Annotated in this window: 51 protein-coding genes and 4 pseudogenes; 14 read left to right on the top strand and 41 right to left on the bottom strand. The window is 63.2% G+C overall.

The window, feature by feature from the left end:
- Positions 1-65: 65 nt before the first annotated feature.
- The 3 genes from ABIB90_RS11760 (at position 66) to ABIB90_RS11750 (ending at position 2,161) form a co-directional block, all read left to right on the top strand.
- Complete coding sequence (locus tag ABIB90_RS11760) at positions 66-854, top strand: SDR family NAD(P)-dependent oxidoreductase (protein WP_354200696.1); 789 nt, start codon at positions 66-68, stop codon at positions 852-854.
- 82 nt (positions 855-936) lie between these two features.
- Positions 937-1,374 (top strand): hypothetical protein, encoded by a 438-nt coding sequence (locus tag ABIB90_RS11755; RefSeq protein ID WP_007596334.1) that lies wholly within the window; start codon positions 937-939, stop codon positions 1,372-1,374.
- A gap of 433 nt (positions 1,375-1,807) precedes the next feature.
- Positions 1,808-2,161, top strand: coding sequence for a hypothetical protein (locus ABIB90_RS11750; protein WP_354168040.1), 354 nt, complete (start codon positions 1,808-1,810; stop codon positions 2,159-2,161).
- Positions 2,162-2,268: 107 nt separating this feature from the next.
- On the opposite strand, the gene ABIB90_RS11745 is transcribed toward ABIB90_RS11750, so the two are convergent.
- The 4 genes from ABIB90_RS11745 to ABIB90_RS11730 all read right to left on the bottom strand — a co-directional run bounded on the left by ABIB90_RS11745 (position 2,269) and on the right by ABIB90_RS11730 (position 5,034).
- Complete coding sequence (locus tag ABIB90_RS11745) at positions 2,269-2,682, bottom strand: VOC family protein (protein ID WP_354168038.1); 414 nt, start codon at positions 2,680-2,682, stop codon at positions 2,269-2,271.
- Between the two features lie 38 nt (positions 2,683-2,720).
- Positions 2,721-3,257 (bottom strand): SRPBCC family protein, encoded by a 537-nt coding sequence (locus ABIB90_RS11740; protein WP_219681705.1) that lies wholly within the window; start codon positions 3,255-3,257, stop codon positions 2,721-2,723.
- Between the two features lie 95 nt (positions 3,258-3,352).
- Entirely contained in the window at positions 3,353-4,669 is a 1,317-nt protein-coding gene (locus tag ABIB90_RS11735; RefSeq protein WP_354200695.1) for an RNA polymerase sigma factor, read from the bottom strand.
- A complete protein-coding gene (locus tag ABIB90_RS11730) occupies positions 4,666-5,034 on the bottom strand; it encodes a YciI family protein (protein ID WP_007596340.1) in 369 nt (122 codons plus the stop codon). Before ABIB90_RS11730 ends, ABIB90_RS11735 begins: the two co-directional genes overlap by 4 nt.
- A 143-nt stretch (positions 5,035-5,177) precedes the next feature.
- On the opposite strand from ABIB90_RS11730, the gene ABIB90_RS11725 reads away from it, so the two are divergent.
- Both ABIB90_RS11725 and ABIB90_RS11720 read left to right on the top strand, forming a co-directional pair.
- A complete protein-coding gene (locus ABIB90_RS11725; RefSeq protein WP_354168034.1) occupies positions 5,178-6,143 on the top strand; it encodes a 2-hydroxyacid dehydrogenase in 966 nt (321 codons plus the stop codon).
- 117 nt (positions 6,144-6,260) lie between these two features.
- Positions 6,261-8,227: pseudogene (locus tag ABIB90_RS11720) on the top strand (methyl-accepting chemotaxis protein).
- A 142-nt stretch (positions 8,228-8,369) separates the two neighbouring features.
- Here ABIB90_RS11720 and ABIB90_RS11715 read toward each other — a convergent pair.
- Positions 8,370-9,014, bottom strand: a complete 645-nt coding sequence (locus ABIB90_RS11715) for a TetR/AcrR family transcriptional regulator (protein ID WP_219681709.1) — start codon at positions 9,012-9,014, stop codon at positions 8,370-8,372.
- A 116-nt stretch (positions 9,015-9,130) separates the two neighbouring features.
- Here ABIB90_RS11715 and ABIB90_RS11710 point away from each other — a divergent pair, with 116 nt between their 5' ends.
- Positions 9,131-9,775, top strand: a complete 645-nt coding sequence (locus tag ABIB90_RS11710; protein ID WP_007596345.1) for a glutathione binding-like protein — start codon at positions 9,131-9,133, stop codon at positions 9,773-9,775.
- Between the two features lie 50 nt (positions 9,776-9,825).
- Here ABIB90_RS11710 and ABIB90_RS11705 read toward each other — a convergent pair whose 3' ends face one another.
- From ABIB90_RS11705 to ABIB90_RS11670, 8 genes are all read right to left on the bottom strand, one after another.
- On the bottom strand, positions 9,826-11,130 hold the full coding sequence (locus ABIB90_RS11705; RefSeq protein ID WP_354168028.1) for a TRAP transporter large permease: 1,305 nt from the start codon (positions 11,128-11,130) through the stop codon (positions 9,826-9,828).
- Positions 11,131-11,164: 34 nt separating this feature from the next.
- Complete coding sequence (locus ABIB90_RS11700) at positions 11,165-11,758, bottom strand: TRAP transporter small permease subunit (protein WP_354168026.1); 594 nt, start codon at positions 11,756-11,758, stop codon at positions 11,165-11,167.
- Between the two features lie 9 nt (positions 11,759-11,767).
- On the bottom strand, positions 11,768-12,766 hold the full coding sequence (locus tag ABIB90_RS11695) for a TRAP transporter substrate-binding protein (RefSeq protein ID WP_354168023.1): 999 nt from the start codon (positions 12,764-12,766) through the stop codon (positions 11,768-11,770).
- Positions 12,767-12,805: 39 nt separating this feature from the next.
- Positions 12,806-14,464: a hydantoinase B/oxoprolinase family protein gene (locus tag ABIB90_RS11690; protein WP_354168021.1), complete on the bottom strand. Its 1,659-nt coding sequence runs from the start codon at positions 14,462-14,464 to the stop codon at positions 12,806-12,808.
- A gap of 2 nt (positions 14,465-14,466) precedes the next feature.
- Positions 14,467-16,551, bottom strand: coding sequence for a hydantoinase/oxoprolinase family protein (locus ABIB90_RS11685; protein WP_354200694.1), 2,085 nt, complete (start codon positions 16,549-16,551; stop codon positions 14,467-14,469).
- A 140-nt stretch (positions 16,552-16,691) separates the two neighbouring features.
- Positions 16,692-17,498 carry an NAD-dependent protein deacetylase gene (locus ABIB90_RS11680; protein ID WP_354200693.1) on the bottom strand — a complete coding sequence of 269 codons (807 nt, stop codon included), beginning with the start codon at positions 17,496-17,498 and terminating at the stop codon, positions 16,692-16,694.
- Positions 17,499-17,551: 53 nt separating this feature from the next.
- The gene (locus tag ABIB90_RS11675; protein ID WP_007596359.1) at positions 17,552-18,388 is read right to left on the bottom strand and encodes an SDR family oxidoreductase; all 837 of its coding nucleotides are present in this window, start codon (positions 18,386-18,388) and stop codon (positions 17,552-17,554) included.
- A gap of 73 nt (positions 18,389-18,461) precedes the next feature.
- On the bottom strand, positions 18,462-19,781 hold the full coding sequence (locus ABIB90_RS11670; protein ID WP_354200692.1) for a solute carrier family 23 protein: 1,320 nt from the start codon (positions 19,779-19,781) through the stop codon (positions 18,462-18,464).
- Positions 19,782-19,906: 125 nt separating this feature from the next.
- On the opposite strand from ABIB90_RS11670, the gene ABIB90_RS11665 reads away from it, so the two are divergent.
- On the top strand, positions 19,907-21,241 hold the full coding sequence (locus ABIB90_RS11665; protein ID WP_354200691.1) for a dicarboxylate/amino acid:cation symporter: 1,335 nt from the start codon (positions 19,907-19,909) through the stop codon (positions 21,239-21,241).
- Between the two features lie 176 nt (positions 21,242-21,417).
- On the opposite strand, the gene ABIB90_RS11660 is transcribed toward ABIB90_RS11665, so the two are convergent.
- The 10 genes from ABIB90_RS11660 to ABIB90_RS11615 all read right to left on the bottom strand — a co-directional run bounded on the left by ABIB90_RS11660 (position 21,418) and on the right by ABIB90_RS11615 (position 31,296).
- Entirely contained in the window at positions 21,418-23,001 is a 1,584-nt protein-coding gene (locus tag ABIB90_RS11660) for an ABC-F family ATP-binding cassette domain-containing protein (RefSeq protein ID WP_354200690.1), read from the bottom strand.
- 170 nt (positions 23,002-23,171) lie between these two features.
- Complete coding sequence (locus tag ABIB90_RS11655; RefSeq protein WP_007596366.1) at positions 23,172-23,519, bottom strand: RidA family protein; 348 nt, start codon at positions 23,517-23,519, stop codon at positions 23,172-23,174.
- Between the two features lie 15 nt (positions 23,520-23,534).
- A complete protein-coding gene (locus tag ABIB90_RS11650) occupies positions 23,535-24,656 on the bottom strand; it encodes an NAD(P)/FAD-dependent oxidoreductase (protein ID WP_354200689.1) in 1,122 nt (373 codons plus the stop codon).
- Complete coding sequence (locus tag ABIB90_RS11645; protein WP_354168006.1) at positions 24,653-26,071, bottom strand: FAD-dependent oxidoreductase; 1,419 nt, start codon at positions 26,069-26,071, stop codon at positions 24,653-24,655. The genes ABIB90_RS11650 and ABIB90_RS11645 overlap by 4 nt, the downstream gene beginning before the upstream one ends.
- The gene (locus tag ABIB90_RS11640; protein ID WP_354168004.1) at positions 26,068-26,364 is read right to left on the bottom strand and encodes a (2Fe-2S)-binding protein; all 297 of its coding nucleotides are present in this window, start codon (positions 26,362-26,364) and stop codon (positions 26,068-26,070) included. Before ABIB90_RS11640 ends, ABIB90_RS11645 begins: the two co-directional genes overlap by 4 nt.
- 19 nt (positions 26,365-26,383) lie before the next feature.
- On the bottom strand, positions 26,384-27,520 hold the full coding sequence (locus ABIB90_RS11635) for an NAD(P)/FAD-dependent oxidoreductase (protein WP_354200688.1): 1,137 nt from the start codon (positions 27,518-27,520) through the stop codon (positions 26,384-26,386).
- A gap of 8 nt (positions 27,521-27,528) precedes the next feature.
- Positions 27,529-28,335 (bottom strand): ABC transporter permease, encoded by an 807-nt coding sequence (locus ABIB90_RS11630; RefSeq protein ID WP_354200687.1) that lies wholly within the window; start codon positions 28,333-28,335, stop codon positions 27,529-27,531.
- Entirely contained in the window at positions 28,332-29,207 is an 876-nt protein-coding gene (locus ABIB90_RS11625) for an ABC transporter permease (protein WP_354200686.1), read from the bottom strand. The genes ABIB90_RS11630 and ABIB90_RS11625 overlap by 4 nt, the downstream gene beginning before the upstream one ends.
- On the bottom strand, positions 29,204-30,238 hold the full coding sequence (locus ABIB90_RS11620) for an ABC transporter ATP-binding protein (protein WP_354167997.1): 1,035 nt from the start codon (positions 30,236-30,238) through the stop codon (positions 29,204-29,206). Before ABIB90_RS11620 ends, ABIB90_RS11625 begins: the two co-directional genes overlap by 4 nt.
- A 23-nt stretch (positions 30,239-30,261) precedes the next feature.
- A complete protein-coding gene (locus ABIB90_RS11615; RefSeq protein ID WP_354167995.1) occupies positions 30,262-31,296 on the bottom strand; it encodes an ABC transporter substrate-binding protein in 1,035 nt (344 codons plus the stop codon).
- Between the two features lie 272 nt (positions 31,297-31,568).
- Here ABIB90_RS11615 and ABIB90_RS11610 point away from each other — a divergent pair, with 272 nt between their 5' ends.
- Positions 31,569-32,468 carry a LysR substrate-binding domain-containing protein gene (locus ABIB90_RS11610; protein ID WP_354167993.1) on the top strand — a complete coding sequence of 300 codons (900 nt, stop codon included), beginning with the start codon at positions 31,569-31,571 and terminating at the stop codon, positions 32,466-32,468.
- Positions 32,469-32,663: 195 nt separating this feature from the next.
- Here the strand turns inward: ABIB90_RS11610 and ABIB90_RS11605 are convergent, their stop codons facing one another.
- The 9 genes from ABIB90_RS11605 to ABIB90_RS11565 all read right to left on the bottom strand — a co-directional run bounded on the left by ABIB90_RS11605 (position 32,664) and on the right by ABIB90_RS11565 (position 41,636).
- Positions 32,664-34,037 (bottom strand): amidohydrolase family protein, encoded by a 1,374-nt coding sequence (locus ABIB90_RS11605; protein WP_354200685.1) that lies wholly within the window; start codon positions 34,035-34,037, stop codon positions 32,664-32,666.
- Positions 34,034-35,617 (bottom strand): ABC transporter substrate-binding protein, encoded by a 1,584-nt coding sequence (locus tag ABIB90_RS11600; protein ID WP_354167989.1) that lies wholly within the window; start codon positions 35,615-35,617, stop codon positions 34,034-34,036. The genes ABIB90_RS11605 and ABIB90_RS11600 overlap by 4 nt, the downstream gene beginning before the upstream one ends.
- 225 nt (positions 35,618-35,842) lie before the next feature.
- On the bottom strand, positions 35,843-36,481 hold the full coding sequence (locus tag ABIB90_RS11595) for an aspartate/glutamate racemase family protein (RefSeq protein ID WP_354200684.1): 639 nt from the start codon (positions 36,479-36,481) through the stop codon (positions 35,843-35,845).
- A 21-nt stretch (positions 36,482-36,502) separates the two neighbouring features.
- Positions 36,503-37,387, bottom strand: coding sequence for a polysaccharide deacetylase family protein (locus ABIB90_RS11590; RefSeq protein ID WP_354167985.1), 885 nt, complete (start codon positions 37,385-37,387; stop codon positions 36,503-36,505).
- Positions 37,374-38,189, bottom strand: coding sequence for an ABC transporter substrate-binding protein (locus ABIB90_RS11585; RefSeq protein ID WP_354167983.1), 816 nt, complete (start codon positions 38,187-38,189; stop codon positions 37,374-37,376). Before ABIB90_RS11585 ends, ABIB90_RS11590 begins: the two co-directional genes overlap by 14 nt.
- A gap of 15 nt (positions 38,190-38,204) precedes the next feature.
- Positions 38,205-38,969 carry an amino acid ABC transporter ATP-binding protein gene (locus ABIB90_RS11580; protein ID WP_219683521.1) on the bottom strand — a complete coding sequence of 255 codons (765 nt, stop codon included), beginning with the start codon at positions 38,967-38,969 and terminating at the stop codon, positions 38,205-38,207.
- Positions 38,966-39,823 carry an amino acid ABC transporter permease gene (locus ABIB90_RS11575; protein WP_035993541.1) on the bottom strand — a complete coding sequence of 286 codons (858 nt, stop codon included), beginning with the start codon at positions 39,821-39,823 and terminating at the stop codon, positions 38,966-38,968. The genes ABIB90_RS11580 and ABIB90_RS11575 overlap by 4 nt, the downstream gene beginning before the upstream one ends.
- Entirely contained in the window at positions 39,820-40,644 is an 825-nt protein-coding gene (locus ABIB90_RS11570; RefSeq protein WP_354167980.1) for an ABC transporter substrate-binding protein, read from the bottom strand. The genes ABIB90_RS11575 and ABIB90_RS11570 overlap by 4 nt, the downstream gene beginning before the upstream one ends.
- A gap of 35 nt (positions 40,645-40,679) precedes the next feature.
- Complete coding sequence (locus tag ABIB90_RS11565) at positions 40,680-41,636, bottom strand: N-carbamoyl-D-amino-acid hydrolase (RefSeq protein WP_007596405.1); 957 nt, start codon at positions 41,634-41,636, stop codon at positions 40,680-40,682.
- A gap of 151 nt (positions 41,637-41,787) precedes the next feature.
- Here ABIB90_RS11565 and ABIB90_RS11560 point away from each other — a divergent pair, with 151 nt between their 5' ends.
- The gene (locus tag ABIB90_RS11560) at positions 41,788-42,720 is read left to right on the top strand and encodes a LysR family transcriptional regulator (protein ID WP_007596406.1); all 933 of its coding nucleotides are present in this window, start codon (positions 41,788-41,790) and stop codon (positions 42,718-42,720) included.
- A gap of 17 nt (positions 42,721-42,737) precedes the next feature.
- Positions 42,738-43,457: a type 1 glutamine amidotransferase gene (locus ABIB90_RS11555; RefSeq protein WP_007596407.1), complete on the top strand. Its 720-nt coding sequence runs from the start codon at positions 42,738-42,740 to the stop codon at positions 43,455-43,457.
- A gap of 110 nt (positions 43,458-43,567) precedes the next feature.
- On the opposite strand, the gene ABIB90_RS11550 is transcribed toward ABIB90_RS11555, so the two are convergent.
- The 5 genes from ABIB90_RS11550 to ABIB90_RS11530 all read right to left on the bottom strand — a co-directional run bounded on the left by ABIB90_RS11550 (position 43,568) and on the right by ABIB90_RS11530 (position 47,014).
- Positions 43,568-44,035: a nuclear transport factor 2 family protein gene (locus tag ABIB90_RS11550; RefSeq protein WP_007596408.1), complete on the bottom strand. Its 468-nt coding sequence runs from the start codon at positions 44,033-44,035 to the stop codon at positions 43,568-43,570.
- 77 nt (positions 44,036-44,112) lie between these two features.
- Positions 44,113-44,574: a YbgC/FadM family acyl-CoA thioesterase gene (locus tag ABIB90_RS11545; protein ID WP_354200841.1), complete on the bottom strand. Its 462-nt coding sequence runs from the start codon at positions 44,572-44,574 to the stop codon at positions 44,113-44,115.
- 173 nt (positions 44,575-44,747) lie between these two features.
- Positions 44,748-45,368 (bottom strand): SAM-dependent methyltransferase, encoded by a 621-nt coding sequence (locus tag ABIB90_RS11540; protein ID WP_354101495.1) that lies wholly within the window; start codon positions 45,366-45,368, stop codon positions 44,748-44,750.
- Between the two features lie 8 nt (positions 45,369-45,376).
- Positions 45,377-45,709 (bottom strand): hypothetical protein, encoded by a 333-nt coding sequence (locus ABIB90_RS11535; RefSeq protein WP_354200683.1) that lies wholly within the window; start codon positions 45,707-45,709, stop codon positions 45,377-45,379.
- A 411-nt stretch (positions 45,710-46,120) separates the two neighbouring features.
- On the bottom strand, positions 46,121-47,014 hold the full coding sequence (locus ABIB90_RS11530; RefSeq protein WP_354101493.1) for an Abi family protein: 894 nt from the start codon (positions 47,012-47,014) through the stop codon (positions 46,121-46,123).
- A 782-nt stretch (positions 47,015-47,796) separates the two neighbouring features.
- Between ABIB90_RS11530 and ABIB90_RS11525 the strand changes: the two genes are divergently transcribed.
- From ABIB90_RS11525 to ABIB90_RS11510, 4 genes and pseudogenes are all read left to right on the top strand, one after another.
- Positions 47,797-49,215, top strand: a complete 1,419-nt coding sequence (locus ABIB90_RS11525; protein ID WP_027520066.1) for a patatin-like phospholipase family protein — start codon at positions 47,797-47,799, stop codon at positions 49,213-49,215.
- A complete protein-coding gene (locus ABIB90_RS11520; protein ID WP_354200682.1) occupies positions 49,178-50,152 on the top strand; it encodes a hypothetical protein in 975 nt (324 codons plus the stop codon). The genes ABIB90_RS11525 and ABIB90_RS11520 overlap by 38 nt, the downstream gene beginning before the upstream one ends.
- Complete coding sequence (locus tag ABIB90_RS11515; protein ID WP_027520068.1) at positions 50,149-51,639, top strand: SH3 domain-containing protein; 1,491 nt, start codon at positions 50,149-50,151, stop codon at positions 51,637-51,639. Before ABIB90_RS11520 ends, ABIB90_RS11515 begins: the two co-directional genes overlap by 4 nt.
- Before the next feature lie 414 nt (positions 51,640-52,053).
- Positions 52,054-52,343: pseudogene (locus ABIB90_RS11510) on the top strand (caspase family protein); the annotation flags it as partial.
- 206 nt (positions 52,344-52,549) lie between these two features.
- On the opposite strand, the gene ABIB90_RS11505 reads toward ABIB90_RS11510, so the two are convergent.
- From ABIB90_RS11505 to ABIB90_RS11490, 4 genes and pseudogenes are all read right to left on the bottom strand, one after another.
- Complete coding sequence (locus ABIB90_RS11505; RefSeq protein ID WP_027520069.1) at positions 52,550-53,593, bottom strand: GSU2403 family nucleotidyltransferase fold protein; 1,044 nt, start codon at positions 53,591-53,593, stop codon at positions 52,550-52,552.
- Positions 53,594-53,933: 340 nt separating this feature from the next.
- A complete protein-coding gene (locus ABIB90_RS11500; RefSeq protein WP_245286382.1) occupies positions 53,934-54,542 on the bottom strand; it encodes a dienelactone hydrolase family protein in 609 nt (202 codons plus the stop codon).
- 2 nt (positions 54,543-54,544) lie between these two features.
- Positions 54,545-55,089, bottom strand: a pseudogene (locus ABIB90_RS11495) (haloacid dehalogenase-like hydrolase); the annotation flags it as partial.
- A 342-nt stretch (positions 55,090-55,431) separates the two neighbouring features.
- Positions 55,432-56,097 (bottom strand): annotated as a pseudogene (locus tag ABIB90_RS11490) (sulfatase-like hydrolase/transferase); the annotation flags it as partial.
- Positions 56,098-56,301 lie beyond the last annotated feature (204 nt).

Genomic DNA, 56,301 nt, shown 5'->3' with positions numbered 1-56,301 from the left:
AACGAAAGCGAAGTAAAAGAGGCTCGCGCTCGCGCGACCAATCTTTCATAAGGACCGATCAGCCAATGCCCCCTACCCCGCACCGCGTTGCCCTCGTCACCGGAGCCGCGCGTGGCATCGGGCTTGCGACCGCGAAGAAGTTTTTGACCGAGGGCTGGCGGGTTGCGTTGCTCGACATCGAGGGCGAGCTGCTCGGCCGCGCGGTCGCCGAGATCGGCCGGGACGAGGCCACGCTGGCGCTGACCTGCGACGTCTCGGACGCAGCCGCGGTTGCCGCCGCGATGATGTCGGTCGAAAGGCGGTTCGGCCGGCTCGACGCGCTCGTCAACAATGCCGGCATTGCCGTGTTCGCGCCGCTGATGGAGACGTCGGAGACCGATTGGCGGCGCGTGCTCGAGGTCAACCTCACCGGCCCGTTTCTCTGCACCAAGGCGGCGGTGCCGCTGATGCGCGACGGCAATGGCGGCGCCATCGTCAACATCACCTCGATCTCGGCGGTGCGCGCCTCGACGCTGCGCTCGGCCTACGGCACCAGCAAGGCGGGCCTCGCGCACCTCACCAAGCAGCTCGCGGTCGAGCTCGCGTCCCTCAACATCCGCGTCAATGCGGTCGCGCCGGGACCGGTCGATACCGCGATGGCGAAGCAGGTGCACACCAGCGAGATCCGCGCCGACTATCACGACGCCATCCCGCTCAACCGCTACGGACTGGAAGAGGAACTCGCCGAAGCCATCTACTTCCTGTGCTCTGAACGATCGAGCTACATCACCGGACAAATTTTGGCCGTCGATGGCGACTTCGATGCGGCGGGCATCGGCCTGCCGACGCTGCGCGGCGAACGGCGGAACGGGTAGGCACGGCGTAGGTTGGCCTAGCGAAGCGTCACCCACCTCTTCTCGTCGGCCTATCCTACGGACTCGAATTCGCGGAGGCTTCATGCGACGCGTCACCTTCCTCAGGGCTTTGATGCTCGTATCCGCGCTGCTCGCCGCCACGCCTGCCTTGGCCGAAATCCGCATCATCCAGTCGCCCGGTGGACAGGTCGGGCCGTTCCTCGATTTGTTCGAGAAGGTGCGCGAGAGCGGCGAGCGCGTGGTGATCGACGGTCCCTGCCTGTCCGCCTGCACGCTGGTGCTGAGCATCGTGCCGGGCGAGCGGATATGCGTCACCAAGCGTGCCGTGCTTGGCTTTCATGCGGCGCGCTCGGTCGACCGGCGCGGACGCTTCTACGCCGAGCCGGAAGCATCCGATGCGGTGCTTGCGGCCTATCCCGGCCCGGTGCGCGACTGGATCAGTCGCCGCGGCGGCCTCTCGTCGCGGTTGCTTCTGTTGAAGGGACGCGACCTCGCCGCGATCTATCCGCGCTGCCGGTGACGATCAGCGGACGCAAGCGCCCGCCAAATCGCGCCGGTCACCTGCTTCGTGAGGCCTAATAAAAACTCTGGATCAGCTGGGTCAATTCCATGCTCGCGCAGATGAGCATACCCCAAAGTGCAAAGTTGATCTGCAGCGCCGCCGCCATCGGTCGCTCCCCTTCCAAGTCCGCCCGCCCCAGTTTTTAGAATTTATGACGAAATAAATAACGATTCTGTCCCGCAGTTCACAGCCTAATATTGCGCCAGTTGTTGTGCGATGCGGTCCGCATGATTTCACGAAGCGGCCTCACTGCTCTCGCAATGTGGTGCGACAGCAACATCTATATTCGGCCGTGTCGGCCAGGCGTTTCCCTTAGGTTCCATTTGAGCGGTGCGACGCAAGCTTCGGCAAGCGTATTTGGCGCGTCGCATACAACACCCAAGGGTTCGGCATGATGCGACACGGCTTTGTCTTGCTCACGTTTTGCGCAACGCTCATGGGATGCGTGGTCGCGCCTGCTCAGGAACGCCGTCCGATCGCATGGGACGGCCTCGGTCAGGATCCGAACCGTCCCTCCGTCATCAAGCGTCGCGTGGCGACCCAAGCTCCTGCGGCGAGTGATCCGAATCAGGAGCGGGAGAGAGTCCTCGGCACCTTGCGCCCGTACTCCGCGGCGTGGTGGGCAATCCATGACGAAATCGAAGCTGAGAATGACAGGCAGCTCGGGACAAAGCTCGTGATCTGTCCGCGCTGCGTTCCCTCCTCGCAACCACCGAGCAATGACGTGACCGGATCGATCCGCTGAGAGCGGCACGCGGTCGATCGGCACATGACGCAACGTCTCATGCGCGCCCCTCTCCGCATCGTCAGGGAGAGGGGATCGCCGCTTGGCGCGTCAAGCGATCGCGCCTGTCACATTCCCTCGGCCGGGCAGTTCACCATCCAGGGAATGCCGAACTTGTCGACGCACATGCCAAAACCCTTGGCCCAGAAGGTCTTGCTGAAGGGCATGGTGACGTTGCCGCCATCGGCGAGCGCATTGAACTTGCGCTCGCCGTCCGCGGGATCCGCGACCGTGAGCGAGATCGAAAAGCCCTGCGGCTTGTGAAAATGCTCGCCTGGTGCGTCGGAGGCCATCAGGACGCTGCCGTCTGGCAGCGACATCCGCGCATGCATAATGATCTTCTCGCGGCCGGGCGTGGCGGGCACCTCCGGCGGCGCATCCGAGGCGCGCATCATCGCATCGATCTTGCCGCCCAAGACCTTGGCGTAGTAGTTGAACGCCGCTTCGCAGGTGTCCTGATAGAACAGATAGGGATTGAGCATCGTTTCTCTCCGTTTTGCTTTCATTCGGGGTGACGGCGCTACTTCTCGGTGAGCTTCTTCAGGCTGGCCAAGCCCGCCTCGAAATCCTTGCCGATCATGTTGTCCATGTTGATGAACACCTGCATGACCTTGGACAGGAACGGCGCCGGACCGGACATCGCCCACGTGACCAGTGTGGCATCGCCTTGCGGCACAAAGGTGAACTCGGCGGTGTTGTGGCCTTCGAAAGGCCGCTCGAAGTCGAGCTTGATCCGGAGTTTTGACGGCGCACTCGCCTCGAGGATCTCCATATGGCCGGCGCCGACATTGTTGTTCCCGTCCCAGGCATAGGTCGCGCCCTTGCCCGGCGCAGTTCCGCCGAAGCTGCGCTTCATCGCGGGGTCCCGGCCCTCGTAAGGTGACCAGGCGGTCCAGCGATGGAAATCGGCGACCAGCGGATAGATCGCATCGGCGGGCGCCTTCACGGCGAGGCTACGTTCGACGCGGAAGGTGCCGGGTTTCGTCAATGCGAAGACGAGGACACCCGCGAGTCCGACAGCGAGCACGACGGCGATGATGGCAATGGCTTTCAGCATGAATGGCTCCCTGGATACGCACCTAGGACGAAGGGAGGGGACCGGGCCCGACAAGGCGAAGCGAAAATCTTTGCGACGCCCGAAGCAGGCGCTCCCTACTTCACCTTGGCGCCTTCGACCTTCGCGCCCTGCCTGGCGCCGCCATTTGCGCCGTTCGGCTGGCTGTCGCGGATCAGGCGATCGAGATGCATGCGGATGTGAGCGGCTTCTGCGGACGTGTTGGCGAGGGCGATGGCGCGGTCGAAGGCGATGCGGGCTTCGTCGTTGCGGCCAAGCTGCATCAGGAAGGCGCCGCGCACGCCGTAGAAATGGAAGTAGTTGGCAAGCTTTGGCGCCAGCGGCTCGATCAGGTCGAGCGCGGCTTGCGGTCCGCGCACCTTGGAAACCGCGACCGCGCGGTTGAGCGTCACCACCGGCGAGGGCTGCACCACCTCCAGCGCGCCATAGAGCAGGTCGATCTGCGCCCAGTCGGTCTCCTCGGGCGTCGCCGCGCGGGCATGCAGCGCGGCGATCGCGGCCTGGATCTGATAGGGCCCGCTGCGGCGATGGCGTATCGCCTTGTCGATCAGCGCGAGGCCTTCCGCGATCATCGTGCCGTTCCACAGCGAACGATCCTGGTCGTCCAGTAGGATCAGCGAGCCATCCACGGCAAAGCGCGAGGCACTGCGCGCATGCTGCAACAAGATGAGCGCCGTGAGCCCCATGATCTCCGGCTCGCTCTGGAACAGCCGCAACAGCAGCCGCGCCAGCCGGATCGCCTCCTCGCACAGCGGCTTCCTGATTTCGGCGGTGTCGCCGCTCGCCGAATAGCCCTCGTTGAAGATCAAATAGATCATCGCGGCGACAACGGCGAGCCGCTCCGCGCGCTCGACCGCGCCCGGCGTTTCAAACGGCGTCCCGGCCTCCGCGACCTTGGCCTTGGCACGCGTGATGCGCTGCTCCATCGCCGCTTCCGACACCAGGAAGGCGCGCGCGATCTGCTTCACCGTCAGGCCGCAGACGATACGGAGCGCCAGCGCGATCTGCTGCGTCGCCGGCAGCCCTGGATGGCAGCAGATGAACATCAGCCGCAAAATGTCGTCGCGGTAGTGCGAGCCGTCGAGCCGCTCGGCGAGCGCGCCCTCGGCGTCGTCGAGATCGGAGATCGCTTTGTCGTCCTCCGGCAGCGGCTGCTGCTTGCGGGTGCGGCGCACCTCGTCGATCGCAACGTTGCGGCCGACCATGATCAGCCAGGCCGCGGGATCCCGCGGCGGTCCGTTCTGCGGCCATGTCTTCAGCGCGCGCAGGCAGGCGTTCTGGAAGGCCTCCTCGGCGGTGTCGAGATCGCGGAAATAGCGCAGCAGCGCGCCGACCGCCTGGGGGCGCGCCGAGGTCAGCGCGGTCTCGATCCAGGCGGTATCGGCCTCGCTCACGTCAGATTTCCTCCGGGCCTGAACACGCCCACGGGCCGCACCTCGTAGGCGCCGCCGGGATTGGCGGCGCCGAGGTCGCGCGCAACGTCGAGCGCCTCGTCGAGGTTTTTGCAATCGACGATATAGAAGCCGAGCAACTGCTCCTTGGTCTCCGCGTAGGGGCCGTCGAGCACCAGCGGCGGGTCCTCTTTACGCAAAGTCGCGGCCGCGGTGGTCGGCAGCAACCGCGCCACCGGACCGAGCCGGCCTTGGCTCGTGAGCTTCTCTTGCACGACGGCGAGCTTCTTCATCACGGCTTCGTCCTGGTCCTTGCTCCAGGAGCCGACGAAGTCCTCGTCGTGATAGCAAAGGATCGCATAAAGCATGGGCAGTACCTTCCCTGACCTCTTGTTTTGAAGACGATCCAATATGCCTCGCCCCGACAGGGCTGCGGAAAAAATTTGCAAGAAAAATCTGGAAGATCGTGCCAAGGAGGGCCCTCAAAAGCGGAACCTATAGAGGCACTCGAATGACCGTAGGCACACTGGCCGTCCTGATCAACAGCACGCAGCAAAACTGGCTGCCGGAGCGCTGGAAGGGCCGGTTCGACGCGGTCTGCGGCGGCCGCCGCGTCGTGCTGCTGCCCGATGCCGGGCTCGATCCGGCCGAGGTGCACTATGCCGCGGTGTGGAAGCCGGTGCCGGGCGACCTCGGCTCCTTCCCCAATCTGCGGGCGATCTTCAATCTCGGCGCCGGCGTCGATGCGCTGATGGCGGACAAGAGCCTGCCGAACGTGCCGCTCGTGCGTGTCGCCGTGCCCGATCTGACCGGCCGCATGACCGAATACGTCGTGCAGCACGTGCTGATGCACCACCGCCAGGAGCTTTATCTGCGCCAGTCGCAGCGCGAAAAGCGCTGGGAGCCGACCTATCAATGGCCGGCGAGCGCCGTCACGGTCGGTGTCATGGGACTGGGCACGCTCGGCGCCGACGCGGCCGATGTGCTGCGGCGGCTTGGTTTCCGCGTCGCCGGCTGGAGCCGCAGCCCGCGCACCATCGCGGGCGTCGAATGCTTCCATGGCGCCGGGCAGATCGATGCATTCCTGCGCACGACCGATATCCTCGTCAGCCTGTTGCCGCTGACGCCTGATACACACGGCATCCTCAACCGCGATGTCTTCACCAAGCTCAACCGCAAAAGCCCGCTCGGTGCGCCCGTGCTGATCAACGCCGGCCGCGGCGGCCTTCAGAATGAAGCCGACATCCTGGCCTGCCTCGACGACGGCACGCTGGGCGCCGCCTCGCTCGACGTCTTCGTGCAGGAGCCGCAGCCGGCGGACAGCCGGTTCTGGACCCATCCCAAGGTGCTGCTGACCCCGCACAACGCCGCCGACACCGACGCTGACGCGATCTCGGCCTATGTCGCCGAGCAGATCGCGCGGTTCGAGGCCGGTGGCGTGCTGGAGAACGTGGTGGACCGGACGCGGGGGTATTGAGACCTCACGTGCCATCGAGCCCGTAAAATCACTGATCGTCGGCCGGTATCCCGTTCACCCTCTCTTAGCGAGAAGTTGATAGGCGTTGTTAATCAACGCTCAACGAACGAGTCGGACATGCGCTTCACGCTCGGCCTCAGGATGCGGATCACGGTTGCGCTGGCGGTGACGGCGGCGGCGACCGCCCTGTTCGCCGTGCTCGGGGCGATGTGGATCATTTCCGGCATCATCGACCGCGCCGATCAGCGCGAGCTGCGCAGCCATTACGACGCGCTCCAGTCGCGAATTGCCGAGGAATCCCAGCGTGCCGCCGCCATGAGCGCCGTCGTCGCCGCAATACCGGCGACGCAGGACGCGATGGCCAAACAGGATCGCAACGCTTTGATCGGCCTGTTCGGGCCGGTGTTTGCCGCGACCAAATCGGAGTACGGCATCGAACAGTTCCAGTTCCATGTGGCGCCCGCGACCTCGTTCCTGCGCGTACACCAGCCTGCTAAATTTGGCGACGACCTCTCGGGCTTCCGCAGGACCGTGATCATGGCCAACCAGGAGCACAAGGTCGTGGTCGGCCTCGAGGGCGGCTTGGCCGGGCTCGGTATCCGCGGCGTGGTGCCGATCGCGCAAGCCGGCAAGCATCTCGGCTCGGTGGAGTTTGGCCTGACCTTCGGCCAGTCCTTCCTGGACGACTTCAAGACCAACCGCCATGTCGACATCGCCTTCCATCTCGCGGACGGCGGCGGCTTCAAGCTGTCGGCGGCACGCTGAAGGGTAAGAGCTTCTTCGATGCGGCCGATTACGGCCGCGCCGCCGGCGGCGACTTCACGATACGACAGGCCAAGCTCGACACCGCGCCGGTAGCGGCGCTGCTCGGGCCGATCAGGGATTTTTCCGGTAAGTCCCTCGGCGCGGTCGAACTGGTGATGGACAATGCCGACTATGTGGCCTCCGCCGACCGAGCCTGGCTGCTGGCATTCGGCATCGCCGCGCTCGGGCTCGTGCTCGCGGCCATCGTCGGCTATCTCATCGCCCGCAGCATCTCCCGTCCGATCATCTCCATCACCACCGTGATGCGCGAGCTGGCCGACGGACACCTCGATGTCACTGTCCCCGTCAGCAAAGCGAATGACGAGGTCGGCGCGATGGTCAAGGCTGTCGCGGTGTTCCGCGACAACGCCGTCAACTTCAACCGGCTCCAGACCGAACAGGCCGACACTAAGACGCAATCCGAAGCGGAGAAACGGCGCGCCTTCGCCGCTCTCGCCGACAATTTCGAAGCCAGCATCCGCGACGTCGTCACCACGGTCTCCTCGGCCGCGGTCGAGATGGAGAACACCGCGCGCTCGATGTCTGATATTGTCGAGCGGTCGCGGCAGCAAACCGGCACGGTGTCGTCGGCCTCGGCGCTCGCCTCGGAGAATGTGCAGACGGTTGCTGCCGCCGCGGAAGAGCTGTCGTCGTCGATGGCCGAGATCAGCCGGCGCCTTGCGCACGCGACCGCGGTAGTCGGCAAAGCTGCGAGCGACGGGCGACGGTCGAACGAGCGCGTGCAGAGTCTGGCCGACGCTGCGCAAAAAATCGGCGACGTCGTCTCCTTCATCAGCGGCATCGCCGAGCAAACCAATCTGCTGGCACTCAACGCGACGATCGAGGCGGCGCGCGCGGGCGAAGCCGGCCGCGGCTTTGCGGTGGTTGCCTCCGAGGTGAAGGCGCTGGCAACCCAGACCGCCAAGGCGACCGAGGAGATCGGCGCGCAGGTAACGGCGGTCCAGGGCGAGACCACCGGCGCAGTGGACGGCATCCAGTCGATCTGCGCCACGATCCAGGAGGTCGACGAGATCTCCGCCGCGATTGCCGCCGCCGTCGGCCAGCAGGGCACCGCGACGCAGGAGATCGCGCAGAACGTCCAGCAGGCAGCCGCCCGCACCGGCGAGGTCTCGCAAAACATCGCGGGCGTCACCGCCGGCATCGCCGCGACGGGAACAGCGGCTGAGGAAGTCCTGGGCTCGGCGATCGAGCTGTCGAAACAATCGCAGCGGCTGCGCGACGAGGTGGATCGTTTCCTGGCGCATATTCGCGCGGCGTAGGCGGGGCTACAAACTCAGTGTCGTCCTGGAGCTGCGGCGCGACGGCGGGAACTCCGAATCTTCGCCAAACCAGACTCGGTGGCTATGGGTCCTGGCTTTCGCCAGGACGACGTTTGGGAGATAGCTCGCGCCACGCAACCGCCTAGCTCTTTCCTCCCAGCATCAGGTCGATCGCCCCCTTCACGATTGCCTCGAGCTCCTTCCGCGACACACGCGCGCGGGAGCGGATGGCAATTGAGTGCACGGTCGCTGAAGCGAGCTGCGCCAGCACGGCGGGATCGGCGCTGTCGGGCAACTCGCCTTTCTCCTTGGCGCGGCGGAAGCAACTCGCAAATGCCTTGTCGAGCTCAGACAGGCCATCCAGCACCATGGCGCGGATGTCGGGATCGCCGACCGCCTCGGAGGCCGCCGTGACCACGGTGAAGCAGCCGCGCGGGCCGGTTTCGCCGGAAAGATAAATGTTCAGCGCGGAAGCGAAGATGCGCTCCAGCCGCCGGCGCACGGGCATCTCCTGGCGAAAGATCTCCACCATCGATGCGCGCGCTTCCTCGCGGTAGCGCTGATAGCTCTTGATGTAGAGCTCGCGCTTGTCGCCGAAGGCGCCATAGAGGCTCGGGCGATTCATGCCGGTGGCTTCGCTGAGATCGTCGAGCGAGGTCGCCGCGAAACCCTGCGTGCGGAACAGGTCGAGCGCCTTGCCAAGCGCGATGTCGGGTTCATAAGCGCGCGGACGGCCGCGGCGTTTAGGCTCCGTGGCAGCAGTTGGCGGCTTCGATTTTTGTACCATTTCGCAATTTAATCCTTGACCGCCCCCATAATATGCAAGACAGTACAAAAATCAATCTGGCCGGGTTGAGCGACACTCCGAAAGTCACATCGAAGAATTGCCCAAGGAGGCTCAAGATGGATCTTTATTTCTCGCCGCTCGCCTGTTCGATGGCGAGCCGCGTCGCGCTGTATGAAGCCGGCGCCGAAGCCAATTATCTCGAAGTCGATCCGCCGACCAAGACAGTGCTGAGCGACGGCACTGACTTCCGAACCGTGAATCCGATCGGCCTCGTGCCGACACTGCGCACCGACGAGGGCGTGGTGCTGACCGAAAACGCCGCGATCCTGCAATACATCGCCGACCGCTTCCCGCAATCGGGCCTCGGCGCTGCAGCGGGCATCGATCGCACGCGGCTGCATCAATGGCTCTGCTTCATCGGCACCGAACTGCACAAGGGCCTGTTCATCCCGGTGCTCGACCGCAAGGCGCCGCAGGAAACGAAAGCGTATGCGCTGGAGAAGAACCTGTCGCGGCTGGACTATCTCGACAATTACCTGAAGGGGCGCGACTTCCTGCTCGACCATTTCAGCGTCGCCGACGCCTATCTCATCACGGTCATCAACTGGACCATGGCGACGCCGCCGATCGAGCTCGCGAAATGGCCAAATGTGAAGGCCTATTACGAACGCCTGCGTCAACGGCCGTCGATCGCCAAGGCGATCGCGGAAGAGTTCGAGCTGTACAAGGCCGAGCAGGCGCGGAAGAAGGCCGCGGCGTAAGCTTTGACGATTGAGGCGCCGTCCCGGCTGAGCGGCCGGGGCGGCGCAATCTATCCGTACAGCACCCTCGGGAGGATCGTGACGATGCCGGGCCAGAGTGTCAGCAGCAGAACGAAGCCGACCATGATGAGCAGGTACGGCATCGTGACCCGCGCGATGTAGCCGAGGCCGTCGTCGGTCAAGCCCTGGATCACGAACAGGTTGAAACCAACCGGCGGCGTGATCTGGGCCATCTCGACGGCGAGCACGAGGAAGATGCCGAACCAGATCTCGTCGAAGCCCGCGCCCTTCACGATCGGCAGCACGATCGGCAGCGTCATCACGATCATCGAGAAGCCGTCGAGGAAGCAGCCGAGGATCAGGTAGAAGATAATCAGAACCACGATCAGCATTAAGGGCGATAGCCCCAAGCCTTTCACGAAGGCGGCGACCGCCTGCGGGATTCCGAGGAAGGCCGCGGCGTTGCCGAGGATCGAGGCGCCGAGCACGATCAGTGCGATCATCGAGCAGGTCACGACCGAGCCGATCAGCACGTCGCGGATCACCTGCTGCGACATCGAGCCCTGCGCCCAGGCGACCAGTGCCGCGCCGAGCACGCCGACCGCGGCGGCCTCCGACGGGGTGGCCAGCCCGCCATACATCGAGCCGAGCACGCAGGCGATCAGGAACAGCGCCGGCGCGAGGTCCTTCAGCGCCGCAAAACGTTCGCGCCACGGCACCTGCGAGAGCTTTGCCTCGGACTCCGGCACCAGCGTGCGGTTGAACGTCGTGTGCAGCATCACCCATCCCATGAAGGTGGCCGCCAGCAGGAGGCCGGGCAGCACGCCGGCGGTAAAGAGCTTGAGAATAGAAACGTCGCCGAGCACGCCATAGATGATCATGATGTTGGACGGCGGGATCAAAAAGCCGAGCGTGCCGGCGCCGGCGAGCGAGCCGATCGCGATGTCGCGGGAATAGCCGCGGCGTGTGAGTTCGTTGAGCGACATGCGGCCGATCACCTGAGTCGTCGCCGCCGACGAGCCGGAGATCGCCGCGAAGATGGTGCAGCCGATCACGTTCACATGCAGAAGACGACCCGGCAGGAGCCCTGCCCAGGGCGCGAGCCCCTGGAACAGCGAACGTGACAGACGGGTGCGAAACAGCAGCTCGCCCATCAGGATGAACAGCGGCAGCGCCAGCAGCTCCTGCGTCGTCAAGATGTTCCAGGCGTATTGCGGCAGCAGCTTGTCCAGCGGGATCGAGCGGAACATCGCCAGCAGCAGAGTCGCAGTGAGCGCAAGCGTCAGGCCGATCCATACGCCGCACGCCAGAAGCGCAAACAGGATCGCAAAGAGAGCAACGACTTCGATGGTCATGAAATGCGGTGTCCGCTGGCTGGCGCGTGGGCGATCATTCGACGGGCGAGGCCTTCATGCGGTGATCCTCCAGCGGCAGGCCGAGCACGGCCTGGATCGCGCGGGCCAGGAACTGGAGCGTCAGCAGCAACATGCCGAAGGTGACGACGGCCTGCGGAAACCACAGCGGAGTGTCGCTCGAGGTCGAAAGCTGGCCGCGCACATAGGCGCCGAAGGCGAACTTCGCCATCGAGGATGTCAGGAAGGCCATGAAGGCGAAGCCGGCGGCGGCCGACAGGATTTCGATCGCGCGCTGAAACGGGGCCGGGACGTTCTTCAGCAGCAGCACGACGCGGATATGGCCGCCGACGCGCAGGGTCATGGCGGCGCCGAAGGTGAAGGACGCCGCCATCAGATAGGAGGAATACTCCCACGCGATCGAGATCGTGGGCGGGAAGAACGGCAGGAAGTTCGAGAGGAAGCGCGTTGCGACCTCGCACAGCATCAGCAGCGTCAGCATCAAGAGGCAGCCGCCACCGATCCAGCCGTCGAGCCGTCCAAGACGGTCGATGCCGTCGAGCAGGATGCGCAGCGGCGCCGGCGCCGCTGCGTTGAGACTATGCGGAGCTGCGGGCGAAACGCTGACCACGGCCCGTCCTCAGCGCTTCATTTCGGCGAGATAGGCCCGCACCGGCTTGTCGGCCGCCGGCACGCGCTTGACGAAAGCGTCAAGCTGCGGCGCGGTTTTGGCGCGAATGTCCGTGATCATGGCCTCCGAGACCGGCACCACCTCCATGCCGCCTTCCTTGAGCCGGTTGAGGCTGTCGACGTCGGCCTTGAGCGAGTTCGCCCAGAAGCCCGGCTCCATCTTGGCGGCAATGCCCGCGACGAGCTGTTGCTGATCGGCACTCAGCGCCTTCCAGGAATCGAGGTTGACGGTGAGCATCTGCGACGACCAGACGTGATTGGTCGGGTAGATGTATTTCAAGAATTCCCAGAATTTTCCGTCGACGCCCGACACCGCCGAGGTCGATACGCCGGAGACTGCGCCCGACGCCAGCGCCGGGATGGTCTCGCCCCAGGGAATCATCACCGGCGCCATGCCGACCACGGCCAGCATGTCGACGGCGTTCTTGTCGGGCACGCGGATCTTGATGTTCTTCAAGCCGTCGACATCGGCGACCTTGACCTTGAGGTGCAGATACTGCGTCGGCCAGGGCACGATGTAGAGGATCTTCTGGTTGTTGCGCGCGGCGACCTTCTCGTATTCGGGCCGCACATATTTGTGCAGCACCTTCAATTCGTCCATGGAGCCGCAGAGAAAGGGAATGCTTTCGACGCCCATGAAGGGCTCGTCGCCGACCTGCTGGATGTTGAGGACGTCGGCAAGCGGCACCAGGCCGTCGCGCACGGCGCGCAGATGCTCGGGGCCCTTGAAGCCGAGCTGTCCGCCGGCCTTCACGGTGATCGCGACCGAGCCACCCGTCTGCTTCTTCACCTCGTCGGCGAAGGCAAACGCGTTCTGGGTGTGGAAATTGCCGTCGGGCCATACCGTCGACATGTCCCAGCTCACCGTCGCAGCTCGCGCGCGGGTCGAGATGTGGCCGGCTGCGAGCAGCGTCGCTGCGCCCGCGGTAAAAGTCCGTCGCGTGATCATTGAGCCCCTCCGTTTATTACGCGCACGACGCCTGAAGCGTCATCGCGTATGCCCATAAACCGCAACCGCGTTGTCGGCCGACACGAGGCCGCTTTCGATGTCGTCGTTGACGGCTGTCGGCGCGCGCTCCCTGGGATCGCCGATGCCGGCGCCGCCTGGTGTGAGCACCACCAGCCGATCGTCCGGTGGCACCTGCTGAAAGCCTTTTCCACGCAGCTTCTTGCCGGACTTCAGGCCGACATAGCCGGCCTCGCCGTTCTTGCCGCCATCGCGGCCGCGTGGCGGATGATCGATGCGGTCGAACGCCGCCAGAATGTCGAACGGCGCATCGACGCCGCTGCCGACCTCGATGATCTGGCCAAGGCCGCCGCGGGTGCGCCCTGCCCCTCCGGAATCCGGACGCAGCTCCTTGCGCCAGAAGATCAGCGGCGTCTGCGTCTCGGCGATCTCGACCGGCGTGCCGCGCACACCGCTGGGATAGGCAGTCGCCGACAGCCCATCCTTCGCGAAGCGCGCGCCGGTGCCGCCATTGGAGGTCACCGCCATCGAGAATCCGTAATTGCCGCCGGCACCCGAGCGGGTCTGGCCGCGCACGTTGAGATTCCACAGGCACGAGGTGCCTTCCGCGGGCACGCGCTCGGGAATGATCTGGCGCAGGCAGCCGAACACGACGTCGGGCAGCATCTGGCCGATGATGTGACGCGAGGCGACCGGCGCCGGCTTCGGCGCATTGAGGATCGCGCCAGGGGGAGCCGACACCGTCAGCGGCGAGAGCGAGCCGGCATTGTTCGGGATCTGGGAGGCGACGACGCAGCCGAGACCGAACACGGTGTAGGCGATGGTGTAGGACAGAGGCACGTTGATGCCGAACCTGGACGCGGCCGAGGTGCCGTCGAAATCGACGTGAATGCCCGCGTCCGAGATGGTCAGCGTCGCCTCAAGCGAGACCGGCGCATCATAGCCGTCGACCACCATGGTGTTGCGCCAGGTGCCCTTCGGCAGCTTGGCGATCTCAGCCAGCACGGCCTCGCGCGAGCGGTCGCAAATGTAGTCGCCGAGTGCGTCGAGCGTGTCGATGCCGAACTCGGTCATCATCTCGACCAGGCGCTCGCAGCCGACGTCGTTGCAGCCGGCGAGCGAGTAGGTGTCGCCCTCGGTGTCGATCGGCAGCCGCGTGTTGGTGCGGATCATCGCCATCAGCGTCTCGTTGACGACGCCCTGGTCGATCAGCTTCAGCATGGGGATGTAGAGCCCCTCCATGAACACGTCGGTGGCGTCGGGCCCGAAGCCGATGCCGCCGATGTCCATGAGATGGCTGGTGCAGGAAAACAGCGCCACCGGCTTGCCGTCCTTGAAGCAGGGCGTGGTGACGACGAAATCGTTGAGATGGCCGGTGCCCATCCAGGGATCGTTGGTGATGTAAGCATCGCCCTCCTTCATCGTCTCGATCGGAAAGTGGGCGATGAAGTGCTTGACCGATTCCGCCATCGAGTTGACGTGGCCGGGCGTGCCGGTCACCGCCTGCGCCAGCATCCGGCCCTTGAGGTCGAACACGCCGGCCGAAAGGTCACCGCATTCGCGCACGATCGGGCTGAAGGCGGTGCGGAGCAGCACCTGCGCCTGCTCCTCGACCACGGCGATCAGCCGGTGCCACATGATCTGAAGGTCGATCAGGCTCGCGCCGCTTGCCTTGCTCATGATCAGGCCGCCTTCCGTTCCATGACGATGCTGCCAGCACCGTCGATATGGGCATCAAAACTGTTAGAGACGAACGTCGAGGTCTCGTCCTCCGCGATCACGGCGGGGCCTGCAATCGTCGCGCCAGGCGCCATGTCCTCGCGGCGGTAGAGCGGGATCTCGATCACCTCCCCGGCCCTGCGATCGAAGAACTTGCGGCTGCCGGTCGCCTTCCCGGCGGGCTTGCGCGTAACGGCCGCGACAATAGCCGGATTGCGCGCCTCGGTCGTCGCGAGCACGGACCAGCTCAACACCTCGATTGCCGCACCCGGGATCGACCGCTCGAACATCGCCGCATAATCCGCCTCGAACTTCTGGCGCAGGCCGGCCAGGTCGGCCGTCGCCAACCGGCGGTTCGGCAGTTCGATCGAGATCTCATGGCCCTGGCCGACATAGCGCATGAAGGCGGCGCGGCGCTCGCGCACCGGCGCACCGGCCGCACCCGTCTCGACCAGCGCACGCGCTTCGGTCACCATCTCCTGGAGCAGGTCGGAAACACCATCGGTGTCGAAATCGTCGAGTCGGACATGACGGCTGCGCACCAGTTCATAGGCGATCGGAGCCGCAAGGAAGCCGACGGCCGAGCCGACGCCGGCATTGGAAGGGACGATCACGCGGGAGACGCCGATCTTCTCGGCGACGCGCGCCGCATGCAGCGGTGCCGCGCCCCCGAAGGCGATCAGCGTATGCTGACCGACAATCTCGCCGCGCTCGACCGCATGCACGCGGGCCGCACTCGCCATGTTCTCGCAGACGACCTCGTGCACGGCATAGGCCGCAGTCTCAGCCGACAGACCCAGCGGCTCGCCCACGGCGCGCAGCAGCGCCTGCTTCGATAGCTCAGGGTCGAGCTTGATCGTTCCACCCGCAAAAGCGTCGGGGTCGATCAGGCCGAGCGCAACGTCGGCATCCGTCACGGCGGGGCGCAGGCCGCCGCGGCCGTAGCAGGCGGGTCCGGGCTCCGAGGAGGCACTCTCGGGGCCGACCGTGACGCGCTTCATCGCGTCGACATGGGCGATCGAGCCGCCGCCGGCGCCGATCTCGACCATCTCGATCACGGGAATCCGCACCGGCAGACCCGAACCTTTCAGGAAGCGCGCGGCGCGATCGACCTCGAACACGCGCGAGGTCTCGGGCTGGTATTTTTCGATCAGACAGATCTTTGCCGTGGTGCCGCCCATGTCGAAGGACAGCACCTTGCTCTCGCCGAGACGCGCCGCGATCTGCGCCGCGAAAATGGCGCCGCCGGCCGGACCGGATTCGACGAGACGCACCGGAAAACGCCGCGCCGTCTCGATCGAGGTGACACCGCCGCCGGAGGTGACGAGATAGATCGCGCCGCGGTACTGCTCGACCTGCAGGGCGTCGGACATGCGGGCGAGATAACCATCGATAAGCGGCTGCACATAGGCGTTGGCCACCGCAGTCGATGTCCGCTCATATTCCCGGATCTCCGGGCACACCGCGGAAGACACGGTCACGGAAATGCCGGGCATCTCCTCGCTGATGATCGCGGCCGTGCGGCGTTCGTGCTCGGGATTGGCGTAGGAGTGCAGGAAGGCGACCGCGACGCTCTCGACGTTCAGCGCGCGCAATCTCGGCGCGAGCGCGCGCACCGCCGCTTCGTCCAGCGGGAGGCGGACGCCACCGTGGGCGTCGATACGCTCCGGCACCGTGAAGCGCAGGGACCGCGGCGCCAGCGGCTTCGGCTTGTCGATGCTGAGGTCATACTGGTCGTAGCGGCTCTCGGTGCCGATGTCGAGCACGTCACGAAAGCCCTCCGTCGCGATCAGCGCCGTCTTGGCGCCGCGACGCTCGATGATGGCGTTGGTCGCGAGCGTGGTGCCGTGAATGAAGACGTCGATGTCGCTGATATGCGCTCGCGCATCAGCGAGAATGAGCCGCATGCCGTCGAGCACCGCCTGTTCGGGCCGCTGCGGCGTCGTCAGCAATTTGCGCGTCTTGCGATCCTGACCCACGTCCAGCACGATGTCGGTGAACGTGCCACCGATATCGACGGCAAGCCGCACCTCGGCTCCCTCAAGCATTCCAAATTCTCCGTGCTGATCGTCAAGACTGAGGACGAAAGCGCAGCAATTTCCATGCCATGGACGACAGGAACATGCTGTGTCCAGCTATTCTGCTTGGCACCTATGCAATAGGCAAGGCGCGTTCGCAGCCTGCGCCATCAGAGCAGGAATGCAAGCGCCGCTTCGCAGCGCTCCTCGACCTTCAGCGTGAGGAGATCATCGGCGCGGGTGCGTCCGAGATTGACCGCAGCGATCGGGATTTGCCGGTGCGCGGCAGCCTGCACGAAGCGGAAACCGGAATAGACCATCAGGGACGAGCCGACGATGAGCATGGCGTCGGCCTGCGCCAGATGATCCTGCCCGGTAGCGACGACGTCGCGCGGGACGTTCTCGCCGAAGAACACGACATCGGGCTTGAGGATGCCGCCGCAGGCTTCGCAAGGCGGCACCTTGAACGACGAAAAGTCGGCGTGCTCGAGATCGGCGTCGCCGTCCGGCGCATCCGCGGCATCGAGCGTGAGCCATGCGGCATTGGCGCGGCCGAGCTTGTCCTGGAATTCATTGCGCGGCGTCTTCGCTCCGCAGCCCATGCAGCGGACCAGATCGAGCCGGCCATGCAGGTCGATCACCTGGCGGTGGCCGGCGGATTGATGCAGCCGGTCGACGTTCTGGGTCAGCAGCATTCCGCAACGCCCGCTCGCCTCGAGCCGGGCCAGCGCGTGATGCGCATCGTTCGGCCTCGCCTGGCCGAACCGCCGCCAGCCGATCAGGCTGCGCGCCCAATAGCGCCGGCGCGTATGCTCTTCCGACATGAAAGCCTGGAAGTTCACGGGCTGGGTCCGCTTCCAATTGCCGTGACTGTCGCGATAATCGGGAATGCCCGAATTGGTGCTGCAGCCGGCGCCGGTCAGCACGAACAGATTTTCGTGCCGGCCGACGAAATCGCGGAGCGGATGATTTGTCATGGCGCAGATGTAGTCTGCTGCGCTCGGTTTTGCCAGATGGGCCAGGACGCCCGCTAGCTCGCCCAGTTGTCGCGAAACTCGGGAAACAGCGTCAGACCTCCACAGGCGTAGATGGTCTGGCCGGTGATGTAGCTGGCTTCATCGGAGGCGAGGAAGGCGAACACGGCGGCGATCTCTTCCGGCGTGCCGACGCGGCCGAGCGGAATGTGGCTGGTGACCACACTGCGCTTTTCCGGATCGCCGGTCCAGGCCGCGTTGATCGGGGTGTCGATCGCGCCGGGACCTACCGCATTGACGCGAATGCCACGGCTCGCGAATTCCAGCGCCAGCGTGCGCGTCAGATTGGCCATGCCGCCCTTGCTGATGGAATAAGCGAGATAGCCGGGTTTCGGGATGATCTGGTGCACGCTGGAGCAATTGATGATGCTGCCGCCTGCGCCGCGCGCCACGAAATGCGCGAGCGCCTTCTGGGCGCAGAATACGGCGCCGTTGAGATTGACGTCGATGATGCGGCGATAGGTTTCGATGTCGAGCGACTCGCTCGGCGATTCCCGCTGGAAGCCGGCATTGTTGACGAGGCAGTCGAGGCGCTTCCAGCGCGCCAAAACCATCTCGAACATCGCCGCGACCTCCTGCTCATTGCTCACGTCGGCCTTGACGATTGCATGATCGAGCCTGCCGTGGCCCCGATCGCTCGATGCCGTCCGTGCCAGCGCGAGCGTCTCCTCGGCCTTTTCAGGGTGATCGACATAGTTGATGGCGACGGTCGCACCTTCCTGCGCGAGCCGGATTGCGACGGCACGGCCAATGCCTTGGGAGGCGCCGGTCACCAGCGCGTACTGGCCGACAAGACGCGAGTGAAACGAGGTCGAGCGATCGGTTTGTGGCATGGGTTCTCTCCGGGATGCCCTGATCAGCGACGGAACCGGCCTTTTGTTCCATCCCTCAGCGCATCGCTGCGATTCATTCAGCGCGGCGCGCGAATGGCGATGTCAAAATTTGGTACAGGATGATGGCGCCAAAGGTTGCGGTGCCGATCCCGCCGATCGTGAAGGCGCCGAATTTGACTGTGAGGTCGCCGGCGCCTGCGGTCAGCGCGACTGCGACGGTGATCAGGTTTGCCGGACTTGAGAAGTCGACCTTGTTCTCGACCCAGATCCGGCCGGCCATCGCGGCGATCAATCCGAACAGCACGATCGAGAGTCCACCGATGACAGGGCCCGGGATCGACAGGACCAGCGCGCCGAACTTCGGCGAGAAGCCGAGCACGATCGACACCAGGGCGGCGAAGGCAAACAGCAAGGTCGAATAGACCTTCGTCGCCGCCATGACGCCGATGTTTTCAGCATAGGTGGTAACGCCGGTGCCGCCGCCGCAGGCCGCCACGATGGTCGCGAGGCTGTCGGCGAGCAAGGCGCGGCCGAGATAGTCATCGAGGCTCCGGCCCGTCATGGCGCCGACTGCCTTGATGTGACCGAGGTTCTCGGCGACGAGGATGATCGCGACCGGCGCGATCAGAACGATCGCATCGGTCTGGAAGGTCGGCGTGGTAAAACTCGGCAGGCCGATCCACGGCGCGGCCGAAACTTGCGTGAAGTCGATCGGCTTGCCGAAGCCAAAGCCGTTCGCGAACAGCAGGTACAAAAGATATCCGCCGATCGCGCCGAGAATGATCGGCAGGCGGCGCCACAGGCCAGGCGCGTCAACGGCAACCACGCCGATGATCAGAACGGTCGCGAGCCCGATTCCCGTGTCGAACGCATTGGCGCTCACGGCCTTCACCGCCACCGGCGCGAGATTAAGGCCGATCGCGGCGACCACGGCGCCGGTGACGGCCGGCGGCAACAGCTTCTCGATCCAGCCAACTCCCGACCACATCACGATCAGCGCGGTCGCGCCGTAGAGGACGCCGGCTCCGACGATGCCGCCAAGCGCAACCGACAGGTTCGGGTTCGGCCCGTGCCCAACGTAACCGGTCGCGGCGATCACGACCGCGATGAACGCGAAGCTCGAGCCGAGATAGCTCGGCACGCGCCCCGCGACGATGACGAAGAAGATCAGCGTGCCGATGCCGGAAAACAGCACCGCAACGTTGGGATCGAACCCCATCAGCAACGGCGCGATGATCGTCGAGCCCGACATTGCGACGCAATGCTGGAGACCGGAGACCACGGTCTGGCCAAGCGGCAGCCGCTCCTCGGGCATGATCACGCCGGAGGACTTCAGAGTCCAATGCGGGAAATAGCCTTGCGCTCGCTCGTCGGAGCCCGTTGCAATCGGCATGTTCCCCCCAGTTGCGGTGCAGCGACCGATCTTCGTGCGAACAGACAAAAATGTGATTGTCGCTTCTGCAGCGGCCATCACATGATGCAAATCAAACAAGATCAATACGTTCCGGGGCCTATTCTATGACACAGATCGCGATCCAGCCAGCCATCCACCGCCGGCACCAGCCCTGGTACAAGATTCTCTACATCCAGGTGCTAATCGCGATCGCGCTCGGGGTGCTCGTTGGCTATTTCTATCCCGATCTCGGCAAGGCCCTGAAGCCGCTCGGCGACGGTTTCATCGCGCTGATCAAGATGATGATCGCGCCGGTGATCTTCTGCACGGTGGTGCACGGCATCTCCTCGATGGGCGACCTCAAGCGCGTCGGCCGGGTCGGGCTGAAGTCGCTGATCTATTTCGAGACCGTCTCGACCGTGGCGCTCGCGGTCGGCCTGCTGGTCGGCGAGGTGCTCCAGCCCGGACATGGCTTCAATATCGATCCCGCCACGATCGACCCGAAATCGGTGGCGACCTACGTCACCAAGGCCAAGGAAGAAGGCATCGTCGCCCATCTGATGGCGATCATCCCCGACAGCTATCTGGGCGCCATCGCACGCGGCGATCTGTTGCAGGTGCTGCTGATCTCGATCCTGTCGGGCTTCGCCATCGCCTTTCTCGGCAAGGCCGGCGAGCCCATTGCGGAAGCGATCGACAAGGCCGCAAAGATGTTCTTCGGCATCATCCGCATCATCGTGCGCGTCGCCCCGATCGGGGCGTTCGGCGCGATGGCCTTCACCGTCGGCGCCTACGGCCTCGGTTCGCTGCTCAACCTGGCCGCCCTGATCGGTACGTTCTATCTCACCAGCATGCTGTTCGTGCTGGTCGTGCTGGGGGCGATCGCAAGGCTCGCCGGCTTCTCGATCCTGCGCTTCATCGCCTACATCAAGGACGAGCTCCTGATCGTGCTCGGCACCTCGTCGTCGGAGACGGTGCTGCCGCAGATGATCCAGAAGATGGAGCATCTCGGCGCCTCGCGTTCGGTGGTCGGCCTCGTCATTCCGACCGGTTACAGCTTCAACCTCGACGGCACCAACATCTACATGACGCTGGCGACGCTATTCCTGGCGCAGGCGACCAATACCCATCTGACCATCTGGCAGGAGCTCGGCATTCTCGGCATCGCCATGATCACCTCGAAGGGCGCCTCGGGCGTGACCGGAGCGGGCTTCATCACGCTCGCAGCGACGCTCTCGATCGTGCCCGACATCCCGATCCAGTCGATCGCGATCCTGGTCGGCATCGACAAGTTCATGAGCGAGTGCCGCGCGCTCACCAATCTGATCGGCAATGGCGTCGCCTGCGTCGTCATCAGCATCTCCGAAGGCGAGCTCGACCGTGATGCGCTGCACGAGACCATGGCCCATCCGCTGGAGATGGGTGAGGCGCTTGAACCGGGCGGCAGCGCCGCCTCCTAGGCCGGGCGCAGGTTTGGCGGAGTCCGGTTCCAACGCGGTAGCTTCCCGGAGTGGTAAATTGGCGCAACGCGAGTCACAACTGCTGCGTTGGGATCACGGATTGATAGTCATTTTTTTCACCCGACGCGCTGGGGGCAGGGCGTCGGGTTTTTGTTAATCAACGATGGGCAGCGGACTTAGCCGGCCAGTTCGACCCTGCGCGTGATCCCGATCGCCTGCAAGAACGCCTCGTCATGACTGACGACGAGCAGCGCGCCGTCATAGGCCCTCAAGCCCGCTTCGACGGCTTCGATTGCCTCAATGTCCAAATGATTGGTCGGCTCGTCGAGGATCAGCAAGGACGGCGGCATCGCTCCGCCCAGCACGCAGGCGAGGCCGGCGCGAAACATCTGCCCGCCGCTCAAATGTCCTACGATCTGCAAGGCGGCATCGGCGCGAAACATGAACCGGGCCAGCGCGACATGGCATTCATTTGCACCCGCCTTCGGATGGAAGCGCCTAAAATTGTCCAGGATGGAGATCGCGGGATCGAGCAGGCTGACCCTCTGATCGAACAGCGCAAGATCCAGCCTGACCCGCACGGTGCCGGAGAGCGGACGCAGTTCGCCGGCGACGAGTTTTAGCAGCGTCGTCTTGCCGGAGCCGTTGGGCCCGACGATTGCCACACGCTCCGGACCGACGATCTTGAGCGATAGCTCGCGCAAGACTTCCCGGTCCGGCCGATAGCCGGCGCTGACACAATCCAGCCAAACCACTTCCCTGCCCGCCGGGAGCCGGGTCGAGGGTAGTTTCACCGACAGCGGCTGAAGAATCTCGATGCGGCGCCGCGCCCTATCGACGGCCTCAAGCGCATCCGCACGCCGCCGCTCGGCGATCCGCGCGTTCTTGCCGCCGGTGTCTTCGCTACGGTCCTTGCGCGCGCCGGCCAGGATGCGCGGCATGTCGCCCTTGGTGCGTTTCTTCTTACCGCCGCTGTCCTTGCGCGCTTTCCTCTCCGCAGCCCGCTGCGCGTTCCCATCGATCGCGGACAGCCGCCTCTCGGCATGCGCGAGGTCGTGCCTGACAGCCGCGAGAGCGACGGCTTTCTGCCCGCGATAACTGCTCCAATTGCCGCCGTATCGCGTGGCTCCGAGCGACGTCAGCTCGACGATCGCATCCATCGTTTCGAGCAGGCTCCGATCGTGGCTGACGACAATCGCCCCACCGCGCCAGGAACCAAGGAAATCGATCACGGCCGCGCGCCCCTCCCGATCGAGATTGTTGGTGGGCTCGTCGAGCAGCAGGAAGTCCGGCTCCGCGAAGATCAGCGCGGCGAGACGAACCCGCGTGATCTGCCCGCCCGACAGGCTGGCGAGCTCGATCTCCGGAGCGACGTCGAAACCGACACGCGCAAGGGCGGATGCAAGCCGCGTTTCGAGGGTCCAATCGACATCCGAGACCTCCTCAGCCGAGGCATCCCCGCGCTCGGCACGACGAAGAAGATCGAACGCGGCTCGCGCCTCGAACAGATCGATTACCTTCGCGCCCGCAAAGGGCTGGACGTCCTGCCGCAGCAGACCGACCGTACCGTTGACGGCAATGCGCCCCGACTGGGCGATGTGCTCGCGCGAGATCGACGCGAGCAGCGTCGTCTTCCCGACGCCGTTGCGGCCGACGAGGCCGGTCCGCTCGGCGCGGAACGTCAGATCGATGTCGGAGAGAAGAGGACGGCCGTCAGGCGTGGACAGCGACAGGTTGGACAGGATGATTGAAGCAGGCATGGAATTCCCCGTGAGCAAGGCAGGTCGGCATTGCGGTCGGGGTAAAATCCATGGCTCTCGAATATCCTGTTTGAGGAGCTTCTAACTAGTCCCATCAAAGCGCGAGATCAAGGCGAGGCTCGCAGGGGCGACGGCGCGCGGAGCGCCGACGTCCGCCGCGGCTTGCGCGATCAGCCCTTGAGCGCGGTGACCACGACCTCGATCAGCGCGCTGCCGCCGAGATCGGCGACGCCGACGGTGGCACGGGTCGGCAGATTGTCGCCGAAGAACTCGGTCCAGACCGCGTCCATCTCCTTCTTCTTGGAAAGATCCGTGACAAAGATCGAGGTGCTCACAACGCGCGACTTGTCGGTGCCCGCTTCCTTCAGATAGCCCGCGATCTTGCCGAGGATGTTGCGGGTCTGCTCGCCCATCGACACCGAGGTGTCGTCGGCGATGGTGCCGCCAATGAAGACGAAGCCGTTGGCTTCGACGGCGCGGTGCATGATGGGCGTGCGGATGCTGCGGGTAATGCTCATGATGTCCTCTTGTTGCTAGAGCGTGGAGGGATGGAAACGGTCGATGCCGAGATCGCCGATGCGGGTCTGGGTGCCGCCATTGACAATCAGCTCCGCCATGACGGCGCCCGCGCCGGGGCCGAGTTGGAAACCGTGGAGCGAGAAGCCGAACTGGTGATAGAGGCCCTTGTGGCGGCTGCTCGGCCCGAACACGGGCAGATCGTCCTTGGTCTTGGCCTCGATGCCGGCCCAGGCCCGCATGATCGTCGCGTCGCGCATCACCGGGAACAGCTCGAACACGGTGCGGGCGCTAGTCGCGAGGCTCTTCCAGTCCAGCACCGTCTCGTTGCGATCCTGATAGGGCGTGGCCAAATGGCCGCCGCCGATCAGCACCGTGCCGTTCTTGAATTGCTTGAAGGACAGTTTGCGCCCGCGCAGGATCACGACGGGGTCGATGAAATGCGGCACGCGCGAAGTGATCATCAGCATCGGCGCCACGGTCTCGACCGGAACGGGCTCACCAAGCGCCGCTGCGATGGTCCCGGCCCAGGCGCCGGCGGCATTGACGAGCACCGGCGCGGCAAAGCTCTCGGCGCCGACATCGACGTGCCAGAGGCCATCGGTGTGCCGGATGTTCGTGGCGGCAATGCCCTCGCGCACGGTCGCACCGAGCTGCTCCGCCTTGCGACGGAACGCCGTCGTCGCCTGCGCGGGATTGGCGGCGCCGTCGCGGCGCGAGACCACACCGCCGGGACAGGTCTCGGCGACTGCGGGCACGAGGCGTCGCAGCTCGGCCGCATCGATCAGCTCCTCGTGGGTGAAGCCGAGCGCGTTGAGCTCGGCCACACGTGCGCGACACACCGCGAGCTCCTCCTCGTTCTCGGCGACGAGGACCTGGCCATAGCTCTCAAAGCTACAATCGTCGTCGAGGAGATCGGTGATCTTCTCCCAGATTCCCATCGAGCGGATCGAAAGCGGGATTTCGGGGATGTGCCGCGCAAGCTGGCGCACGCCGCCTGCGTTGACGCCGGAGGCGTGCCGGCCGGCATAGTCCTTCTCGATCAGCACGGGCTTCAGGCCGGCGAGACACAGATGCAGCGCAGTCGAGCACCCGTGGATGCCGCCGCCGACGACGATCGCATCCACGTTTTTCGTCATCCGCGCACCACCGCCTTGATGTCGTCTTCGCTCTTCGGAACCGCGGCAAGCTCGGCGAGCGTGATCGGCTTGACTGGCGCGCGCAGCCGGTAATAGCCGATCTCTTGCGGGCTCTTGCCCCGCGCCTGCGCCATCAGCTCGGTGACGGTGAGGCCGCAGAGCCGGCCCTGGCACGGTCCCATGCCGGTGCGGCGATAAGCCTTGAGCTGGTTCGGCCCGGTCGCGCCGATCGCGACGGCGTCGAGAATATCCTTTGCGGTGACCTCCTCGCAGCGACAGACGATGGTGTCGCCAGCGGGAATGCGAAACTGCGGCGCCGGACGGAACAGCGTGTCGAGGAAGACGCGGCCACGCTCGGCCTTGGCGAGATCGGCGCGGAGGCTCGCCATTGCTGGAAGCTTCGCAGCGGCCGCGGGCGCCAATGCTTCCACCGCCGCGCGCGCCGCGATGTGGCCGCGCACCACGGCTGCGTTCGCGCCGCCGATGCCGGCGCCGTCGCCGGCAATCGCAATGCCGGCGACCGACGAATTTCCGCTGGCATCGAGCACCGGAGACCAGCACAATTGCAGATCATCCCAGCGATGCTCGATTCCGGCCGACATCGCCAGATTGACGTTGGGCACGACGCCCTGGTGCAGCAGCAAGAGATCCGCAAGGACGGTCTCTCGCTTGCCGCCGGCGACATAGCTCACGCTCGCGAGCTGGCCGTCGCCAGATGCCGAAAGCCCGGTGACACCGGAGACGACCTGCACCTTCGCCTTCACCTCGCGCATCATTGACAGGCCCTTGGCGAAATAGGGCGAGGTCAGGAAGGCGAAGGCGTGGGGGAGAGCCGCAAAATAATTGCCGCGCTCGGTGGTGTCGAGAATACGATCGATGCGGCCGCCGAGACGCAAAATCTGCGCGGCGAGCAACCAGAGCAGCGGTCCCTGCCCCGCGATCACCGTGCGGCCGTCGGGCACCAGGGCCGACGATTTCAACATGGTCTGCGCGGCGCCCGCGGTCATCACTCCCGGCAGCGTCCAGCCGGAAATCGGGAAAGGCCGTTCCAGCGCGCCGGTCGCGAGGATCACGCGCCTGGCCTTGACGAAGGCGGACGCACCGCCGATCGAGACGGCGATGTCGAGATTGCGGTCGAGGCTCCAGACCGTGGCGCGGTGAATGACCTCCGCGCTGCCTGCGCGCAGCGCCTGCACGAGATCGGAACCGACCCAATAGTCCTCACCGAGCTGTTTGCGGTCGGTCACGGGCGTCGAGGCGATGGCACGAAACACCTGGCCGCCGGGGCCGATATTCTCGTCGAGCAGCAACGTCGACAGGCCGGCTTCGGCGGATGTCGCGGCGGCGGCGAGGCCGGCAGGCCCGGCGCCGACCACCACCACATCGTAGTCTTCGCGCTTGGGAGCCACAGTCATTTTCCGATCTCCCGCTTGCCCTTCTGGATCTCGACCTGCATGCCCTCGGCGACGGGCACAAGGCAGCCCTGGCGATTGCCGACGCCGTCGATGGTGACGAGGCAGTCGAAGCACACGCCCATCATGCAATAGGGCAGACGCGGCGCGCCGCTCACCGCGGTCCAACGGCGCGCATCGCAGTTCGAGGCCAGCAACGCCGCGGAGACGGTATCGCCCTGCCGCGCCGCGACGGCAACGCCGTCGACGAAGATCTGCACTGGCGGTCGCTTGTCCTGTTCGGATCGTTTGAACATCTTGGTTCCTTCAATGTCCCTAGTAGCCGCTGTTGTTCGCAGCGCCCGCGCCGCCAAACCGGCTGGCCGAGAACGCGCCGACCAGCTCCGGCTCGAGCGCGCCCTGCGCGACCATGCGCGCGATTTCGAAGGCGTGGTTGGAGGCGAGCGTCACGCCGGAATGGCAGCAGGCGACGAAGGCGCCGGAATGAGTCTCCGACTGGTCGTAGATCGGAAAGCCGTCCTGCGGCATGACGCGGATGCCGGCCCAGCTCCTGACCACGTTAAGCCGCGACAGATGCGGAAACATGCGCTGGGCACGATCGGTCATCACGGCGCTGATCGAATGCTTCAGCGTGCGATCGTCGAGCTCGTCTTCCTTGCTGTCGCCGATCATCACCGTGCCCTCATCGGTCTGGCGGATCGTGGTCAGCGGATGCGGCAGGAACGGCATGGTGCGCTCGGTCACCACGATCTGGCCACGGGTCGGGCCCATCGGGGCGGTGAGACCGACCATCGGCGCCAGCGTCTGGTTGGCATTGCCGGCGGCGAGCACGATCTTGGCGGCACGGAGTTCGCCCTGCGGCGTCGTCAGGCGGAATTCGTCGCCACTCTTGCTGATCGCCGAGACCGGACGCTCCGGAAAATAGTCGATGCCGAATGCCCTAAAGCCGGTGTGGAACGCACGAAAGGTCCGCAGCGAATTGACGTGACCGTCAAGCGGGCAATAGCTTCCGCCGGAAACTTCGGGGCCGATCAGCGGCAGTGACTTCTTCACTTCGGAGGCGGAGAGCATCTCCATCTTGTAGTCGGCGGCGCCCGTCTGGTTGTGCATGCGCTTGACCAGCTCAGCGCGCTGGCCGAATTCGTCCTCGCCGAGCGTGAGATGAAATCCGCCATTCTGCTGAAGAGAGACATCCAGGCCGGTCTGCTGCTTCAGCTCGGACGCGAGCCGGCTCCACGCCTGCGACGCCTGCACCGTCCAAACGGTATAGGCCGGCATGCCAAGCCCTTTGCTCTGTACCCAGACCAGCGCAAAATTCGCGCGCGAAGCACGCTTTGTGATGTCGCCTTCGTCGAGCACGGCCACCTTCTTGCCGAGCCTTCCCAGGCCCCACGCAATCGCGGAGCCGAGCAATCCGCCGCCGACGACGGCGACGTCGTAATCTGTTCGCATGGATTCTCCTATCGCCCTGTATCGCCCTTGCCGGCGAGCACGCGGTCGAGCCCGTAGAAGCGGTCGAGCAGAATGAGGGCGGTCATGGTGATCGCGATCACGCAGGCCGAGACCGACGTCACCAGCGGATCGATGTTGTCCTGGATGTACAGAAACATTCGCACCGGCAATGTTTCGGTGCCGGGTGCCGCGAGGAAGACGGTCATGGTGAGATCGTCGAAGGACTGGATGAAGGCGAGCGCCCAGCCGCTGATGACGCCGGGCAGGATCAACGGCAGCGTCACGCGGCGGAACAGCGTCCAGCCGCCGGCGCCGAGCGAGACCGCGGCCATCTCGACCGAGAGGTCCATGCCGGTCGCCGCCGCCAGCGTCAGCCGCAGCGCGAACGGAAACACGATGATGACATGCGCGATGATCAGCGCGGCGAAGCTGCCACCGAGGCCAGCCGAGGTGAAGAAGCGCAGGAACGCGATGCCGAGCACGACATGCGGGATCATCAGCGGCGACAGGAACAGCGCCGCCAGCGCGTCACGGCCGCGGAAACGATAACGCGCGATGGCGAGCGCCGCCGGCACCGCGAATAATAGCGCGACGAACGACGATAGTGCGCCAAGGCCAAGGCTGACCCAGAAAGCATGGACGAATTCGGGATAGTTGGCGATCGCTCTGAACCAGCGCAGCGAAAAGCCGTTGGTCGGCAGCGACAGGAAGCCTTCAGGCGTGAACGCAACGAGGCAGACGATGAGGATCGGTGCCACCATGACGATGACGAAGATGGTGTGGAAGATCAGCGCGAGCGGCCCGTTCCGGCTCATCGGAACACCTCCGCGTAACGACGCTCGATCAGCGCGTTGCTGCCGATGACGATCAAGACCAGCGCGGCGAGCAGCAGCGTGGCGACCGCCGCACCCAGCGGCCAGTTCAGCGTGTTGAGGAACTCGTCATAGGCGAGCGTCGCCGCGACCTTGAGTCGGCGGCCGCCGATGATGGCGGGCGTCGCAAACGCACTGGCCGAGAGCGAGAACACGATGATCGCCCCTGACAGTACGCCCGGCATGATCTGCGGCATGATGATGCGGCGGATGATGGTCACAGGGCCGGCGCCGAGCGACATCGCGGCATTCTCGATCTGCGGATCGAGCCGCTGCAGCGCCGCCCACACCGACAGCACCATGAACGGCATCATCACGTGCGCAAGCGCGACCACCATCCCGGTTTCGGTGAACATGAAGGGGATGGGCGCGCGGATCAGCCCGGCCGACATCAACATCTTGTTGACCAGCCCGTTGTTGCCGCCGAACAGCAACGCCCAGCCGAGCGTGCGCGCCACCACGGAGATCAACAGCGGCCCCAGGATGACCAGCAGGAAAACGCTCTTCCAGCGTCCGCCCATGCGATTGAGGATGTAGGCTTCGGGTGCACCGAGCAGCGCGGTGAGCAGCGTGGTCAGGATCGCGATGCGAAACGTCCGCCCGAACATCTCGGCGTAATAGGGATCGGTTGCGATCTCGTGCCAGTTCTTGAGGATGAAGACGGGCTCGATGCCCTTGTACTGGCCCCAATCGTGGAACGACAGCATCACGGTCATTGCGAGCGGAATCAGGAGCACGCCGACGAACAGCATCAAAGCCGGCGCGGTCAGGGCCCAGGGCGTGCGTGCGTTTCGTTCCTCGGCGGAAGCGCTCATGCGACGCCCCTCACGCCCATGTCCTCCGGCCGCCAGGTGAGGTGAACTGCCTCGCCTTCGGCCGGCTGCGACCGGCCGTCATTCTGGCGGATCACGGTCGCCGGGCCACATTCGCTCTCGCACTGGAACAGCCAGTGATTGCCCTGGAAGATGCGCGTGACGATCTTTGCACTGAGGCCTGCGTCGCCAAAGTCGATCCGCTCGGGGCGAATGCTGATGGTGACGGGACCATTGCGCCCGGCAGGCGCAGGCGCACTCCACGAGCCGGCGATCAATCGCGCAGGCGCACTCGCCCGATCTATCGTCGCGGCAAAGTCGTTGGTCTTGCCCAAAAACTGCGAGACGAAGGCCGAGGCCGGCTTCTCATAGGTCTCCTGCGGCGTGCCGATCTGCTCGATCTTGCCCTGGCTCATCACCACGATGCGGTCGGACAGCGACATCGCCTCGTTCTGGTCGTGGGTGACGAGGATCGTGGTGGTGCCGATGGTACGCTGGATCTGGCGCAGCTCGATCTGCATCTCCTCGCGCAGCTTGGCGTCGAGATTGGACAGCGGCTCGTCGAGCAGCAGCACGCTCGGCTTGATCACCAGCGCGCGCGCCAGCGCCACGCGCTGCTGCTGGCCGCCGGACATGCGGCGCGGATGGCGATCCTCGTAGCCGGCAAGCCCGACCATCGCGAGCGCGGCGCGAACGCGCTCGGTCCGTTCGCCGCGCGGCACATTGCGCATCTCGAGGCCGAAGGCGACATTCTCGGCCGCGGTCATGTGCGGAAACAGCGCGTAGCTCTGGAACACGATCCCGAGCCCGCGTTTGGCCGGATGGATCGCGGTCAGATCCTTGCCTTCCAGCCGGATCGCGCCGCGGCTGGGATCGAGGAAGCCCGCGATCATCTGCAGGGTCGTGGTCTTGCCGCAGCCGGAGGGGCCGAGAAAGGAGACGAACTCCCCCTTCCCGACGGCGAGACTGAAGTCGTCGACGACAGTCTGCGCTCCGAATTGCTTGGCGACCCCTTCGAGCTCGAGATAGGCCATCGCACTGTCTCCGGTATGACCGATCAGCGCTCGACCTCGCGATTCCAGCGCTTGGTCCATTCCTCGCGCTTCTCATTGATGACGGTCCAGTCCGGATTATAGAGCTTTGCCGCGCGCTCGCCGATCGGCGCCATCTTGCCGAGCTCGGGCGGGATCACCAGCGATTTCAGCACCGGGCCATAGCCGTAGTCCTTCAGCATCACGAGCTGGATCTTGGGTTCGAGCAGCATCTTGACGAAGCTGGACGCAAGCGGCGAGGCGTTCGGCTTGGTGATCGGACAGGCGGTGGTCAGCAGCGTCGCGGCGCCTTCCTTCGGATAGACGAAGTCGACGGGGAAGCCGGTATTGGCAAAGCTCTGCACGCGACCCGTGCCCCACACCGCGATCACGGCCTGGCCGGACTGGAACAGCTCCGTCATCTTGCCCGGCGACGGCTCATAGGCCAGCACGTTCGGATTGATCTGCTCCTTGAAGATCTTGAAGCCGGAATCGACATTGGACTCGCCGCCGCCATTCATCTTCGACAACATCACCAGCGCTTCGAGGCCATAGGTGTTGTTGATCGGCGGGATCACGAGCTGCTTGGCGTATTTCGTGTCCTTCAGATCGTTCCAGGAGATCGGTGGCGACCAACCTTTTTCGGCAAACACCTTGGTGTTGTACATCAGGCCGGTGGCGACGATGCCGATCGCGACCGCGCGATCGTCCTTGAAGCGCGCCGTGTCGTAGAGATCGGCCGGCAGTCCCTCGAGCTTGCCGCAGAAGCCGAGCTGGATCGCCTGGTACATCGGGCCGTCGTCGACGATGGCGACGTCGATCTGCTGATTACCCTTCTGCGCCTGAAGCTTGGCCAGCGTGTCGGTGGAATTGCCGGCGACGTACTCGACCTTGACGCCGTTCTCCTTCTCGAAGGCCGGGATCACCTCGTCGCGGATGGTCTTTTCGAACGAGCCGCCATAGCCGGCGACATAGAGCGTCTTTTGCTGGGCCGTGGCGACCGACGGGGCGGCGATGAGGGCCGCGATGCTGACCGCTGTCAGAAGGCGAAAAGTCTTCATGTGGTCCGATCTCCATACCGGGATGAGGTGACGTGCCGACGAGTCTCGTTGGCCGAAGTCTTCCGCATTTCCTTCCGCGCAGATCCCTCTCCGACCAGGGCTCCGGCCCCTGCGCGGCGGATTTTGGCGCGATTCGGAGGCTCGAACCCTCCAATCTGCCGAAAAAGCGGGCTGTCTCCAGTCCTGATGAAAAAGATCGCAAACCCGGGCTTCCGTCGTCCAATGAATAATGGCACCCTCTGCATGCCTAAATGTTATGAATGGAATTCGGGATGGCGCGGATCAATTCGCGACAGGTGGAAGCCTTCCGGGCGACGATGCTGACCGGCAGCGTGACGGAGGCGGCGGCGCTGATGAAAGTGACGCAGCCGGCGGTCAGCCGGTTGCTGCGCGACCTCCAGGCGCTGTTGAAGATGGAGCTGTTCGAGCGGCGCGGCACCGGCCTCGTGCCGACCGCCGCGGCGATGGCGCTCTACACGGAGGTGGAGCGCTCCTTCGTCGGCCTCGAACGCATCACCGCGGCAGCAGAAGAAATCCGTGGCCGGCGCACCGGCTCCTTGCGGATCGCAGCGCTGCCGGCGCTGTCGAACGGCTATTTGCCGCGGCTCACCGGGCACTTCCTGAAGGAGCGGCCCAACCTCAACCTCGCCTTCTTCGGCGTGATCTCGCCGATCGTGGTCGATTGGGTGCTGAACAACCAATGCGACGTCGGCTTTGCCGAAGTGCCGATCGCGCATTCCGGCTTGCCGAGCCAGAAGCTGCCAGCGCCGGCCCGCGTCGCGGTGCTGCCGACCGGTCACCGCCTCGCAGAAAAGGAAGTGCTGGAGCCCCGCGATTTCGAGGGCGAGACTTTCATCTCGTTGTCGGCGGGCTCGTCGAGCCGGCATCTCGTCGACCAGGTCTTCCATCGCCACGATGTCCGCCGCGTGCTCAGGGTCGAGACCACGCTGTCGGAGATCATGTGCGGCATGGTGTCGTCGGGGCTTGGCGTCGCCATCTGCGATCCCTTCACCGCGCAGGAATTTTCCACCCGCGGCGTCGTCGTGCGCCGCTTCCTGCCTCGCATCGACTTCGAATTCTCGGCGGTCTTTCCGGCGCAGCGCAGCCCCTCGCCGGTGGCGCTGGATCTGGTCGAGACTATGCGCAAGGCGCTCGCCGAATTCGAGGATTAGAACGCGTTTGGGTTGAAGCGATTTCGCCACGGGCTCGCTGCAACCTCTCCCGCTTGCGGGGGAGGTCGGCGCGAAGCGCCGGGTGGGGGCTCTCTCCTGATCGGGAGTGTCCCAGTATGGAGAGAGCCCTCTCCCCTGCCCTCTCCCGCAAGCGGGAGAGGGAGCGCACCTTCTTCGTGGCTCCCAGGAGAACGCTCAGCCGGTGAACGCGGCCTGAGCCTCCGGCAGGTCCCAGATCTTGCCGATCGCAGCGGTGCCGGCAGCTGTGATCGCCGCCTCGTCAGCGCCGAGATAACGGCCAGCATCGACCAGCATGCGACCGTCCACCATGACCTGATCGATATTGGCGCGATTGGCGAGCGCGATCAGCGCACGGCGCGGGTCAAACAGCGGTTGAAGATGCGGATGGGTGAGATCGACGATGGTGAGGTCGGCGGTCGCGCCGGGCTCGATGCGGCCGAGGTCAGGCCGCTTGATGACATCGGCGGCAATTGCCGTGTTCGCCTCGATCAATTCGGGTGAGTTCGCGACATCGGCCCGCGCTGAGGTGATCTTGGAGATCAACGACGCGGCATTGAGTTCGCCGAGCAGGTCCATGTTGTAGCCATCGGTTCCGACCACGGTGCGAACGCCGTGTTCCGCAAACCGGCTGAACGCGGCGGTAACGCCGGCGCGCGCGAACACGCGCGGGCAGTTGAGAACCGTCATGCCGCGCGCGGCCATCAGCTTGAGATCGTCGTCGGTGCTGAACATGCAGTGCGCCGCCATCAGATCGGGCGCCAGCAGGCCCAGCCAGTCGAGATATTGCGCCGGCGTGCGGCCGCCATAGCGTTTGCCGATCGTTTCAACCTCGGCGCGAGTCTGCGCCATATGGGTCGTGATGGGCACCCCAAGCTCGCGCGCCCGCGTGGCGCAGGCTTTCAAGAGATCGGGGCCGCAGGTGTCGGTGGCGTGTGGGCTCATCGCAAGGCCGATGCGACCGTCGCCGCGATTGTTCCAGCGTTGGTAGAGCGCATCCCAAGTCGCCATGTCGGCGGTGCCGTCATCACCGGAATAGTGCACGATGCCATCGGGGCCGGCCCTGGCGTCCGACGTCGAGAACAGATAGGGCGCGCCGTAGAAGCGAATTCCCATCTCCTCGGCGGCGTCGAACATCTCCGGGATCGAATTGCGGAACGGCTCCATCACCGTGGTGGCGCCGCCCTTCAGGAGTTGAAGAATACCGAGCCGCGCCACCGCCATACGCTCTTCCGCCGACAAGATATCGGCGCCGCGCTTGGTCAGCGGCAGCAGCACCGTGTAGACGATGCTCTGGTTGTTCTTGCGGCCATTGCCGTCCTCGGTGTGGCTGCGCGCCACCGCTTCCGAGAAGCAGTGATTGTGCAAGTTCAACAGGCCCGGCAGCACGAAGCGGCCGGGGCGGTCATGCACCTCGTCAGCCTGCGGCTTGTCGCGCGTGACCGCGGCGATGGTCTTGCCTTCGATCAGGACCCAGTGGTCGCGCAACACGTCCTGCGCGCCGTCCTTGCGTGACAGCACATAGCTGCCGAAAATTGCTGAGGTGCTCATGCGGGGCGTACGTTCCAGAACACGGCGGTGCCGTCGAGAATGCCGGTGATAGCTTTGCGATAGGCAGTCGGCTGCTTGTACAGGCCGATCGGAATATAGGGGATTTCCTGGAAAGCCACCGCCTGGATCTCGCGGCAGGTGCGCTGTTGCTCGGCGAGCTCCGAGGCCGCGAGCCATTGGCTGCGCAGGCCGGCCATCTTCTCGCTCGCATACCAGCCGGCGACCTTGCCCTCGCCGCGGATGTTGGTGTTGCCGGCCGGATTGAGCCAGTCGATGCCCTGCCAGTTGCCGACCGCGGCGCTCCAGCCGCCCTGCCCGATCGGGTCCTTCTTGAGCTGGCGCTGCAACACCACGGCGAAATCAAGTCCGGCATATTCCACGTTCATGCCGGCCTTGCGCAAGGAATCGACGGCGATCTCGCCGAGCGGCTTCTGCGCCAGTGAGTTGGTGGGGACGAGCACCACGATCTTCTCGCCATTATACCCCGCGGCCTTGAGGTCGGCCTTCACCTTGGCGTAGTCACGCGGGCCGCGGAACACGTCGAGGCCAACCTCGCTCGCCATCGGCGTATTCGGCGCGAAATAGCCGATCGGGGAGACCTGAAAGTTCGGGTCGGTACCGGCCACCGCGGTCATGAAGGCGGATTGATCGATCGCCCCCAGGAGCGCGCGGCGAACGGCAGGGTTGTCGAACGGCGGCTGAAGATGGTTGAGGCGCAGCATGCAGGCATAGCCGCGGGGATCGAGGATGCGCGTCTCGATATCACCGGCGGCCTTGATGATCGGCAACAGATCGTGCGGCGTGGTCTCCTGCCAATCCTGCTCGCCGGTCTGAAGCGCGGCGACGCCGGTGCCGGCATCGGGCGTGGTGGTCCAGACCACCCGATCGTAATGCACGATCTTCGGGCCCGCGGTCCAATCCGGCTTGCCATCCGTGCGCGGCTGATAGCGCTCGAACCTGGCATAGGCGTTGCGCGCACCCTGCACGCGCTCGTCGGCGAGATAGCGGAACGGGCCGCTGCCGATCACTTCGGTCAGCGGCTTGAACGGGTCCTGACTCGCGAGCCGCTCCGGCATCATGAAGCACGCGTTGATCGCGGCCTTGCCGAGCGCCTGCGGCAGCAGCGGGAATGGACGCTTGAGGCGGAAGCGGATGGTGCGGTCGTCAGCGGCCGACAACTCGTCGGTCGCCTCCATCAGCTCACCGCCAAAGCCGTCGCGCGCGGCCCAGCGGCGGATACTCGCGACGCAGTCGCGGGCGAGCACGCGCTCACCGTCGTGCCAGAACAGGCCGTCGCGCAACGTCAGATCCCACTGGAGCTGGTCACCGGAGATGGCGTGGCCCGACAGCATCTGCGGCGAGACTTGCAGGGAGGAGCTCATGCCATAGAGCGTGTCGTAGACCATGAAGCCGTGGTTTCGCGACACTTGTGCCGTGGAATAGATGGGATCGACGAAAGCGAGGTCGATCACCGGAATGAAGCGCAGCGTGGTCTGGGATTCGGCGCGGGCGATGCCGGGGAATGACAGCGCCGGTACAGCGGCTGCGGCCCTAAGGAGCGAGCGGCGAGAGATAGGCATTACGGATGGCTCCTGTGTGACGCGATGTCCAGCCGCAGCGTCGGTGCGCCCCCTCCCCCGCTTGCGGGGGAGGGCTGGGGAGAGGGTGCCTCCGCAGGCGAGGACCCCCAAGAGCAGAGAGCCCTCACCCGCGCCTTCGGCGCGACCTCTCCCGCAAGCGGGAGAGGTTGCAGCCAGTGCGCGGCCAGAACGGTGTCAGAAAAGCCAGACCTCATCACTCGCGTCTCATCCGTTGAGCAAGACGGCACCGATCGCGGCCGCGACCGCCTGTTGCGTCGGCTCGACCACGGGAACGCCGATGGCCTCCGCAATCGCTGCGCGATGCGAGGCCATGCCGGCGCAGCCCATCACCACGACATCGGCGCGGCATTGGGTGACCAGCGCGCGGCCGGCTTCGATCAACCGTCCCCGGATGTCCGCGCCTGCCGTCTCCGCCGCGCTCGCGCCGACCGACCAGCTTCCGGCATAACGGCTATCGACGCCCATCACCCGCACCATCCGCTGCTGGCGGCGAATGCTCGATGGCGACAGCGCGATGATTCCGAAACGTTCGCCCAGCATCAGCGCGCGAAAGATGCCGCACTCGGCGATGCCCATCACCGGGCGACCGCCGGCGGCTTCACGCACCGCATGCAGGCCGGGATCGCTGAAGCAGGCGAGCACGAACGCATCCGCATTGTCGCGCGACACGCGGTTGACCAGCGGCATCACGACGCTGTCGGCATCGCGCTGCGAGCTGATGCCCGGTGGCCCCTCGGCAAGGCCAACCACCTCGATGTCGGGCCCACCGGCGATGCGCAGCGGCGCGACCGCGTCGTCGATCGCCGCCGTCACCGACGCGGAGGAGTTGGGGTTGATGACCAAGGATGCGGGTCATGGCGTGGCTCAGCTTTTTCCGGCCTCGTGGCGCAGGAAGTTGGCCGCGATCTTCTCACCGGTCGTGATCCAGACATCCGGGCACGACTTTGCGTAAGTCAGGAACTCGCGCAGCAGGCGCAGCCGCATCGGACGGCCGCTGCATTGCGGATGCAGCACCGTCGTCACCATCGCGCCCCAGTCTCTGGTTTCGTCGAGCTCGTCCTTCCAGATCGAGAGCACATGTTCCTTGGGGAAGATCGAGCGCGGGCTGAAGCGCGCGGAGAGCCCGTGCATCCAGTCGTCATAGCTCGCCGTGACCGGCAGCTCGATCGTGCCGGGCTTGCCGTCGGCAAGGCGATGGCGATAGGGCCGAACGTCATCACGGAAGGAGGACGTGTAGACGATGCCATGACGCACCAGCGCGACGCGCAGCTCCTCGGTGAACTCGCCGTAAGGCGCGCGATAGCCGGTCGGCCTGACACCGAGCCGGCGCTTCAGCGCCTCGAAGCCGCGTTCCAGCTCCTCCTCGATCCAGGGATCGCCGGGATCAGGCAGCAAGTGATGATAGCCGTGATGGCCGATCTCGTGACCGGCCTTGAGGATGGATTCCGCCATTGCCGGATGCGCGTCGACCGACCAGCCCGTGACGAAGAACGTCGCCTTGAGATCGAGCTGGTCGAGCAGCTCCAGCAGTTTTGGCGTGCCGACCCGCGCCTCGTAGCCGCCATAGCTCATGGTGATGAGCCGCTGGGCGTGAACGGCGTCCTTGCTGGTCCACGCGCTCTCGGCGTCGACGTCGAAGGAGAGGAACATCGCCGATTTGTACGGCTTCGGCCACGGGTATTCCGGCGCGGGATCCGCGGTGTTGGCCGGAACGAGCGGGATGCTCTTGAGTGCCTTACTGTCCAGCATTGATGGTTGCCTTCTCTAATCCGTTGTCGTTCAGTTTCCACTTGGCAAGCAGGGTACGATAGATGCCGTCAGCGATCAGCGCATCGAGCGCCTCGACCACCGCCTGCTGCAACGCCTTTTCCTTGACCGGCAGCGCGATGCCCGTGAACTGCGTCGCGAAGGGCTCGCCGACCGGCGCATAGGTGCCCGGCTCGAGGTCCATCAGATAGGGCAGCGTTTCGTTGCCCTGCACGGCAGCGTCGATACGGCCCTGCCTGAGCTGGTTACGCGCATCGGCCGAGCCGTCGGTGCCGACGAACTGGATCGAATTGCTGCCGCAATTCTTCTGGCTCCACTTGTCGATCTCAGCCGGAAACATGGTCCGGCGGCTGGCGCCGACCTTCTTGCCGCATAGCGCCGCCATGTCCTTGAACTCGGACGCGCGGGACTGCTGCACGAAGAACTTTGGACCGCTGCGCAAATAATCGACGAAGGATGCTATCTCGTGCCGGCTGGCATAGTCCGTAAAGCCGGACAGAATGGCATCCACCCGGCCCGTCGAAATCGACGGCATGAACTCGGCAAAGCTGGTCTCGGTCCATTCGATCTTGACGCCAAGCTTGCGCCCGAGCGCCTCGCCGAGGTCGATATCGAAGCCCGACAGCGCGTTGGTGGCGGGATCGCGGAACTCCATCGGCGGATAGTTCGGCACCACCGCCACCTTGATGCTGCCGCGCTTGGCGATCTCCGCCGGCAGCTCGATGGCCATCGCCGAGACACTCATGGCACCGAACAGCGCCACAGCTACCAAAAGTCTCTTCATCAACACGTCCCCATTTCAGATCACTGCCGAAAGAAATGCCCTGGTGCGCTCCTCGCGCGGCGCGCCCAAGACATCGGATGCGCGCCCCTGCTCGATGATCGCGCCCTGGTCCATGTAGACGACGCGGTCGGCGACCTCGCGTGCGAAGCCGAGTTCGTGCGTCACGACCATCATGGTCATGCCGCTTCGCGCCAGCTCCTTCATGACCGCCAAGACCTCGCCGACGAGCTCGGGATCGAGCGCGCTGGTCGGCTCGTCGAACAGCATCAGCATCGGCTTCATGGCAAGCGCGCGGGCAATCGCGACGCGCTGCTGCTGGCCGCCGGAGAGCTGGGCGGGATACGAGTCCGCTTTGGCCGACAATCCGACGCGCCGCAGCAGCTCGATCGCCTCCGCACGCACCTCGTCGGATTTTCGGCTCTGGACCTGGAGCGGACCTTCGGTGATGTTTTCGAGCGCGGTCTTGTGTGGAAACAGGTTGAAGCGCTGGAACACCATGCCGGTCTTCAGCCGCTGCCGCCCGATCTCGCGTTCGCTGAGCCGATGCAGCCGGCCGCCCTGCTCCCGCACGCCCAAGAGCTCGCCGTCGAGCCAGATGCCGCCACTGTCGATCGCGGCGAGCTGGTTGATGCAGCGGAGCAGCGTGGTCTTGCCCGAGCCGGAGGCGCCGATCAGACACATCACCTCGCCGGGCCGGATGTCGAGCGAGACATTTTTGAGAGCCTGAAACTCGCCAAAACTCTTGCTGACGGAGCGGATCGCGACGAGGGGTTTTGTCATCGCGCGAGCCGCAACGTGCCGCGCGCAAAACGGCGCTCGAGCAGCATCTGGAGCGGCGTCAGGACCGAGACGACGAGCAGGTACCAGAGCCCGGCCACGATCAGGAGTTCGATCACGCGCGAATTGGCGTAGTAGATGTTTTCGGCGTTGTGCAGCAACTCCGGATACTGGATGACGCTGGCGAGCGAGGTCGCCTTCACCATGCCGATGAACTCATTGCCGAGCGGCGGGATCACCACTCGCATCGCCTGCGGCAGCACGATCCGGCGCAGCGCACGCAAGCGTCCCATGCCGATCGCCTGCGCCGCCTCATATTGCCCGATATCGACCGACAGCATGCCGGCGCGCATCACTTCGGAGGTATAGGCACCCTGGTTGATGCCAAGCCCGAGCAGCGCGGCAAGGAACGGCGTCATGACGTCGACGGCGCGCGCGCTCCACAGGCCGGGAATGCCGATGGTCGGAAACACCAGCGCGAGATTGAACCACAGCAGCAGTTGCAGGATCAGCGGCGTACCGCGGAATAACCAGGTGTAGCCGGCGGCGACGGTCTTCAGCACCGGATTGGGCGACAGCCGCATGATCGCGACGACCACGCCGAGGAAGATGCCGAGCGCCATTGCCAGAACCGCCATCACCATGGTGTTGACGATGCCTTCCAGAATGACCTTGACGGTCAGGAAGCGGCTGACATACGACCATTCGATCTGGCCGCCCGCGAAGGCGCGAACGATCAATGCGAGCACAGCAACGATCAGCGCTGCGCTGAGCCAGCGAAACCAATGCGGCTTGCGCGCGATCCGCATCCCCGACAGATCGGGAAAACCCTCCGCGAGTGCCGGTGCCGGCATCATTGCGCCGCCGCGTTCAGCATGGGCTGGGCGACCGCGTTGGCGCCGAGACCCCATTTGTCGAGGACAGCCTTGTAGGAGCCGTCGGCTATCATCGCGGTGAGCTTCTCGGTCACCACCTCACGCAGGGCCGAATCGTCCTTGCGGAACATGATGCCCTGATATCCTTTGGCAAAAGGCTCGCCGATCACGCGGTATCTGCCGGGTTCCTGCGTCTGCGCATAAGGTAGCGTCTCGCTGCCCTGTACCGCGGCGTCGATGCGGCCCTGCTTGAGCTGGTTGCGGACGTCGATCGAGTTCTCGCCCGGGACGTACTGGATCGCCGGCTTGCCGGCCGGCTCGCAATTCTGCTTGCTCCACTTCTCGATCTCGACCGGGAAGCTGGTGCTGCGGGTGGTCCCGACCTTCTTGCCGCAGAGATCGGTCGCAGCTTTGGCTTCGTTCTCCGCCATCACGAAGAACTGTGGGCCGGTCCCGAGATAATCGACGAAATCTGCGGTCTCGCGCCGCGAGGCGCGATCGGAGATGCCGGAGATGATGAAATCGGCGCGCTTGGTCTGAAGCGACGGGATCAATTCGGCGAACGGCGTCTCGCTCCAGACGATCTTCACGCCGAGGCGCTTGGCGAACTCGTTCGCCAGATCGACGTCGAGCCCGACGAGCTCATTGGTCGCGGGATCGCGATATTCCATCGGCGCGTAAGTGGAGTTGACCGTGAGCTTCAACGCGCCCGCCTGCTTGATCTCGGCCGGAAGCTCCGCCGCCTGCGCGGACGTCGCGGCCGCCAGCGCTGCGATGCCGAGGAAATACGAGAGGCGCGTCATATCGGCTCCTTTGCCAACGTTGTTGGAACATCCTGTCAGTCCGCGTCGAGAACCGCGGGTTCGATGACGCCGGCGCGTTCGGTGATTACCCTGTATTGTTCCGGCCGCCGGTGCGCGGCGAAGTTGAACATCTTGTCCTTGCCCTGGCGGCAGAGGTCGAGATCGATGTCGGCGACGATCACCTCGTCAGTCAGCGTTGCGGCCTGCGCCACGATGCGGCCATTGGGATCGACGATGCAGGAGCCGCCGATCAGCCCGGAGCCGTCCTCCTCGCCCGCCTTCGCCACCGAGATCGCCCAGGTTGCGTTCATGTAGGCGTTGGCCTGCGTTACCAGCGTAGAGTGGAAGGTCCGCAAGGAGGCATCTTCCGTGCTGCCGCCATTGGGATCATAGGCCGCCGAATTGTAGCCGATGCAGACGAGCTCGACGCCCTGCAGGCCAAGCACGCGCCAGGATTCCGGCCAGCGGCGATCGTTGCAGATCATCATGCCCATGATGGCGTGGGCCCAGGCCGAGCCGGAGCGGAAGGCCGGAAAGCCGAGATCGCCATATTCGAAATAGCGTTTCTCGAGCTGCTGGTAGCGCGCACCTTGTCGCGGCTCGACCGAGCCCGGCAGATGCACCTTGCGATAGCGGCCGAGCAGCTCGCCATCGCGGTCAACCAGGATGGCGCAATTGTAGCGCCGTCCATCCGGCGTCAGCTCGGCATAGCCGACATAGAAGCCGACGCGCAGCGCACGCGCACGGTCGAACAAGGCGGCGACGTTCGGGTTCGGCATGCCGCGTTCGAAATAATGGTCGAGCGCCTCGCCTTCGAGCAGCCAGCGCGGAAAGAAGGTCGTGAAGGCAAGCTCGGGAAACACCACGAGGCTGGCGCCGCGGCCGGCCGCCTCCTCCAGCAGCGCGAGCATCCGCGACAGCGTATGCTCGCGTGTATCGGCTTTTTGCGTCGGCCCCATCTGTGCGGCGGCGGCGCGAAGGACACGAACCAAGATTGCCTCCAATCTGTGCGCAGTGCCGCCTCAATGGGCGGATGAACCCTTTGATGCGACGTGCAAATCCGCTGCCATTACGCGGAAGCGGGGCTGCAAAATCAATTCGTCCTGCTATGATGTTTTGGCCCAGAGTATAATCGGCAGTGATATGAACCTGCGCCAGCTCGAGATTCTCCGCGCCGTCATCCGCCACCGCACCACGGTTGCGGCCGCCGACGAACTGGCGCTGTCGCAGCCCGCCGTCAGCAACGCGCTGAAGACGATGGAGGCGCAGGCGGGTTTTGCGCTGTTCGAACGCGTCAACAACCGGCTGTTTCCGACCACGGAAGCGATGGCGCTCTACAAGGAGAGCGAGGCGATCTTCGCGCTGCACGCAAAGCTCGAGAACCGCGTGCGCGATCTGCGCGAGAACCGCTCCGGGCATCTCGCGCTGGTCGCGACGCCGCCGCTCGCCTACAGCATCATCCCTTCGGCACTGTCAGCCTTCCTGCGCCGCCGCCCGGAGACGCGGGTGTTCTTCGACGTGCGGCGCTATGAGGGCATCATCGAAGGCGTGCTCAACCGCGTCGCCGAGCTCGGTTTCGCGCTCGGGCTGACACATCATCCGGGCATAGCCCATGAGGTGGTGCACACCGGCGAGATGGTGTGCGTGCTGCCGCCGCAGCACCCGCTCTCCGACCGGCCCGTGATCTCGGCCGCGGACCTGTCCGGCCTGCCCTTCATCGGGCTCGAGCGCGGCACGCGGCTTGGTGAGGCCGTGCGCGACAGTTTCGCACGCGCCGGCGCGCCGTTCCAGCCGACCGTCGAGGTGCGCTACTGCAACACGGCCTGCGTGCTCGCCGCCGCCGGCGTCGGCGCCGCCGTGGTCGATCCCTTCTCGCCGCGGCAGAACGGCGGGACCGGCCTCGTCGTGCGGCCGTTCGCGCCGACGACGCACGCGGTGGCCTATATGCTATGGTCGGAAGCCGAGCCGCTGTCGCGCCTGGCCAAGGCGTTTCTCAACGAGGTCCGGAAAGAGAGTGTGCTGCTGGAGCGCACAGCGCCACACCAGCAACATGGGTCAGAAAGCGACCAGGCTTGAGCTTTACCAGAGGGCGCATGGCACGCATCACTATCATCGAGACCGGGCAGGTCCCACAGAAATATCGCGAGCGCCACGGTTCGTTCCCCGACATGTTCAAGCGCATGGTCCGCGCTGAGGATCCGACAGCCACGATCGACATCGTTAGCATCCCGAGCGGCGATGCGCTGCCCGATCCGCGCAATTTGGAGGCGGTGCTGATCACCGGCGCCGCCGCCGGCGTCTATGACGGGCTCGACTGGATCGCGCCGCTGGAAGATTTCGTGCGCACGGCCTACGCCAGCAGGACACCGATGGTCGGCATCTGCTTCGGTCATCAGCTGATCGCGCAGGCGCTCGGCGGCACCGTACGCAAGTCGGAGAAGGGCTGGGGCATCGGCCGGCACGTCTATCAGGTGCTGCCGGACAACGGCGTCGTCGACGGCGAAGCGGTCGCCATCGCCTGCTCGCATCAGGACCAGGTGATCGAGCCGCCCAACGATGCGCTGACGATCCTCTCCTCCGAATTCACCCCGCACGCCGGCCTGCTCTACGCCAACGGCGCGACGCTCACCGTGCAGCCGCATCCGGAGTTCGACGTGGAGTTTGCGCAAGTGTGCTGCGAGCTGCGCGACGGCAAGGCGCCGGACGCCGTCGTTGCCACGGCGAAGGAGTCGCTGGCGGAGCCGATGGACCACGCCAAGCTTGGTGGGGCGATTACGAGATTTCTGGCGCGCAGGCCCATCTCCTCATCCTGAGGAGCGCGCCATTTGCGCGCGTCTCGAAGGATCGAGGCCCCGCTACAGCAACGGGGGCCCGCATGGTTCGAGACGCCGCTTCGCGGCTCCTCACCATGAGGCTTGAAATCTCAGAACGGATCGGTTCCCAACCCCGCCACATCCGCCGGCCTCGGCCCCGGTGCCGGCCAGTGAAACCGCCGGTCCTTCTCCGTAATCACCACGTCGTTGATCGACGCTTCGCGCCGCCGCATCAGGCCGTGCTCGTCGAACTCCCACTGCTCGTTGCCGTAGGAGCGATACCACTGGCCGCTCGCATCGTGCCATTCGTACTGGAAGCGCACGGCGATGCGGTTTTCGTCGAACGCCCAGAGGTCCTTGATCAGGCGGTAGTCGTGCTCCTTCTCCCATTTGCGGGTGAGGAATGCGACGATGGCTTCACGCCCCTGAAACATTTCGGAGCGATTGCGCCAGCGGCTGTCCTCGGTATAGGCGAGCGAGACGCGCACCGGGTCGCGCGAATTCCAGGCATCCTCGGCCATGCGGGCCTTTTGCGCTGCGGTCTCACGGGTAAAGGGCGGAAGCGGCGGGCGCGACATGAGGACCTCATCGGTTGGCGGGAGTGCAATCTATCGCCGCGCGCGGGGGAGTCGAGGGGCCGCCCGCTATCGCCCGATCACGAAATCAGATCAGCCTTCATCAAGGCGCGGATCGATTTCGGGATCGGCTGGGCGCGGCCGCCGCTGATGAAGGCGACGCGTACCTCGGCTTTGACCAGCACGTTTTCCCCGCGCCGCACCTCCTGCGCCAGCATGATCGAGGCGCCCTTTACCGCGACCGGCCAAGTCACGACATCGAGCACGTCGTCCATCCGGGCAGGCTTGAGGAAATCCAGATGCATCGAGCGCACCACGAAGGCGAAGCTTGTGTCTTCCGCCTCGGCCTGCTCGAACAATGCCTGCTGCTCGGCGCCCATCAGCCGCAGATGATTGGTCCGTCCGCGCTCCATGAAGCGCAAATAGTTGGCGTGATAGACGATGCCGGAAAACACTGGTTTGACGATGTCGCAACAGAAGCCTAGTGGGTTGCTTTCATTGGGTCGCTGGACCGCTAAGGCATGAATGAAGAGCAGATTTATCTAGCCCTTCCGTAGCACACCGTGACTAAGAGATCGTCTGCGCGCCTGACTGTTGCCCTCCGAAGGCAAAGGTCACACATTCGGATCGTGTCGGGTGCGCCAGCAAAATCAACAGCTTATCGAAATTTCGTTACTTCACCGCTTAGCCGGGTAAGCACCGGGTAAGCAGGGCATTAGCTTTGATAGTCCCCAGGCCGCTCGAGCTTCTTGCGACAGGGCGGCACCCACATGAGACGAGGAGCTTCCGCCGCCTGCTTCTCCCAGACAATCCATGCATATCCGGTAGCGGTAGATGCCTTCGCGTCGAGTCTGCCCTTCACCATCGGAACGCGCTCGGTGAATTGGGCAAACTTCGCAGGTGGCGTTTGCTCAAAAATTTCGCGATAGCGACCGACGCTTTCGAGAAACACCGTCCGAGCGAGGATCGCAACACCCTGGCGAGCCACGATCAGCGCGCGCTTGATGAAGTCTTCGGCTAACCTGAAGGGGGGATTGGTAATTACCCAATCCACCGAACCTGCCTGCATCGGAGCACTTAGGAAGTCGGCGACGGAGCCATACCCGTAAGAGTGAATGTCCGAGGCTTTCACCTTCCCGAAGTACTCTTTAAGAGGCCGAGCCATATGGCCGGCGCCGCAAGCCGGCTCCAAGCAACTCAACTTTCGGAATGGACCGGCGTCGCCAATCACATGCTCCATGAGAGCGCGAGTTGCCCAGGGCGGCGTCGGGAAGTTGTCAAGGCTATCTGCTGCTTCGATCCGCTGAGCCATCACGGCGTGCGACGTATTCTGCATTTTGCCCCTCAGATCCGCTCAAGCAGCTCATGAAGCTTCTGGCGGAAGTAAACATTTGCAGTCTCAACCAGATCGTACACAGCGAAGCCGAAGTGATCGTTAAGCTCGGCTCCAATCAGCGAGTACGGACGAGGCAGCGACCGAATCCCATAATAGAAGATAACACGGGCTTCCGCTTTGACGGGATTTAACTTGAAGGTCTCCCCATAGCTCTTGAGAAGCATTTGCGTAACGGTGAGGTCGCGGCGGATCGATCGGATCTTCCCAGCATCGAACGCGCCATTTCCCCGCTTGATCTCGTAGGCACGAAGGGTGTTGTCTGCGTCGTCGAATGCTATCATGTCGACCTGCAGCGTGCGGACCGCCTCGCCGTAAGGAAGGGTTGTGGACGAGTACGCTTCGTCAGTCTGTGCCCAACAATCTGATCGGCAGCACGGGAGACTTTGAAGGCATCCTCCCTCCAAACCCGATGCCGGTTGCTCTCCCGAAGGCTCTCTCTGATTGCTACCTCAAGAATCGCACCGTGACGCTTGTACGCTGAACTAATTATACTGGTCTGCCGGGAGAATTTCTCGCCCGAGATTGGATCGACCAAAAAGCGCTGAGAAGCCAGTCGAGAAATCGTTAGATCGACTACTGGCACAACCCTATCAAGGTAAGCCATCGATTTGTGTGTCGCTCGCTAGAACTGGTGCGACCCTACAACGCAAAAGTGTTTGCGTACCCGCTTTCCTGAGAAATGGTTAATCTTGTCAGGCCCAGAGGTTGGCCTTGTCCCAATCCTGAGGAAATCCCGCCGACTTGATACTGACGATAGAAGAGTTGGGGAAGGTCGCGGCCAAAGCTTTGAAGCGTTTCAGCCAGCTTGAGTTTGGATTAATGGTTTTGAGGAAGTGAGCGCACATGCAGGCAATAGCGTATACGCGCGTGAGCGCGTGAATATTTGTAGCGATGTGCCCTAGATCAGGGCATTCGGCGGGCGTTGGCCACTTTGGTTGGACGGGTGTGGGCTTATTCCAGAACCTACTGTGATGAGCGCAGATATTTCGTGCGACATTCAAGGCGTGAAGCCAGCTCTCCATGATTTGGAAGGACGGGACACCGAAAAATTGGGCGACCGCGAGCTGACCGTTCTTTCGCATCCCGGAATACAGAAAGGACATCGCCCCGAAATCCCAGAGTTCTGCGGCAATCCAGATCGGCGGATGTTCCCCCGCATATTTGGATTTGAAATGCTTTGCGAACTCCTCTTTTGAGCGAGCGAAGGCCTCGTCATGTCGGCGAAGCCATTTCTGGTGACGGCTTTCGGCAGAACCTGGTGCGGAGGCGCGCTGGAAGTTCGGATGCAGTGCCTGCGCGTCTCGATGCGCTTGCGCACCTAACTTGCCCAGTTCCAGAGTGATTTGGACACGAAGCGCGATTTCGATGCGCTCAATCACATCCATCAGGAGCAGGCGAAGCTTCTTGTCGAAGACGTATAATTCAACGATTTCGGAAAATTTGGTGTTGGGACGAAACTTATCGCCTACAACGAGGCTGGCGCCTGACCCTTGCGATTCCCTGTACGGGTACCAATAGCCACTGAGGCGGTAATAGCCGATACGATTTAGGTAAACCTCAGCCAGGGCGTCATCCGAAATGATCATTCCCCGGCCCTTTATTAGGGCCAGTTGATCCGGGACAGACAAGTATGGCTTGCTATAGGCCATTCACAGAGGCCTATAAAAAGAAGACCCACCCGTACACTTTCGTGCAGAGGGGCGGGCCATGTTGCCGTACATATGATTCATCGAACCGAATCCGTCAAGGGGGCATATTTCAACTTAGAATAGGAACTTTTACATTGGTTGTTAACACCTATCACTCTGATTTATCGTGAAACTTCCCCGTACGCACACTTGGCGGCTGATTGGCGACGGCCGGACGGCATCGCTTAGACCTCCAATTTTCCACAGCCAATCTGGCCGCCCAGGGTTCGGTCTTGACGAACAACTAGCGGTGCCATCCGCTTAGCGAGCCAGCCCTAGCGGCTTGCGAATAACCCTCGTCGGAGGAAGCCTCCGGCATGCCAGCCGCCAGAATCATCACCCCGCCCCTCTCCGGCCGCGACCGTCAGCACTATGCGCACGAGCTCCATAAGGCCGAAGTCGCTATGAGCACGAGATACAGGAAGCAGCAGAGGCCCACGCGGCGGCTGATGTAGATATTTTCCAAGGATTTGGTCGCCATTGGCTGCCCGGCGCCGTGGGCGACTGTCACATCGCAGATCAGGGCTGGCCAAAAAGAACCGGTCGATTCCTCCGCTTGCGTTCGCGCGCTGGTTGCGATTGGATAACAAGGACCAAAGAGATCAAAGGTTGCAACGAAAAACCTTCCAGCCAGTCCCTCTGTGACGATCCTTGGCTTAATTTGACATCAGTGCGCCTAAATGCAGTCAGACGGGATTTCAGAGTCGCATCGGCAGACTGCGTTCTCAGCAGTTGTAGCCCAGCCGTCGGCTGAGTCTAAAGCAAGAGACGACGGCGTTCAAAGCAAGATCGCTATCGACGCGCTTATTATGAAGGGTGGAGGGGTTAAGGGTCTTGCATTTGCTGGTGCAATGCGAGAGCTAGAACGTTTCTTCGAATTTCAGTGCTTTGTAGGGACCTCCGCAGGCGCCATCGCCGCCACATTGTTTGCGTCCGGAGCTAGTGGTGCGGCCCTCGAGGCTACGCTGCGTGACCAGCGCTTCACAGACTTCCTCGATGGAAATATCTGGCTTCTTCCTTTCACCTTCTGGACAACACGAGGATTGCATCCCGGACACACATTCGTGGATTGGCTCCGGGGGGAGTTACACAGCCGAATAGATCGGCTAGCCGACATTGAAATGCAGCACCTACCTAAGCGGGCGGTCGTTTATGCATCGACACGGCGCGCCGGTGAAGTGACGTTCGACAAAATCGGTGAGCACAAAGATACCGCGGTCCACACGGCCGTTCGTTGCAGCATGTCGATACCATACCTCTTCCAACCGCAAATGTTCAATAATCGGCGGGTTTATGACGGTGGTCTGCTAAATAATTATCCCATCCAGATCTTTCTGCAGCAAGAGGCCCAGCGAGATCCGACGGCTGCCCGTCTTAACTTCATTGGCCTTTATCTCGGATCAGTAAAACCAGACTCCCTAAAACCGTCATCAGTGTGGGACGACCTACTGCACATAAATATTGATAGGAACGACGCGAAGCTCATCGATCAGTATCGCGATCGAACGATCATGATCGACACCGATCCCATCGGCACAGTCGACTTCGACCTCACAGATCAACAGAAGGAATTTTTAGTCCTTCAGGGACGTACAGCAGCCCTGCGATTTATCGACAAGCGTAAGCTCTTGAGCGCCTCTGAAGTTCAGCAGATTGAGGTGCTCGAAGCTCAGGCGGCGCAGTTGCGTGACGCAATCGAGGCCGAAAAACACGGGCGACGTGGTCTTGGCCGACGTATGGCCGCCGTTGCTGCTCTAATCGGCGTGCTGCTGGTACTCGGTTTCAAGTTCGTGCCTCCGCTTCCGACACCTCGTGCTTGTCAGATCGCTACCTCGATAGACATGTTGACACCGAACGAATCAGCTACGCCGCTTTTCCTGGATGTATCTGCCGGCGACGGAATGGTCCGCTATCCGATCGGAAATGGGAACACTGTCGAACTGAGGATTCAACCGCAAGATATTCAGAGGTATTCTATAACTTTGAAATGGTCAGACGACTCGTCATCTTACTTTGAACCTTTCGCGAGCTGCGGGTCTGTAAACGGTAGGAAATCAAAAGATGGGCGATCATCGCTGCGTCTCGCGCCTCGTCGTTAGCTCGGCGATTTATTGGACGTGCACGATAGGGTGCGCCTTTGCCGACTCGTTCGTCGGTGGTCATATATTTGATGCGATCACAAAGCGGCCGGTGGCCGGCGCTGATGTGTATGTTGAATACTCTTCCCGTCGGATCGGCGCCGCCAAAAGCGACGGGGATGGCGTTTACCGAGTACCGTTCGTGATGCCATCAACGATACCTGCTACAGCATTCGCAACCATCACTGCCAGCGGCGCCGGCCACGCGGCCAGCACGGAAAACCTACAAATTATGGATGGGAGCTCGGGTGCGGTCAAAGATCTGGAACTCTATCCGATCGGTCTACTTGAATGCAGATCTCAAGCGGAACACTCGGTAATCATCGGCAATTTTCTACCGCCCAGTCCGGCAGGAACGTTGTCCGACCTATCTCGCCGCATCGCGAAATCGTTGGAGTTCTCGCTGAAGACGCGTTTGCAAGCCGTGCATCTGATTTTGGACAAGCAGCCGTCGTTTGAGCCGTGCGAAAGTGCAAAACCCGCAACCAGCAAGTTGGGAGCGGGATATGCGAAAGCGCTGAAGGCGGACGCCTTCGTGGACGGAGATGTTTCCCACGACAAGCGTCTGCTTGGCTACGCTGTCAGCTTTTACGTCAGCGATGCGTACGATTTCTTCCCCGATCCTCAGCTTGCCTCTAACCGGAATCTCGAACTCGATACGCCTAGCGCGGTATCAGTTTCAGATGAAACGCATCTTGCCGTGCTGGCATCAATTGCTGCAGGATTAGCTAAAAGAAAAGATTGCGCTACCGCGCTCCAAGTCATCTCGGTTGGGGAGCGCTTGATAGAGGAGCCAATCACTTCATCGAATGCACTGCGTGCAGATTATTTTGCCCAACTACGTAAGGGGTGCGAGGAGCAGCTTCCGAACGTTGGCCTGAGGAAGACTACCAAATGAGCTTTGATAGAGCCGCGGCAGTACTATTAGCGATTCTCTTATTCGCGCTGACATTGCCTGACTCCGCGCAAGCCGGAGGCGAAATTTCCTTCGAAAAAGAATACAGACGGATCATCGACATCGAGAATCAGGTCATGGCTCAACCTGCTTATCGAGAATCAAAAGAACTATTGGATGAAATTGAGCGGTCGCGTGAAACTGTTGTTTCGATAGAAGAGCGATATGCAGATGCCGCGGCCTCTGATGGACCCGAGCCAATCTATCTGCGGGAGGCTGCCCGGATTCGAGCGCGTATCAAACAGTTGGAACGTCGCCTTGCCGAAGCGAAAAAGGCCGTTGCGGATTTTCGAGAAGCCGCAGAGGGTTCAGCTGGAGGAAGGATATTTCCCAACGCCACCCATCGGACGGCAGTATTTACTTACGAGGATCGGCAAGGAAGCGGTCTAGGAGATGCCATCGCGTTCCTTATCTCCAAAAAATTACTCTTCACCGCGCCGGTGCATTCGGTAGCAGTTGTGAACTTTAGGAATGAGCAATTGGCTACTCCGGCTGCTACGGTCGGAGTGGAAAAGGGGGTAACATACTTCGACAAAGTCGATTTAGTGACAAAAAATCAGAATTTTGGCCTCGCAATTTGGGGAAGAATCGCTCGACGTGGCGATGGGTTTAGCATCGACTCTTTCCTTCAAGTGCCGGCGAGCGCCAGCCGGGAAAAGTTTAGCAGCAGCGTTCGTATCCCGACGGCCATGGGCGGCGGAGCATTGTATGCTCGTCTCCGATCAGATCGCGTTCTGATCGGAACAACGTATATGGATGCCAAGTTAGCGCAGAGCCTTAACGAAATTGCGCGCCAGGTCGGTAACTTGCGACGTCAACCGAAAGTCGGTGCACCGGTAGTAGCCAAATTAGAGGGCCTTTATCGTATCACTCAGTATCAGGGCACTTGGGTTGAAATCTTGCTAGCCAACGGTCGTCGAGGCTGGACAAGCATCGATCAGTTTTGCACCGAAGAGTGTCGTTTTTTATTGAAAACGGCGGATTTCACCAACGATATTCTGGCACTCACTGGTGGCGCGCGTCCACGGCGCCTTTTGGAGGGGCTCACACGAGACGCGGACGAAATGCTGCAACAACTTGCAGTGCTTCGAACGCTTCAGGACAGCCCTGACGGAGCTGCGAATATCGCTAAGACTTGGATCGAGGGTAGCAGAACTCCGTCGCCTACGTTTGAAAGCTTGTTGGCTTTGGCAAAGCTCGAGATCGCGCTAAAGCGGGAGCTCGCGCGAGGAAAGAACTTCGAGGACATTCGCCTTCAGGAGCCGGAGGTGCAACCGGTAGTCGATTCTCTCGTGGAAGCTTCTATTGCAAATCCTGGCGACGAAGATGTGCTTTTGAACTTAGCTCATCTTTTCGAGTTCCTGAGCGATCCCACGCGAGCCGCGTTGGCGCGTCAACTTGCGTCACAAGTGACGCGTGCTACTCCATAAAGCTTTGCCCTAAATAACACGGTTCTGAGTGTCTTAAATGCACGATGCCTTCGGCGATGAAAGCTCCGGTGTCGAGCACGCGGCTTACGCCGTGGGCTTGAGCTGCACGAAAGCGGTACCTACCTGACGTGGCAAAATCCGAGCGTCAGACCGTGTCACCCGATTAGACTTCAGGAACGGCTCGTTCCCGTTCTTAAGGCGGGATCGATGAAAGCTGAGAAGCCCGCGCGATTTTGGTCCGCAACTTGGCCGCGTGCTCTGACGATGCGAGGAGCCGCCACTAGGTTTCGGACGCTTCTTTCCCGAGACACCGTTGTTCTGCACCCGAGGATTGTAGTAGCCTGTACCAAGCCCACGACCGGGGGATTGGGCATGCTCAAGGTTGTGGTTGGTGCGATTGTCGCTGCAGTTAGCATGCTGGCGACAAATCCAGCGGTCGCCGAACGCCGCGTCGCCTTGGTAATCGGAAACTCCGCCTATCAGCATGTTTCCAGGTTAGACAACCCCAGCAATGATGCGCGATTGGTTGCCGAAACGCTTCGATCTGTGGGCTTTTCACTAGTGGGCGGAGCAGCACTCCTCTGGACAAGGCCAGCTTCGATAGCGCCATACAGAACTTCGGTAATCAGATTGGCGGAGCCGATGTCGCCTTGTTCTATTTCGCTGGACATGGGGTGCAGGTCCGCGGCTCAAACCATTTGGTATGCCCGGCAATTGGCACCGTTGACCTCCGAAAGCGTTTTGCCGCACCACCATTTGTTCAGACGCGCTATCCGCTCGTCGAACTTCGATTTGTTCGCCTGAGTTTCGCGGCGGTCATCGTCATAAACAGAAAGCACGTCCGCAACGTCGATGTCCTCAATATCCTTGAGGCGCCGTGCCGGGGTGTACTTCTCGCCGATGTAAGCGGCTAGGCTCGCGCCCCTGTGTCTTTCTTAGCGAAAAGCGGCGCCGCGTTGTCTACCACTTCTTTCGGGAGCATTTTTAGCTGCTCTGGTTCGAACGGCAGATGAGTGAGATAGTTCGCGACCAGAGCCCCCACGGCTTCCGCCTGTGCTGCATCTCGTTGGCGCTTGAGCGGTTCTCTGTCCGCACGACGGGACAACCAAAGCTTATGGGCGCCCCAAACCCGGGGATCAGGCGCGACGATACGCACGGGTTCACCCTTTTCGTCGATCGCAATCGCCTCGAAAGCCGGAGAATTCTGCAGCCAATCGAGTCCTTCGATTTGAACGGCAGTCAGGTCTTCTGGGTCCGAGCCGATCTTGTCTGGAGCTTTCTTCCAGGGAGGGCTCTGCATAGGCTTGATTAGATCGACGAGATAACCGTCTCGGTTTACAGCGCGGAAAGTCTGCTTGGCACGTTCAAAGCTGGTGTCGACACGTTGGAGTATCTTGAGGAGCGAAGAGTCAGAGACGTCGTCGTCCGCCACGAACGTAAGCCCGCCGCACGCGTCGAACAGAAGATCGATGTCCTCCGTCGTGGCGAGACCCGGATCAATTCTGACGCCGGAAGAGGCTTCATAACCGTAGATCGCGTTCGTTCCGAGAATCCGAATGCCTGAACCCAGCATCCCGAAGCCATCGAGAGCGCGCATGATCCGGGCTCCGATGAGCGGTACACGCCCCAAGCCGAGCACACGATTAACCGCAGCTTGCCGAGCCATCGTGTCGCGCAAGTTCTTCAGTCGGTCCTCTGCCGCAGTGCGCTTGGCCTCAAAATCGGCCTTCATCTTTTCCGTTTCGGGAGAGCGCGCGCCAAGCGAGCTTTGCTTCCGGAGGCCCGCTTTGTCGTAGTAGCTCCGGACTAGGTATTCATGGCCCTTGGACTCTACCCAAGTCAGGGAACCGCGATGAGCGTCGTACGCCTCCTTCGCGTCTCGCAAGGCCTGGAATCGCTGCTGGCTATTGACCACTTCGCGGCGCTGATCGTTGTTAAGCTCTTGAAAATCCATGGTTTCAACACTTCGGTAAGTTTAAGGTCCATACTGTTGAAACCGTATTTATCATTCAAAATCAAAGGTTTCAACAGTTCCGACCCATTGAAAGCCAAACTGTTGAAACCGGGAACTTTTCTCTATCCTCGCGTCCCCTGGTCTTGCTGGTACCCGCCTCCATCGAACCACCGATCCAGCGCCCGTCTATCGGTCTCCTCTTCCGCGCGCGCAACATCGCGATCCAATTGATAAATGAGATCTGCCAACTGTCGATCGTCCAGGGAAGGCACCAGGTCGATCGCTTCGTTTTCGATCACCCGCAGGGGGACGCCTTCTTCGTAATGCTTGAAAGCTTCTCTCAAATGCTTCGGCAGCCATCGTTCGTATTTGGCAAGCTCGACCCGGAGAGCACTGTCGTACCGGCCCCGGGCACAACGGCTACGGAGGAGTTCCTGATACTGCTCCGCCCGCTTAGTTCGCGCTCTGGACAGACGCGCTTGCTTGGAGATGGCTCACCGAATTCACGCGCCGCCTCGATCAGCTTTTCGGGATTGCAGTTGTTGTTGGGCTTCCCGTCCACGCGACCGCCTCGGCCGGCTTCGAAGGTGATGACGGCTCGCACACCGGCCGGATTCAAAGACGAGAATGCCAAAGCGCCCCAGCCGCCGCCGGACTGACCGACGACGATCGTTCCGGACGCACTCGCAAGCTTTTGGCCGACGACGTAATCGATCACCCACTGATTGAGCCTGGCGATTGCGATACCGGCCGTTCGAAAGCTTGCGTCGGTGCATTTACCGACGGTGCCGAAATAGGTGCTGAATACGCCTTGGTCCGGCAGATCGATAGCCGAACTGCCGAAGCCCGGCCGGATCGGCACGACAACCAGATGTCCGCGCCTGGCGAACCAGAAGGCGGCGTCGCGGAATTCAACCATCGGATAAAAGCTGCGCTCCTTCGGGTCCAACGTCTCTCCGTCCAGGGCCGCATGAACTCCACGCCGCCGGCGGACACGATGAAAGTCTTGAAGCCTTTGCTCCGGAGAAGCGCGAGCAGTTCCAGCATCGGCTGGTAGGTCAGTTCGGTGTAGGGACGGTTGAAGCGCGGATGGCGCGCCATCGCGAGCCAGTCGACGACGGACTTCGAGAACTCGTCGGTGGTCATGCCGCTGTGGGCGACGCCGACGATCTGCATCAGGCCCGTTTCGCCCGCGCCGGCCAGCGCCTTCATGTCTCCGTCGAGCACCGCCTTGAACGGCTGCGTCGTCTTCCATTCCCGATGCTCGGGGCCATCGCCTTGACGCGGTCGAGGGCGAAGAAGCCCTGGAAATAGAACGGCTGCTCGGTCCACAGCGTGCCGTCGTTGTCGAACACCGCCACGCGCTCGGGCGCCGGCACGAAGTCCGGCCCGCCCTCCGCGGTGACGCGCGCGACCTGGCGGTCGGTCCACGACGGCAGCGGATCGGTCTGAGCCCGCGCAACGCCCGCAACGAAGCAGAGCATTCCCCCGAACATAACGCTTGAGACGCTCTTCCAACTCATTGTGTCACCTTCGCTGCCCCCGATCAGCAGGTGGCCCAATACGCTCCACCTGCATGACTTGATTGATTCACGACTGGTCGCGTCGGACGTCAGTTTTTGGTGGCTCCCTGCTGCAGCGCCTGCAACGCCTTCTCGACGCTCAGGGACCCGGAGACCTGGCTGGGTGGGGTAATTCTTGAAGGTTGCGAGGAACTGACCCATGACGGTCGTGGCGGGCATCATTACCCAGAGTTTCTTGCCCCACCATTCGCCGTAGGACGTCGATTCGGTCTGATAGCGCTCCCACGGGTCGACGCGAAGGTTGGTCACGATCGGGACGTTGGTGGAATCCTCCTTGCCGGAAAACAGGTTTCCGACGATGGTCTTGAAGGTGATCTTCCACTCGTCGTAGCGCACGGCCATCAGATCAGCGTTGTCGCTGAAATAGAAGAACTCCCGGCGCGGACTCTCAGTCACCTTGCCTTCGAAGAACGGCATGAAGTTGTAGCCGTCGAGATGGTTTTTGAAGGTCTTCTCGCCCGCCTTGTAGCCGGTGAGCAGCTTCTGCTTCTGCTTCAGATCCGGATCGCCGCCGGCAGCCGCGACGAGGGTCGGCATCCAGTCCTCGGCCGACATGACGTTGTTGATGATGGTGCCGGGCTTGATGACGCCGGGCCACTTGGCCAGCATCGGCACCCGAAAGCCTCCTTCGTACACGGTGCCTTTTTCGCCGCGGAACGGATGATTGCCGCCATCGGGCCAGCTGAAGATTTCCGCGCCATTGTCGCTGGTGAACATCACGATCGTATTGTCGGCAATGCCGAGTTGGTCCAGCTTGGTGAGCAGTTCGCCCACGACCCAGTCCAGTTCGGCCATCGCATCGGCAAACAGGCCGAAGCCCGTCTTGCCGTCCCACTGCTTGGACAGGTGCGTGAAGGAGTGGCACCGTGTGGAGTTGTGCCAGAGGAAGAACGGCTTGTTGGCCTTCACCGAGCGGTCCATGAAGTCGCACGAACGTCTCACCAGATCCGGCTCGATGTCCTCCATGCTCACCTTGGCGGCGGGATCCATGCCCGGATGCGGCGGCAGCGGGCCCGCGTCCGTGATCTTCGTAAGCGCGAATTTCCCTGCACCTTTTGCTTTTGAGTGCTCTGATGCATGAGGTGTCCACCAAAATAGGTGGACACCTTGTGATGGCAGACGAAG

The sequence above is a fragment of the Bradyrhizobium sp. JR4.1 genome, assembly GCF_040548605.1.
Taxonomy (GTDB): Bacteria; Pseudomonadota; Alphaproteobacteria; order Rhizobiales; family Xanthobacteraceae; genus Bradyrhizobium; species Bradyrhizobium canariense.
The sequence above is the reverse complement of the archived record's forward strand: the minus strand, read 5'-3'. Positions and strand labels throughout refer to the sequence as shown.

Excerpts from the sequence above, each read along its gene's own strand:
- ABIB90_RS11520 (WP_354200682.1), top strand. The coding sequence starts at position 49,178 with ATGGGCGATCATCGCTGCGTCTCGCGCCTCGTCGTTAGCTCGGCGATT.
- ABIB90_RS11665 (WP_354200691.1), top strand. The coding sequence starts at position 19,907 with ATGACACAGATCGCGATCCAGCCAGCCATCCACCGCCGGCACCAGCCC.
- ABIB90_RS11670 (WP_354200692.1), bottom strand. The coding sequence starts at position 19,781 with ATGCCGATTGCAACGGGCTCCGACGAGCGAGCGCAAGGCTATTTCCCG.
- ABIB90_RS11750 (WP_354168040.1), top strand. The coding sequence starts at position 1,808 with ATGATGCGACACGGCTTTGTCTTGCTCACGTTTTGCGCAACGCTCATG.
- ABIB90_RS11580 (WP_219683521.1), bottom strand. The coding sequence starts at position 38,969 with ATGACAAAACCCCTCGTCGCGATCCGCTCCGTCAGCAAGAGTTTTGGC.
- ABIB90_RS11620 (WP_354167997.1), bottom strand. The coding sequence starts at position 30,238 with ATGGCCTATCTCGAGCTCGAAGGGGTCGCCAAGCAATTCGGAGCGCAG.
- ABIB90_RS11650 (WP_354200689.1), bottom strand. The coding sequence starts at position 24,656 with ATGACGAAAAACGTGGATGCGATCGTCGTCGGCGGCGGCATCCACGGG.
- ABIB90_RS11730 (WP_007596340.1), bottom strand. The coding sequence starts at position 5,034 with ATGCTTTATGCGATCCTTTGCTATCACGACGAGGACTTCGTCGGCTCC.
- ABIB90_RS11575 (WP_035993541.1), bottom strand. The coding sequence starts at position 39,823 with ATGATGCCGGCACCGGCACTCGCGGAGGGTTTTCCCGATCTGTCGGGG.
- ABIB90_RS11695 (WP_354168023.1), bottom strand. The coding sequence starts at position 12,766 with ATGATCACGCGACGGACTTTTACCGCGGGCGCAGCGACGCTGCTCGCA.
- ABIB90_RS11710 (WP_007596345.1), top strand. The coding sequence starts at position 9,131 with ATGGATCTTTATTTCTCGCCGCTCGCCTGTTCGATGGCGAGCCGCGTC.
- ABIB90_RS11660 (WP_354200690.1), bottom strand. The coding sequence starts at position 23,001 with ATGCCTGCTTCAATCATCCTGTCCAACCTGTCGCTGTCCACGCCTGAC.
- ABIB90_RS11590 (WP_354167985.1), bottom strand. The coding sequence starts at position 37,387 with ATGCTGGACAGTAAGGCACTCAAGAGCATCCCGCTCGTTCCGGCCAAC.
- ABIB90_RS11560 (WP_007596406.1), top strand. The coding sequence starts at position 41,788 with ATGAACCTGCGCCAGCTCGAGATTCTCCGCGCCGTCATCCGCCACCGC.
- ABIB90_RS11625 (WP_354200686.1), bottom strand. The coding sequence starts at position 29,207 with ATGAGCGCTTCCGCCGAGGAACGAAACGCACGCACGCCCTGGGCCCTG.
- ABIB90_RS11640 (WP_354168004.1), bottom strand. The coding sequence starts at position 26,364 with ATGTTCAAACGATCCGAACAGGACAAGCGACCGCCAGTGCAGATCTTC.
- ABIB90_RS11540 (WP_354101495.1), bottom strand. The coding sequence starts at position 45,368 with ATGCAGAATACGTCGCACGCCGTGATGGCTCAGCGGATCGAAGCAGCA.
- ABIB90_RS11525 (WP_027520066.1), top strand. The coding sequence starts at position 47,797 with ATGCAGTCAGACGGGATTTCAGAGTCGCATCGGCAGACTGCGTTCTCA.
- ABIB90_RS11570 (WP_354167980.1), bottom strand. The coding sequence starts at position 40,644 with ATGACGCGCCTCTCGTATTTCCTCGGCATCGCAGCGCTGGCGGCCGCG.
- ABIB90_RS11740 (WP_219681705.1), bottom strand. The coding sequence starts at position 3,257 with ATGCTGAAAGCCATTGCCATCATCGCCGTCGTGCTCGCTGTCGGACTC.
- ABIB90_RS11515 (WP_027520068.1), top strand. The coding sequence starts at position 50,149 with ATGAGCTTTGATAGAGCCGCGGCAGTACTATTAGCGATTCTCTTATTC.
- ABIB90_RS11745 (WP_354168038.1), bottom strand. The coding sequence starts at position 2,682 with ATGCTCAATCCCTATCTGTTCTATCAGGACACCTGCGAAGCGGCGTTC.
- ABIB90_RS11550 (WP_007596408.1), bottom strand. The coding sequence starts at position 44,035 with ATGTCGCGCCCGCCGCTTCCGCCCTTTACCCGTGAGACCGCAGCGCAA.
- ABIB90_RS11630 (WP_354200687.1), bottom strand. The coding sequence starts at position 28,335 with ATGAGCCGGAACGGGCCGCTCGCGCTGATCTTCCACACCATCTTCGTC.
- ABIB90_RS11585 (WP_354167983.1), bottom strand. The coding sequence starts at position 38,189 with ATGAAGAGACTTTTGGTAGCTGTGGCGCTGTTCGGTGCCATGAGTGTC.
- ABIB90_RS11645 (WP_354168006.1), bottom strand. The coding sequence starts at position 26,071 with ATGACTGTGGCTCCCAAGCGCGAAGACTACGATGTGGTGGTGGTCGGC.
- ABIB90_RS11755 (WP_007596334.1), top strand. The coding sequence starts at position 937 with ATGCGACGCGTCACCTTCCTCAGGGCTTTGATGCTCGTATCCGCGCTG.
- ABIB90_RS11600 (WP_354167989.1), bottom strand. The coding sequence starts at position 35,617 with ATGCCTATCTCTCGCCGCTCGCTCCTTAGGGCCGCAGCCGCTGTACCG.
- ABIB90_RS11725 (WP_354168034.1), top strand. The coding sequence starts at position 5,178 with ATGACCGTAGGCACACTGGCCGTCCTGATCAACAGCACGCAGCAAAAC.
- ABIB90_RS11680 (WP_354200693.1), bottom strand. The coding sequence starts at position 17,498 with ATGACAAATCATCCGCTCCGCGATTTCGTCGGCCGGCACGAAAATCTG.
- ABIB90_RS11535 (WP_354200683.1), bottom strand. The coding sequence starts at position 45,709 with ATGATAGCATTCGACGACGCAGACAACACCCTTCGTGCCTACGAGATC.
- ABIB90_RS11685 (WP_354200694.1), bottom strand. The coding sequence starts at position 16,551 with ATGCTTGAGGGAGCCGAGGTGCGGCTTGCCGTCGATATCGGTGGCACG.
- ABIB90_RS11690 (WP_354168021.1), bottom strand. The coding sequence starts at position 14,464 with ATGAGCAAGGCAAGCGGCGCGAGCCTGATCGACCTTCAGATCATGTGG.
- ABIB90_RS11705 (WP_354168028.1), bottom strand. The coding sequence starts at position 11,130 with ATGACCATCGAAGTCGTTGCTCTCTTTGCGATCCTGTTTGCGCTTCTG.
- ABIB90_RS11675 (WP_007596359.1), bottom strand. The coding sequence starts at position 18,388 with ATGCCACAAACCGATCGCTCGACCTCGTTTCACTCGCGTCTTGTCGGC.
- ABIB90_RS11655 (WP_007596366.1), bottom strand. The coding sequence starts at position 23,519 with ATGAGCATTACCCGCAGCATCCGCACGCCCATCATGCACCGCGCCGTC.
- ABIB90_RS11610 (WP_354167993.1), top strand. The coding sequence starts at position 31,569 with ATGGCGCGGATCAATTCGCGACAGGTGGAAGCCTTCCGGGCGACGATG.
- ABIB90_RS11555 (WP_007596407.1), top strand. The coding sequence starts at position 42,738 with ATGGCACGCATCACTATCATCGAGACCGGGCAGGTCCCACAGAAATAT.
- ABIB90_RS11715 (WP_219681709.1), bottom strand. The coding sequence starts at position 9,014 with ATGGTACAAAAATCGAAGCCGCCAACTGCTGCCACGGAGCCTAAACGC.
- ABIB90_RS11635 (WP_354200688.1), bottom strand. The coding sequence starts at position 27,520 with ATGCGAACAGATTACGACGTCGCCGTCGTCGGCGGCGGATTGCTCGGC.
- ABIB90_RS11760 (WP_354200696.1), top strand. The coding sequence starts at position 66 with ATGCCCCCTACCCCGCACCGCGTTGCCCTCGTCACCGGAGCCGCGCGT.
- ABIB90_RS11615 (WP_354167995.1), bottom strand. The coding sequence starts at position 31,296 with ATGAAGACTTTTCGCCTTCTGACAGCGGTCAGCATCGCGGCCCTCATC.
- ABIB90_RS11505 (WP_027520069.1), bottom strand. The coding sequence starts at position 53,593 with ATGGATTTTCAAGAGCTTAACAACGATCAGCGCCGCGAAGTGGTCAAT.
- ABIB90_RS11530 (WP_354101493.1), bottom strand. The coding sequence starts at position 47,014 with ATGATCATTTCGGATGACGCCCTGGCTGAGGTTTACCTAAATCGTATC.
- ABIB90_RS11605 (WP_354200685.1), bottom strand. The coding sequence starts at position 34,037 with ATGAGCACCTCAGCAATTTTCGGCAGCTATGTGCTGTCACGCAAGGAC.